Below are 57367 nucleotides of genomic sequence, written 5' to 3'. Positions count from 1 at the left end.
TCGGATGATAGCCAAACGGCGAAAACTGTGGAACCGTTGTCGGAAGAAATACACGGCCAAGGGCAACAGGCATGGGGACGGACGAGGCACGCGCAACACTTGCGGCAATTCCGGCATTGGCGGGCTATGACGGACCGCTTGAGCGGCTGGGCGGGATGACCAATCTCGTCTTTCGGGCCGGCGATATCTGCCTGCGTATCCCCGGCAAAGGCACGGAGGAGTATATCAACCGCGCCAATGAAGCGGTGGCGGCGCGTGAGGCGGCCAAGGCCGGCGTCAGTCCCGAGGTGCTGCATGTCGACCCTGCGACAGGCGTGATGGCGAGCCGCTTCGTTGCCGGCGCCGAGACAATGTCGCCGGAGAAGTTCAAGCTGCGCGACGGCAGCCCGGCCCGCGCCGGCGAGGCCTTCCGCAAGCTGCACTCGTCAGGCGCGGTGTTCCCGTTCCGCTTCGAGCTGTTTGCGATGATCGACGACTATCTCAAGGTCTTGTCGACCAAGGACGTCGCATTGCCGCCGGGCTACCACGACGTGGTGCGCGAATCCGACACCGTGCGTGCGTCCCTTGCCGCGCATAGACTGCCGCTTGCCGCCTGCCACTGCGATCCGCTGTGCGAGAATTTGCTCGATACGGGCGAGCGGATGTGGATCGTCGACTGGGAATATTCGGGGATGAACGACCCGCTCTGGGATCTCGGCGACCTCTCGGTCGAAGGCCGGTTCGACACCGCGCAGGAGGAAGAGATGATGCGCGCCTATTTCGGCGGCGAGGCAAAACCGGCCGAGCGCGGCCGCGTCGTCACCTACAAGGCGATGTGCGACCTGTTGTGGACGCTGTGGGGGCTGATCCAGCTTGCCAACAACAACCCGGTCGAGGACTTCCGCGCCTATGCCGACGGCCGCTTCGCCCGTTGCAAGGCGCTGATGGAAACGCCTGAGTTTTCACGGCATCTGGCGGCGGTGCGCCAAGGTTAGGTCAATTCACGCCTTTCGGCACGTTCTCCGGCGGCACGACTGTTTCGACCACCTTCTGGCGGTGGAAGATGAACAGGCCGGCGAGCACGACGATGGCCGAGCCGATCAGGATGCGCGGTCCCGGCACGTCGCCGAAGAATGCCAGGCCGAAGATCACCGCCCATAGAAGCAGGCTGTAGTGCAGCGGCGCCAGCGTCGAGGCAGGGGCCAGTTTCAGCGCCCTGGTAATCATCAGATGCGCGCTGCAGGAGACGATGCCGAGCAGGAGCATGGCGCCGAAATCGAGTGCCGAGGGCGTCTGCCAGGCGCCTATGGTCATCACGCCGCCGACCAGCAGCGTGCCGATAGTCTGCCAGGTGACCAGCGTTGTGTCGCTGGTGCCGCGCAGGCGGCGGCTGAGGATGATGGCGAAGGCGAAGGCAATGCTGCCGACCAGCGCGAACAGCGAGGACTGCGAGAACGCCGCCGAAGAGGGCTTCAAGATGATCAGCACGCCGCAGAAGCCGACCAGGATGGCGGCCCAGCGGCGCCAGCCGACCTTTTCGCCGAGCAGGAAATGCGACAGCGCCGCCACATAGATCGGCCCGGCCATGTAGAAGCTCATCACATCGGCCAGCGGCAGATAGACGACGGCCGCGTAAAACAAGGCTGTGTCCACCGTGGTCGCCAGCACGCGCAGAATCTGGAGGACCGGCCGCTCCATCTGGAACAGTCTGCCGCCGCCCTGGTTGGCGATCATCGGGCCGAGCACGATGAAGGCGCCGATCGATCGGATCAGCACCACCTGACCGACCGAGAAGCTGGCGACCAGCCATTTGCCCATCGCGTCGTTCAGCGCGAACATGAAGTCGCCGGCCAGCATCAACAGGATGCCGGCCAAAAGCACGTTCCTGATGGTAAAGGTGCGGACGAGCGACTGGGCCATGCGGCTCCCTAGCTGCAAGCGGCCGCTTTGACGAGGCAAATCGGTAAGACCAGCGGCGGAAATCGGCTGTTTCTACGCAGTTTTGTGCCGCCGGTTCACCTGTCCGGGACGGCCGGCGATCGACAGCCGTGTCTCCTGCTTCGTGCGCTCGGCCACCACCTTGCCCCTGGCGACGACGCACAGCCGTTCGGCACGTAACCTCAAGGCCTCGATCGGGTTGCCGGCATCGAGGATGACGAAGCTGGCGCGCTTGCCCACGGCAAGGCCGAGATGATCGAGGCCCATGATGGCGGCGTTGACGTTGGTGACCATGTCGAAGCAGCGTGCCATGTCGGCAGGGCTCGACATCTGAGCGACGTGAAGCCCCATGAAGGCGACGTCGAGCATGTCGGCGGTGCCCAGCGAATACCAGGGGTCGAGAACGCAATCCTGGCCCCAACCGACGCGGATGCCGAGCGCCAGCATCTCCTTCACCCGGGTCATCCCGCGGCGTTTGGGAAACGTGTCGTGGCGGCCCTGCAGCATGATGTTGATCAACGGATTGGGGATCGCCGACACACCGGCCTCGGCAATCAGCGGCAAGAGCTTGGAGACGTAATAATTGTCCATCGAGTGCATGGAAGTCAGGTGCGAGCCGGCCACCTTGCCCTGAAGGCCAAGGCGGTGGGTCTCATAGGCAAGCTGCTCGATGTGGCGCGACAGCGGATCGTCGGTCTCGTCGCAATGCAGGTCGACCATCAGCCCGCGCTTAGCCGCGATTTCGCACAATTCGGTCACCGAGCGCGTGCCGTCGGCCATGGTGCGTTCGAAATGCGGGATGCCGCCGACGATGTCGACGCCCATGTCGAGCGCGCGCAGCGTGTTCTGGCGCGCCGTCGGCGAGCGATAAAACCCGTCCTGCGGGAAGGCGACCAATTGCAGGTCGATATAGGGCGCGACAATCTTCTTGACGTCGAGCAGCGCCTCGACCGCCAGCAGCCGGTCGTCGCAGACATCGACATGGGTACGGATGGCGAGCAGGCCCATCGAGACCGCCCAGTCGCAATAGGCGAGCGCCCGCTCGCGAACCGCGTCATGCGTCAGGAGCGGCTTCAGCTCGCCCCACAGCGAAATGCCTTCCAGCAGCGTACCCGAAGCGTTGATGCGTGGAATGCCGTAGGACAGCGTCGCATCCATATGGAAATGCGGATCGACGAAGGGCGGCGAGATCAGATTGCCACGGGCGTCGATCGACGTGCCGGCGCTGACATGCAGTTCGGGCTCGATGGCGACGATCGTCTCGCCGATGATGCCGAGGTCGGCGACGGTGCCGTCGGGCAGCGTTCCGCCACGTACAACAAGGTCGAAATCCATCTGTCGTCATCTCCCTGCAGATCAGTCGCCGCAATCGTGGCGCAAAAGACACCGTGCCGCAGCCGATTGTCTCCGCGACAGCGAAAGGTTCCATCCGGCCACAACTCGCTCTATAAGCCGCCTTTCGCCCCGGTGGCGAATCCGAAATTCGTCAGTCAGGCATGGGATCGGCCATTTGTTTCGCTTCTTCCGTTCGACGGAAAACCAGCGCCTTATCGCAAGGCTTTTGCGGGAATCCTTTCACGCGCATAGATTTGGCTACGCTGCGGCCATTCTGTCGATGCTGGTTGTGGCGGCAACGACAGCAGCCAGCGCCTATATGCTGCGCGAAATCACCAATGAATTCGTGGTTTACAAGAGGATTGAGCAGGTCAATCTGATCGCGGCGGCGACCGGAGCGATTTTCATTCTCAAGGGCTTCGCAAACTTCATCCAGGCCTACTTCATGAGCAGGGTCGGCAATGCCATCATCGCCGACCGGCAGCGCAAGATCTATGACAGCATTCTCGCGCAAGGCATCGAATTCTATCATTCGACCTCTTCGTCCGAACTGATTTCGCGCATGACGAACAATGCCCAGGCCGCGCGCAGCGTGCTCGACCAAATCGTCACGTCCTATGTTCGCGACCTGGTGACGCTGGCTGCGCTGGTGGGGGTGATGGTCTGGCAGCAGCCGGCGCTGTCCCTGATCTGTCTGGTGATCGGGCCGATCGCCATTTACGGCGTCAATCGTATCCTGAAGCGTGTCCGAAAAATTGCCTCGCAAGAATTCCGTTCGCTCGGCCAGATCGTGCAGGTGATGCAGGAAACGGCGATCGGCGTGCGCGTCGTCAAATCCTTCGGCCTCGAAGGCGCCATGCGCAAGCGCATGTACAAGGCCGTGTCGGACGTGGAGAGCCGCGCCAACAACATCGCCACGCTGGAGGCCGCCACCAGCCCGGTTATGGAAACGCTTGCGGGGCTGGCCATCGCTGGCGCCGTTTTTGTCAGCGGCTTCCTGGTTCTGGGCGGCGGCGGTCAGATGCCGGGCAACATCATGGCCTTCATCGCGGCGCTGCTGTTGGCCTATGAGCCGGCCAAGCGCCTGGCCCGCGTACGCATCTCGCTTGAAACCGGCATTGTCGGCGTGCGCATGATGTTCCAGCTCGCCGACCGGCCGCTGACGCTGGCCGAAAAGCCGGATGCAAAGCCGCTGCGGGCCGGGCCGGGCGAGATCCATTTCGACAATGTCAGCTTCGCCTACCCCGAAAGCGCGCCGGTGTTCGAGGGACTGGACCTGACGCTTGCCGCAGGCAAGATGACGGCGCTGGTCGGACCCTCGGGCAGCGGCAAGTCGACCATCCTCAACCTGATCATGCGCATGTACGACCCGCAGGTCGGCAGGGTGATGTTCGACGGGCAGGACATTTCTTGTGCCACGCTCACCTCGGTCAGGGAAAAGATCGCCTATGTCAGCCAGGACACGTTCCTGTTTGCCGGCACGATCATGCACAACATCAGGCTCGGGCGCGAGGGCGCCACGGACGAGGAAGTAATGGCCGCCGCAAGGGCCGCCAATGCACATGACTTCATCAGCGCCCAGGCGAAAGGGTACGACACGGATGTCGGCGAGAATGGCGCGCTGCTGTCAGGCGGCCAGCGCCAGCGCATCTCGATCGCACGCGCCATGCTGCGCAATGCCGAAATCCTGCTGCTCGACGAGGCGACCAGCGCGCTCGACGCCGAATCCGAGGCGCTTTTCCGCGACGCGCTGCAGCAGCTGACGGTCGGGCGCACCACCATCGTCATTGCCCACCGCCTGTCGACCGTGCACCAGGCCGACACGATCGTGGTGCTGGAGGCCGGCAAGGTGGTGGAAAGCGGCGCGCATCGCACGCTGCTCAACCAAGGCGGGCTGTATCAGAAGCTTTATGAATATCAGCTGATGCCATAACGGAGTGCGAGTATGCGCGCTGCTCGGTTCATGTCCTTTCTACGATCCGTCTTGTTGGGCACCTTTGCCGCGCAATCTCCTGCCATGGCTCTCGACTACGACAAGGCGCATCACCTCGACGCGGAGAACCTCGCCGAACAAGGAATCGCAAAGACCTACCAAGAAGTTTTGCCCGAGCTTCGGCAATATGTGAAAGACCCAATCGCAATCGAGGAAAGCGTAGACATGTACGCTTCACGATATGCCGTGCGCTCGGCTGGCCAGGAGTTCGTGATATACGCCCCGGATAGTGTGGGCAGCGAAGACAAAAGCTGGGGCACGGCCACTTATGTCTTCTTCAAAATCATCAATGACCAACTCACCCATTCGGGCGTGCGATACTACGCGCTCAACGGTGGAAACGACCTGTTCGGCATCTTCTTGACACCATCACAGGCGGAAGACGCAAAGCGATCGCTGCCAACCCGCACGGATTGGCCCTATCTTCCCGATCCGAAATCGCCTTGGTACGGCCAGTACCACTAGCCGGGCTGGATCACTCCGGCACGTGCCGCACCGCGCCCTTGTCGGCGCTGGTGGCGAAGGCGGCGTAAGCGCGCAGCGCGGTCGTCACCTTGCGCTTGCGCTTTTCCTCGGGCTTCCAGGCCATGGCGCCCTTTGCCTCCATGGCCGCGCGGCGCGCGTCGAGTTCAGCGTCGCTGACAGCAAGCCGGATCGTGCGGTTGGGGATGTCGATCTCGATCGTATCGCCTTCCTGCACCAGTCCGATCGTGCCGCCTTCCGCTGCTTCGGGCGAGGCATGGCCGATCGACAGGCCTGATGTGCCGCCGGAGAAGCGGCCGTCGGTGACCAGCGCGCAGGCTTTGCCGAGGCCTTTCGACTTCAGATAGCTGGTGGGATAGAGCATTTCCTGCATGCCGGGGCCGCCACGCGGCCCTTCATAGCGGATGACGACAACATCGCCGGCCTTGATCTCGTTGGACAGGATCGCCTTGACGGAAGCGTCCTGGCTTTCGAACACGCGGGCCGGGCCGGTGAACTTCAGGATCGACTCGTCAACGCCGGCCGTCTTCACGATGCAGCCGTCGAGCGCCAGATTGCCTTTCAGCACGGCAAGGCCGCCGTCTTTCGAGAACGGCGTCTCGGCTGAGCGGATGACGCCCTTCTCGCGGTCGAGGTCGAGCTCGTCCCAGCGGCGGTCCTGGCTGAAGGCGACCTGTGTCGGCACGCCACCCGGAGCGGCGAGGAAGAAATCGCGGACGCTCTGGCTGGAGGTGCGGGAGATGTCCCAATGGTCGAGCGCTGCGCCCAGGCTTGCCGTATGCACCGTGGGCAGGTTGCGGTTGAGCAGCCCGGCATTGTCGAGCTGGCCGAGGATCGCCATGATGCCGCCGGCGCGGTGGACGTCTTCCATATGCACGTCGGACTTGGCCGGTGCGACCTTGCATAGCACCGGAACCCGCCGTGACAGCCGGTCGATGTCTTCCATGGTGAAGTCGACTTCGCCCTCGTGGGCGGCGGCCAGGATATGCAGCACCGTATTGGTCGAGCCGCCCATGGCGATGTCGAGCGTCATGGCGTTCTCGAAGGCGCCCTTCGAGGCGATGCTGCGCGGCAGCGCCGACTCATCATCCTGCTCGTAGTAGCGCTGGGCGAGATCGACGATGAGATGGCCGGCCTCGACGAACAGCCGCTTGCGGTCGGCGTGGGTTGCCAGCGTCGAGCCGTTGCCCGGCAGCGAGAGCCCCAGTGCTTCGGTCAGGCAGTTCATCGAATTGGCGGTGAACATGCCCGAGCACGAGCCGCAGGTCGGGCAGGCCGAGCGCTCGATGACCTTGACGTCCTCGTCGGAGATCTTGTCGTCGGCGGCGGCAACCATGGCGTCGACCAGGTCGAGCGCCTGTGTCTTGCCGGCGAGCACCACCTTGCCGGCTTCCATCGGCCCCCCGGAGACGAAGACGCTTGGGATATTGAGGCGCAAGGAGGCCATCAGCATGCCGGGCGTGATCTTGTCGCAATTGGAGATGCAGACCATGGCATCGGCGCAATGCGCGTTGACCATATATTCGACCGAGTCCGCGATCAGCTCGCGCGACGGCAGCGAATAGAGCATGCCGTCATGGCCCATGGCGATGCCGTCATCGACGGCGATGGTGTTGAATTCCTTGGCGACGCCGCCGGCCTTCTCGATCTCGCGCGCCACCAGCTGGCCAAGGTCCTTGAGATGGACATGACCCGGCACGAACTGGGTGAAGGAATTGACCACCGCGATGATCGGCTTGCCGAAATCCGAATCCTTCATGCCGGTGGCGCGCCACAGGCCGCGGGCGCCGGCCATGTTGCGGCCGTGGGTGGTGGTGCGGGAGCGATAGGCAGGCATGAATTTTCCTTGGCTGGCTGGCTGCGCTCAACGCGGAGCGTGGCGGCGCTGGATTTGGATCGCAGGGTTTATAGACCGGCAAGTATGGTCTGGCCACATTTTTGCAATGCGCCAGAGTCTCGCTGAAATCAGGGTTTCGAAAAAGATTGCCGGCCAGTGTCGGATCGCTAGCCCGGCATCCGTCCTTGGGACGACGGCAAGGGAATGGCACCATTTCTATAAGTCAGCCGCTTCACCTGTAACCGCAACCAAACACCCGAGGAGCATGACATGCAAAAGATCACCACCTGCCTGTGGTTCGACGGCCAGGCCGAAGAGGCGATGAATTTCTACGTTTCCATCTTCAAGAACTCGAAGGTACTGAGCGTGCTGCGTTGGCCCGAAGGCCATACCGATGCCGGCAAGGCGCTGGTAACCACGTTCGAACTCGACGGCGTGCAGTTCCAGGCGCTGAACGGCGGACCGCAATTCAAGTTCAACGAGGCGATGTCACAGTCGATCGACTGCAAGACGCAGGAAGAGGTCGATTATTTCTGGGACAAGCTCATCGAAGGCGGCGGCGAACCGTCGCAATGCAGCTGGCTGAAGGACAAGTTCGGCGTCTCCTGGCAAGTCGTGCCGGAGCAACTGCCGCGCCTGCTTCTGGATCCGGACCGGGCCAAGGCCGGGCGGGTGATGTCGGCGATGATGCAGATGAGCAAGATCGATATTGCCAAGATCGAGGAAGCTGCGAAGGGGTGAGAAGCGGCCGCGTAGCGGACGAAAAGCCAATTGCTTTGCTTTTCGAGCTTCGAACGCCCTGAGCCATGCGAACGGCCGGCGCGCGTTGGAGCCAATTGACCCTTCAACGTCGGCGCTGCCCCTCATCCGCCCTTCGGGCACCTTCTCCGCGTAAACGGGCAGAAGGAAAAGGGGCGCCTTACGCCGCCTTGTCGCGGACCTGGTAGTCCTTGATGGTGGCGAAGCGGATCGCCCTCCAGCGTTCGGCTTCGTAGTTCAGCGAGAAGGCGTGCTGGGCCAGAAACACAGGGTCGTTGTCGAGGTCGCGGGCGATGTCGCCGCGATGCGCCTCAATGAAGCGAAGCGTTTCGGCCTTGTCGTCGGCAGAGATCCAGCGGCAGACCGAGAAGCGCGACATTTCGAATTCGACCGGCAGCGTGTATTCGAAATTCAGCCTTTCCTTCAAGACGTCGAGCTGCAGCGCGCCGACAACGCCGACGATGGCCGGCGAGCCGTCTTCCGGCGAAAACAGCTGCACGACGCCTTCCTCGGCCATCTGGTGCAGCGCTTCCTTGAGTTTTTTCGCCTTCATCGCGTCGCCGAGGCGCACACGGCGCAGGATTTCCGGCGCGAAGTTGGGTACGCCGCGGAACAGTATCTCCTCGCCTTCGGTCAGCGTATCGCCGATACGCAGCGTGCCGTGGTTGGGAATGCCGACGACATCGCCGGCAAAGGCCTCATCGGCGGTGACGCGGGTGCGGGCAAAGAAGAACTGCGGCGCCGACAGGCTCATCGGCTTGCCGGTGCGCACCAGCTTGGCCTTCATGCCGCGCTCGAGCTTGCCCGAACAGACGCGCACGAAGGCGATGCGGTCGCGATGGTTGGGGTCCATATTGGCCTGGATCTTGAACACGAAGGACGTCATCTTCTCCTCCGTCGCCTCGACCTTGCGGGTGTCTGCGTCCTGCGCACGCGGCGGCGGCCCGAAGGCGCCGAGCGCCTCGATCAGGTCGCGCACGCCGTAATTGCGCAGCGCCGAGCCGAAATAGACCGGTGTCAGATGGCCTTCGCGGAAGGCGTCGATGTCGAGCGGGCGGCAAGCTTCGCGCGCGAGTTCCAGCTCCTCGATGAAGGCTTCGCGCTCGTTTTCCGGCAGCAGGCCGGCGACGCGGTTGGAGTCGGGGCCGTTGACCGGTGTGCGGTCTTTCTCGGCATCGCCCCTGCGCACAGCGTTGAGCGCCAGGTGGTAGGTGCCGGCAAAAGTCTTGCCGCGGCCGATCGGCCAGGTGATGGGGGCAGTGTCCAGCGCCAGCTTCTGCTCGATCTCGTCCAAAATCTCGAAGGGGTCGCGGCTTTCGCGGTCCATCTTGTTGATGAAGGTGATGATGGGGATATCGCGCAGCCGGCAGACCTCGAACAGCTTCAGCGTGCGCGGCTCAATGCCCTTGGCGGCGTCGATGACCATGACGGCCGAGTCGACCGCCGAGAGCGTACGGTAGGTGTCGTCGGCGAAATCCTCGTGACCGGGCGTGTCGAGCAGGTTGAAGACATTGTCCTCATATTCGAAGGTCATCACCGAGGTGACGACCGAAATGCCGCGCTCGCGCTCGATCTTCATCCAGTCGGACCGGGTCTGGATGCGATCCTTCTTGGCCTTGACCTCGCCTGCAAGCTGGATGGCGCCGCCGAACAGCAGCAGCTTTTCGGTGAGCGTCGTCTTGCCGGCGTCGGGGTGGGCGATGATCGCGAAAGTGCGGCGGCGCGATACCGCCTGTTCGATGTCTTCTGCCAATTTGTGGAATCCTGTCTGTGGCGCGGGCTTCTAGCAGCGCATTGCTGGCCTGTCGACAGTTTCGGGCCGGCAGGCCTCGACCGTCCTTGAGCTTAACCCGCTGCGGTGGCATCAGAGGAGCCCATTCTGAGAGGTCCGGTATGATCAGCGCTAAGGAAGTCATCGTCATCGGCGCCGGCATTATCGGCGCTTCCATCGCCTGGCACCTGACCAAGGCGGGCGCACGGGTGTCGGTGGTTTCGGAGAGCGGTGCGGGCGGTATCGCCACACCCAATTCCTTTGCCTGGATCAATGCCAGCTGGGGCAATCCCGAAATCTATTTTCGGCTGCGCATCCGTGCGATGGCCGAATGGAAGCGGCTGGCAAACGAGCTGCCCGGCCTGCCGCTCGCCTGGTGCGGCGGGCTGTGCTGGGATCTGCCGGCCGACAGGCTCGAAGCCTACGCGGCTGAGCATGCTTCCTGGGGTTACGGCATCGAACGCGTCGACGCCGGGCGGGCAGCGCAAATCGAGCCCAGTCTCGTCGAGCCGCCTGAATTCGCGGTTTATGTCGCGGAGGAAGGCGTGGCCGAACCGGTCGCGGCGGCCAAGGCGCTGCTGGCCGATGCAGAACGGCGCGGCGCGCGCATTCTTTCCAGTTCTGTAACCGCGATTGTCCAGACCGATGGCAGGATTAGCGGTGTCGATACATCGCATGGGCTGATGGCAGCCGACGAGGTGGTGATCGCAGCCGGTGTCGGGGCACCCGATATTGCCGCTACCGCCGGCATCAAGCTGCCGATCGAGACGCCGCCCGGTCTGATCGTCCACTCGCAGCCCTACAAGAAGCTCCTCAACGGGCTGGTGCATGCCGAAAAGCTGCATATGCGCCAGACGGCGGAGGGCCGCATCATCGCCGGCTCGGATTTCGCGGGGAGCGATCCCGGTGAGAATCCCGACGCCACGGCGCGCGAGCTGTTTGCAGCAATGAAGGCGGCCTTGCGCGGCGCCGACGAACTGGAATTCGATTTCCACACGGTTGGCTACCGGCCGACGCCGATCGACGGCTTTCCGATCATCGGCCGCGCCGAGGGCGCCGACGGCCTCTATGTCGCCGTCATGCATTCCGGCATCACGCTGGCGCCGGCGGTCGGGCTGTTCGCCACGCGCGAAATTCTCGACGGCGAGCGTGATCCGCTGCTGAGGCCTTATGGGTTGGGTCGGTTTGCTCAGTAGCCCGGCGGACGCTTGAAGCCGCCGGTCAGCGCTTCGATTGCCTTCCCGATGCCAAGCAGGCGCGATTCCGACCAGCGCTTGCCGACCAGTTGCAGGCCGATGGGCAGGCCGTCGCGGTCTTGCCCGCAGGGCAGCGAGAGTGCCGGATGGCCGGAATAATTGAAGACCGCGCCATAGGCCGGTAGCATCCAATAGCTTAGCTCCTTGCCGTCGACTTCGATCGGCGTGCCGGGCTCACAATGCGCGAAGGCCGTGGTCATGGCGACCGGGCACAGCAAGGCATCGCAGGTTTCGAAGAACCTGTCCCAGGCCAGGATGGAGCGGTCGCGGCGAGCGAGCGCCTCGAACCAATTGGTGATCGGCGTTGGCTGCTCCGGTGGTTCGGGCTGCGCTGCCTCCAACATCATGCCGATCAGATCGCCGCCCTGCTCCAGATCGTCATGCAGATCGATCTCAGGCAAGTTCGCTTCTTCCACAATCACCCCTGCTGATTGCAACCGCTTGGCCAGGATTTCGACTGCGGCAGCGATTTCGCCAGCCACCGGAAAGCCGGGAAAGGACGGCGCGGCGGCGATGCGCAATGTCTTGAGGTCGAGCCTGGGCATGGCCTCTAAATGCACCGGCGCGAGGTCGGTGTCTGCTCCGTCCGGGCCGGCGATGATTTTGTAGATCAGCGCAAGATCGTCCACGCTGCGCGCCAGCGGGCCGAGGCAGGACATCAACCGCACGCTTCGCGCCGCGCCGTTCGGATCGGGGAAGGCGCCGGCCAGCGACACGCGGTGCTCGGTCGGTTTCAACCCGTAGACACCGCAAAAAGCCGACGGCAGGCGGATCGAATCCTGCATGTCGGTTCCGACATCGAACGGCGTCATGCCGGTCGCCACCGCTGCCGCGGCGCCACCGCTGGACCCGCCTGACGTGCGCGAGCGGTTCCACGGATTGCTGGTGCGACCGAACAGCGGGTTGTCCGACTGCCAGTCGCCCAGCATGGTCGCGACATTGGTTTTGCCTATCAGGACGCCGCCTGCGGCTTTCAATCGGGAGACGACCGGGCTGTCCGATTTTGCCGTATGGTTGGCGAAAGGCGGGAAACCGACCGTGGTCTCCATGTCGGCCGTTTCGTGCGTATCCTTCAGGGTGAAGGGCACGCCATGCAGCGGGCCGAGCGCATCGCCATGCGCCAATGCCACGTCGGCGTTTTCAGCGCGCTCACGGGCGCCTTCGCGGTCGAGATTGACGATGGCGTTGACGGCCTCGTTGTGTCGGTCGATTTGGACCAGATGGGCGTCCAGAGCTTCGACGGCGGAGATCTTTCGCGCCGCGATTGCGGCGGCGAGATCGATGGTCGAGGAAAAGGCGAGGTCCATGATTGCTCCGGCTGCTGCCAAACGTATCGCGGTTTAAAACCAAGTTCAGCATTCGGAGATCATCGGCGCTTGATCAAAATTGCGCTTGCCGGTCGGTTGAGGTTGGCGCTCTACGGCGCCCCCCTCTGTCCTGCCGGACATCTCCCCCACTTTGGGGGGCGATTGGCAGCTTTGGCTTCGGCGCCCCTTTTCCTGCGTTGAAAATTGGCGAAGGCCGCCGTGACCTCCAATCTCCCCCCTCGTGGGGAGGGCAGGACAGAGGGGGGCGCGAAGAATGCGGCCTAGACTAGGGCCTAGACGACCAGTGCCAGCCTTGCCACAGCCGGCACGAACGGCCGAATGCTCATCCCATCACCCGTAATGGTCACAAAACTCGCCGGCGGGATGGCCTGCCATTCCCCGCCCTCGCGATCGAAAGGCTCCGACACGATGCAACGGCCGGCATTGCGCACCGACGTGTACAGCGTCGGCGCGTGGGCGTCGCTGGCGTAGCGCACGGCATAGAGCGCCTGCCCATCCGAGAACGCTGCGGTCAGTTTCACGGCTGGCTCCAGACCGGCGTGGCGTGACGCCTCTAGAACCCGAGCGGTGGCGCGCGATACTGCCCCTTGCGGGTCGCCAGCAAGACCCTCATCGATCATCAGCAGGAAAAACAATTCGGAATCGGTGGTGCCCTCGCGCTGGTCGAAGACGGCGTCAGAGAGCGAGTTCTCCAGCGCGCGGCGGATCTTTTCGAAGCCGCCGATCTGGCCATTGTGCATGAACGACCAGCTGCCGGAGATGAAGGGGTGGCAGTTCATGCGGCTGGTGGCGCCGCCGGTCGACGCTCTGACATGGGCGAGGAACAGGCCGGATTTGATCTGCCGGCACAGGCTTTTCAGATTGGGATCCGACCAGGCCGGCAGGATGTCGCGGTAGAGGCCGGGCTCGGGCCGGTCGCCATACCAGGCAAGGCCGAAACCGTCGCCATTGGTCGGCGACTTGGCTTCCTGGGCGCAATGGCTCTGGGCAATCAGCGAGTGGCAAGGCGCGGTGACGACGTCTTCGAGGAAGACCGCTTCACCCAGATAGGCCGCCCATCGGCACATGGCTTCTAACCAATCCTAGGCGCGATCCAAGAGAGCCTGGGGCTCCTTGACCGCGTGCGAGCCTCTGTTGTGCGTCCGCTCGTAGAGTTCGCGAACGATTCGGCTTGCCGTAGTTTCGAAGAGAAACGGCAAGAAAGCGTGAACGAGTGCCGCACCAGCGGCCATCAGGAGGCGCGAGCAGAACCAGGCGGCAAAGGCCATATGGCTGAAATAGGTCTCGCCCACCTTGGCCGGGTGAGAGGTGAACAGCTTCGAAAACAGCGTCGTCATGGTGATCCCTCCTGCCGGGATAAGCCCCGATGTGGGTATCCTGCCACGGGGTAAAGGTTCATCGGTCTCAATTTGTCCTTGTCTAACGCCGTGGTTCGGGACATTCATCCCAACATGGCGCTTGAATTTGATGAAATCGACCGAAGATTGCTGGCCGAGCTGCAACGCGACGGCACACTATCGGTCGATCAGCTCTCCGAAAAAGTGTCGCTGTCGCGCAACGCCTGCTGGCGCCGGGTCAAGCGGCTGGAAGAGGACGGCGTCATCACCGGACGGGTGGCGCTGGTCGATGCCGACAAGCTCGGGCTCGGACTTTCGGTGTTCATCCTGATCCGCACCTCCAATCATGACCCGGACTGGCTGCAGAAGTTCCGTGCGGCGGTGACCGGTTTTCCCGAGATCACCGGGGTCTATCGCATGTCCGGCGATCTCGACTACGTGCTGCGCGCCCGCGTCGCTGACATGAAGGCCTATGACCGGCTCTATCAGCGGCTGATCGCCAAGGTGGCGCTGTCGGACGTTTCGGCCTCCTTCGTCATGGAGGAGATCAAGGAGACGACCGTCGTTCCGATGGAATTGCGCTAGGTCACACTGACGCCTGAAAGAAAGCCGTTGATAGGCCTGCGGACGAGTTGACCGAATCGCCGTTCGCGCCGATAGGATCGATTTTATGCGCGCAGCCTTCCAAAATTCCTCCGTCATTGGTCCCACTGTCGGCTTCGTCAGGTTGCCGCATGGAGATGGACTTCCCCTTCCCGCCTATGAAAGCACCGGCGCCGCCGGCATGGATCTGCGCGCCGCGGTGCCGGAAGACCGGCCGCTGCTGATCCTGCCTGGCAAGCGCGCCTTGGTGCCGACCGGTCTGATCCTGGAAATTCCCGAAGGAATGGAAGGCCAGGTGCGGCCGCGCTCCGGCCTTGCCTTCAAGCATGGGCTGACCGTCCTCAATTCACCGGGCACGGTCGACAGCGACTATCGCGGCGAGGTCAAGGTGCTGCTGATCAACCTTGGCGACGAGGATTTCGCGGTGACGCGCGGCATGCGCATTGCCCAGATCGTCTTTGCCGCGGTGACGCAGGTGACGGTTGAGGAGCGCTCGCTGGCCGGCGCCACGACGCGCGGCGCGGGCGGGTTCGGATCGACCGGCACCGCCTGAAATGAGCATACCGAAACTGGTCATCTTCGACTGCGACGGCATCCTGGTCGACACCGAGAACCTTGCCAACCGGCGGCTTGCCGAGTGGTTTGTTGCCGCCGGTTATCCCACCACATTCGAATATTGCCGCAAATATTTTTCCGGCCGCAGCATGGCTTCGGTGCAGAAGGAAATCGAAGAGACGACCACGGTGCGGCTCGGCGCCGATTTCGTCGATCGCTGGAATGCCGGCCTGCCCGATCTGTTTGCGCATGGCGTCGAGGCGATCCCCTACGTGCGCGACTTCATCGAGGCGGTTCGCGCGGCCGGCATTCCCTATTGCGTCGCCACTTCCGCGCGTATCTCGAAGATGCACATCACGCTCGGCCAGACCGGGCTGCTGCCGCTGTTCGAGCATGCCATGTTCTCTTCGACCATGGTCAGCCGCGGCAAGCCGTTCCCGGACCTGTTCCTGCATGCGGCAAAGACCATGGGTTTTGCGTCGGCCGACTGCATCGTCATCGAGGACAGCGTTGCCGGCACGCAGGCCGGCATTGCCGCCGGCATGCGTGTCTATTCCTATCATGGCGATCCCTATTCCGACCGCGATGGCCTGGCCAGCGCCGGCGGCGTCCTGTTCGACGACATGCGCGAACTTGCCGGGCTGGTGCCGATCCACTGAAGCTGTGTTAGGTTCCGCGCGGCCAGCCTGAGGCACCCATGCCAACGAACCTGCTTCGCTCCATCCTAAAGCGTTTCACCGTTTCATGGAAACGGCGAACCGCTCTATCTTTTTGTTTTGTCGCAATTTCCGGCCGGAAAACCGCACACACTTTTCCTGAAATTGCTCTAGCGCTTGTGCTGCTGCCGTGGCTTTGGACCGCAGCCGGCGCGCAAGCCGTCAGCTTCCCGGAATTCGGCAGCGCCATCCCCGGTCACATGGATGTGACCTATCTGGACCTCGCAAGGATGGTCATTCCCGGCCTCGCAGGTGACAGCAACGGTTTCTACCGGGGTGGATTGCCGATCGAGATGCGCCACATCGAGGGACCGGATGGCGGCGGTTCGCCGCCTGAGACATCGGGCCTCTCCAACGCCGGCGTGCTCGCCATCAAGGCCGGGGGCAAGGACCGGCTGGCGATGCTCTACGACCTCGGCGACTCTCCCGACAGCGCCGAAGGCTATGCCGTGCTGGCGCTCTACGACATCACAGACAAGCCGAAGCTGCTCGACGCCGTCAATGTCGCGCTCGACCGCGGCACCTATTTCCGTGAACCGGGCAAGCTTTCCGTTGGGCCGAACGACGACATCGTGATCACCATGAGCGCGCATTTCAATTCAAGCCAAAACTACGCGATCACGCCGCTGATCATGGTGCGCGACGACAAATTCCAATTGATCGACATGATCTTGACCTTCGATGAGAACCTGTGCGCCTACAGCCGCAAGCAGGACGTTGCTTTCCAGACGATCGCTGACGGGCAGCCTTATGCCGCAGTCAAAGTGACGGTGACCGACGCCACGGTGCTCAACGGCGAGAGCTGCGACGGCCAGCCGCCCAAGCCTGAAGCCCACGCAATTTCCGTTGCCTATCATTGGGACAAGAAGACGTTGCACTACGTCAAGGATTCCGACGCGCTGGATAGATTGGCAGGAGAGAACGCCAAACGCTTCTGAGCCAACCGCATTCGTTTGCCCGGTGCATTTCTTCACGATAGAATCTGCCGATATTCCGCATCTGAAGGGAGCACTCATGGACAAGGGCAAGATCTTTCGCGACCTGCACGCCTCGACCTTCGTCATGCCCAACCCCTGGGATGTCGGCACGACCAAGCTCCTGGCCTCCTTCGGCTTCAAGGCGCTGGCGACGACCAGCGCCGGTTTTGCCTTCTCGCGCGGCCTGCCCGATGGCGCAGTGACCTTCGAGGCGATGATCCACCATTGCCGCGAGCTGACGGCGGCAACCAGCCTGCCGGTGTCGGCCGATCTCGAGAAAGGCAAGGGCGACAGCGCGACGAGTGCCGCCGAGACGGTTTTTGCGGCCGAAGCGGCAGGTCTCGCCGGCTGCTCGATCGAGGACCATACCGGCGATCCCGACAAGCCCATCTATGAGTTTTCACACGCCGTCGAGCGCGTTGCAGCTGCTGCTGAAGCCGCACGGGCGCTCAAGCATGATTTCGTCTTCACCGCACGGGCCGAGAATTTCCTTTGGGGCAAACCGGATCTCGACGACACGATCAAGCGGCTGCAGGCCTTCGAAAAGGCCGGCGCCGATGTGCTCTATGCGCCCGGCCTCAAAGATGTCGAGACCATCCAGAAAGTCTGCTCGGCGGTGAGCAGGCCGGTCAACGTCATGGCACTGTCGGCCTTCACCATCGCCGACCTCGCCATGGCCGGGGTCAAGCGCATCTCGCTTGGGCCGTGGCTGACCAATTTCGCCTTCGGCATGCTGGAAACTGCGGCGCGAGAGATCCAGCAGGACGGCACGTTCGGCTTCACCCGCGCCGCCATGCCGTTCGGCAAATTGCAGGCGCTGTTTTCCAAATCCTCAGGCTAGGGGTCCCGGCGCATGACGCTCACCGTCGTCGACATGCACACCGGCGGCGAGCCGCTCAGGATCGTCACCGGCGGCTATCCAGACATTCCCAAAGGCACGATCCTGGAAAAGCGCGCCTATGTGCGCGACCACCTCGACCATTTGCGCAAGCTGCTGATCTTCGAGCCGCGCGGCCACTACGACATGTATGGCGCGCTGCTGGTGGAGCCCGACCTGCCCGGCGCCGACCTCGCCGTGCTGTTCATGCACAATGAGGGCTATTCGACGATGTGCGGCCATGCCATCATCGCGCTCGGCCGCTACGCCGTCGACGAAGGGCTAGTGGTCAAGCAGGAGCCAACCACCACCGTCAACATCGAGGCGCCGTGCGGCATGGTCGTCGCCTCGGTCGAGGTCAGGGACGGCAAGGCCGGCGCGGTGTCGTTCGAAAGCGTGCCGGCCTTTCTGTTTGCCCATGACCAACAAATCGAATTGGCGGGATACGGCAAGATTGCGTTCGACATCGCCTATGGCGGCGCCTTCTACGCGCTGGCCGACTGCCATCAATTCGGCCTGGAGTTCGGCCGCAGCCGGGTGCGCGATTTCGTCGACGCGGCAACCGCGCTGACCGAACGGCTGAAGGCGGCGTTCCCTCTATCGCATCCCGACCATGCCGATCTCGCTTTCCTCTACGGCACCATCCTCACCGATGGACATGCATTCTCCGGCGAGGCAACGAAAAACATCTGCGTCTTTGCCGATGCCGAGGTCGACCGCTCGCCGACGGGCTCCGGCGTCACCGCGCGGCTGGCGGCAATGCATGCCAAGGGCGAGATCAACCTTGGTCAGGAGCGGTCCTTCGAAAGCATCGCCGGCTCGCGCTTTTCCGGCGCGGTGGCGCGCACGACCATGGCCGGCCCGCATGATGCGATCATCGCCCGCGTCGGCGGCCGCGCCTACTATTCGGGCCGGGCAGAATTCACCGTCGAGCCGGATGACGAATTGGGACGCGGTTTTCTTCTGCGTTGATAGGCCTATCGCCTGGCGCTCTCCCGCGCGCCGACCGCCTTGTGCAGATGCACCATCATCGCGGCAGCGAAGAGCGGCGTCAGCAGGTTGAGCAGCGGCACGGCGAGTAAGGCGGCAATGAGCAGCCCGGCCAGAAACACGGTGCCGGCATGTTTCCGGCGCAACGCCCTCGCCTCATCTTCCGGGCGGAAGCGCATGGCGGCGAATTCGAAGAATTCACGTCCCAGCAGATAGCCGTTGACGATGAAGAAGGCGGCGATGTTGATGCCCGGCACCAGCAGAAGCAGCAGGGCAACGATGTTGCCCAGGATGACGACGCCGAAGAATTTTACCGACAGCACCAGCGAGCGCAGCGCCGGCATGGCGCGTCCGACCGGATCGGCGGGATAGTCGGTGCGCTCGACCACTTCGGCGATGTCGTCGAGAAACAGGCCCGCCACGATTGCCGTCACCGGCGCGATCAGCAGCGCCATCCCGAAGGCAAGCGCGATTGCGGCGACGATGCCGCCCAGCCATCCGGCCCATGACGGCAGGCCGGGCAACAAGGAGTGAACCCATGGCAGCGCCAGCCAATCGACAAGCCCGGTCAAAGCGAACCACAAGGCGACCAGCGCCAGCACTGTCAAGCCTAGCGTCTTCAGGAAAACCGCGCGGAATTCGGGAGAAAACAGCCGGCTGAAGGCGGCGCGGGCAGCGTTGGAGATCACGGCGTTTCCACCCCCAGGAACAAAGGATATCTCCGACATAGGTGGAGACCCTGTCAGCCGCAAGCCTGCTGGAGCGGGCGCAATTCCGGACGGGAACTAGAGCATGATCCCAAAAAGTGGGCACCGGTTTTTGGAAAAATCATGCTCCAACAAAGGGTTAGATCATGATGAGATTTCAACCAAATCTCATCATTATCTAGCGCGCCAGCGCCCGGGAGCGGGCTGGGATGGTCATCGCCGCAACGCCGGCGACGACGCAGCCCATGCCCCAGAGCGCCGTCGGCCCGAGGCTTTCGCCGAGGAACACGACGCCGATGCCGACGCCGATCGGCACGCGCAGATAGGCCTGCGACGTCGTGCCGACCGAACCAAGCGTGTGGATGAGGCGGAAAAAGATGCAGAAGGCCAGCGCCGTGGAGAACACCGACAATGCCAACAAGGCCAGTATCGACGCCATTGAAGGCGACAGCGTCCACGGGCGGTCGAAGGCCAGGCTCAAGGGGACGAGGATGACTGCGCCGCACAGCATCGAGCCGGCGGCCGGCAGCATCGGGTCGAGTCCCCTAAAGCCGCGGCCAAAGATGGCGGCGCCGGCATAGCAGACCGTGGCGGCAACGACGGCAAGCTGCGCCCACAATTGATGGCCGAGCCCGCCAAGCGCCTGGGTGCCGACGATCAGGCAAATACCGGCGATGCCGGCACCGACGCCGAACAGCTTGCGCGCGGTTACGGTTTCGTGGCGGGTGATGAGCGCGGTCAGCAGGAAGGTGAAGATCGGCGAGGTCGCGTTGAGAATGGTGGCGAGGCCGGCGTCGATGGAGCGCTCGGCGGCGGCGATCAGCGTGAATGGCACGACGCTGTTGAGGCAGGCCTGGACCATGAACCGCCACAAGGTCGCGCTGTCCTTGGGCATGGCGAGGCCGCGCCAGCGGATCAGCGCGAGCAGGATGGCGCCGGCAATCAAGGTGCGGGCAGCGATGAAGGATATCGGCGGGATCGTCTCGACACCGATCTTGATGAAGGTATAGGACGCGCCCCACAGGGCGGCCAGCACGCCAAGCAGCGCCAGTTCGGTGGTCATGTCGGTCTTTGCTTGCATGCGGGTGCTTCCAGCGCTTGATTTGAGGCCAAGCTTGTAGGCGACCCGGCGGTCAGATGCTTCGGCCACGGTCGAACTGTGATGGAGCCTCGTCCCAGGCGCGCGCGCCGGCTTGGGCCGGCAAAGGATGGAAATCGGTTGCCATTTTTCGGGGTGATGCTGTAGACCCGCCCGGGCGCGGCAGAAAGCCGGCAGGTTCCGAGGCGGAGACATTGATGCCGGATTTTGACGTGCTTTGCATCGGCAATGCCATTGTCGACATCATCGCCCAGTGCGACGACGCTTTTCTCGAGACCAACGGCATCATCAAGGGTGCGATGAACCTCATCGACACCAAGCGCGCCGAGCTGCTCTACAGCCGCATGGGGCCGGCGATCGAGGCCTCGGGCGGCAGCGCCGGCAACACGGCGGCGGGCGTCGCCAGCTTCGGCGGCCGCGCCGCCTTCTTCGGCAAGGTGTCGAACGATCCGCTCGGCGAAATCTACGCCCATGACATCCATGCCCAGGGCGTTGCCTTCGACACCAGGCCGCTTGAGGGACAGCCGCCGACGGCGCGCTCGATGATATTCGTCACCCCCGATGGCGAGCGTTCGATGAATACCTATCTCGGCGCCTGCGTCGAACTCGGCCCGGAAGACGTCGAGGCCGACAAGGCATCCGGCGCCAAGGTTACCTATTTCGAGGGCTATCTGTGGGATCCGCCGCGCGCCAAGGAGGCGATCCGGCAGACGGCGAAGCTCGCACACGAGGCCGGGCGCGAAGTGTCGATGACGTTGTCGGATTCGTTCTGCGTCGACCGCTACCGGGACGAGTTCCTCGAGCTGATGCGCTCGGGCACTGTCGACATCGTCTTTGCCAACAGCCACGAGATCAAGTCGCTCTACCAGACAAAATCCTTCGACGAGGCGCTGGCGGCTATCCGCAAGGACTGCAAGATTGCCGCCGTCACCCGCTCCGAAAAAGGCTCGGTGATCGTGCGCGGCGACGAGACCGTCACCATCCAGGCGACGACGATCCGCGAACTGGTCGACACCACTGGCGCCGGCGACCTCTACGCCGCCGGTTTCCTCTATGGCTATACGAGCGGGCGCAGCCTGAAGGATTGCGGCGATCTCGGCTCGCTAGCCGCCGGGCTGGTGATCCAGCAGCTTGGGCCAAGGCCGCGGCAGAATTTGCGCAGCGCGGCCCAACTGGCGGGGTTGCTGTAGGGCCATCTTTCGGCGCGCAGCGCCCAGCCAGATGAGGGTGCCCGCCGGTTCAGGCTGTCCGGCGCTCCGCTCAGGCGGTGCGGCGAAGGCCGTCGGACGTAGGCCCGGGTTCCAAAGCCCCGGCGGTGACCAGCCGGTTGCGGCCGCTCTTTTTGCCGATGTACATCAGTCGGTCGGCGAGCGTTATCAGCGCCTCCGAATCGGACGCTTCCGCCGGGTAGATGGCGACGCCAACGGTGCAACCAACATGGATGGCACCATTCGGCGTCGGCACCTTGATCCGCAGCTTTTCCAGGATACGTTCGGCGACGCCCACGGCCTTCTGTCGGGCCCGGCTAGCCTCTCCTGAAAACAGGAATGCGAACTCGTCTCCACCGAGCCGCGCCACGAAATCAGCGCTGCGCAGGATGGTGCGAAGCTGACCCGCCACCTCCTGCAGCAGCGCGTCGCCGGCCTCGTGGCCGAGCGTGTCGTTGACCTTCTTGAACCTATCGAGGTCGATGAACAGCAGGCCGGCCGCCTGGCCGGTGCTGTCGCAGCGGTCGATCACCGACCTCAGCTCGTTGTGAAAGGCGCGCCGGTTGGGCAGGCCGGTCAATGCATCGTGGTTGGCCGAGTGGTCGCTGTGCTGCTTGGCCAGCTCGATCTCGCGCTTTTGTACGGAGAGTTCCTCATTGGCGGCCTTGAGTTCGAGCAGCAGCTCGGCGTTGAGATCCTCGACGACCTTGCGGTCGCTGATGTCGACGACGAAACCTTCCAGGAATTCCAGTTCGCCGGCCTCGTCCCAGACGCCGCCGCCGATCTCGCGGACCCAGAGCGGCTCGCCGACCTGCGGCACGATGCGGTAGTCGACGTTCCAGTTGCAGCGCGCCTCGAGCGCGGTATCGACGGCGGCATAGACGGCAGCGAGATCATCCGGGTGGATGGCCGAGACATAGTCGCGCACGGCATTTTGAATGAAGTCGCTCGGCCGATAACCGCTGACGGTGAAAATGCCGTCGCTGATGTAGAGCATGGTGTAGGACGCATCGTTGCGGCAACGGTAGAGATAACCGTCCATGCGGCCGGTGATGCTGAGCAGCGCGTCCAGCCGCTCGTCGTGGTAGACCCCGTGGCCGACCACAGATGCCGTGTCATGCTTCATGGCCGCACCCCCGTTTTGGCGGTCTGAGCGCGCCGCCAATGCCATAAGGCCATAGGGGGCGAGAACGTTCCCTATAGCAGCCGAATATTATCAATCTCTTATGGGTTGGCGATTTTGCCGCGAATCAGGCTCCCGCGCTATAGGCCGCGATCGCAGCCATGTTGACGATGTCCGAATCCTTGGCGTTGAGCGAGACGATCTGGACCGGCTTGTTGAGGCCGACCAGCAGCGGGCCGATGACGGTGGAGCCGCCGAGTTCCTGCAGCATCTTGGTCGAGATCGAGGCCGAGTGGAACGCCGGCATGATCAGCACATTGGCAGGGCCGGTCAGCCGGATGAACGGGTACTGGGCCATGGCGCGGGCGTTGAGCGCCACGTCGGCGGCCATCTCGCCGTCATATTCGAAATCGACGCGGCGCTTGTCGAGGATGCGCACCGCTTCCTGCACGCGCTCGGAACGTTCGCCCTGCGGGTGGCCGAAGGTCGAATAGGCAAGCATGGCGAGCCTCGGCTCGTAGCCCATGCGGCGGGCGAAGCCCGCGGCCTCCTCGGCGATATCGGCGATCTGCTCGGCATTGGGCATGTCGTGCACGGCGGTGTCGGCGACGAGGACTGTCTTGCCCCGCGCGAGCACGATGGAGACGCCGATGACGCGGTGGCCGGGCTTGGCGTCGATGACGCGGCGGATATCGTCGAGCGCCGTGGAATAGTTGCGGGTGACGCCGGTGACGATGCCGTCGGCATCGCCCAGCGCCACCATGCAGGCGGCGAAATGGTTGCGGTCGTTGTTGATCAGCCGCTGGCAGTCGCGGAACAGGAAGCCTTTGCGCTGCATGCGCTCGTAGAGATAATCGGTATAGATGCCGTTGCGGCGCGACAGCCTGGCATTGATGATCTCGATGCCTTGCTTGTTGAGGTCGATGCCGGCGTGCCTGGCGTTTTCCTTGATGACATCGTCGCGGCCGAGCAGGATCGCGGTGCCGAGCTTCTGGTTCACATAGGAGACGGCGGCGCGCATCACCTGTTCTTCCTCGCCCTCGGCAAAGACGATGCGCTTGGGCTGGCGGCGGACGCGGTCGTAGATGCGCTGCAAGGTCGAGGCGATCGGGTCGCGGCGGGCCGACAGTTCCTGCGCGTAGCGGTCGAGGTCGAGGATCGGCTTGCGGGCGACGCCTGACTCCATCGCCGCCTTGGCCACAGCGAGCGGGATGGCCGAGATCAGGCGCGGATCGAACGGCACCGGGATGATGTAGTTGGGGCCGAATTTCGGCCGGTTGCCCTGATAGGCGGCGGCGACATCATCGGGCACGTCCTTGCGCGCCAGGTCGGCCAGCGCTCTCGCTGCGGCGATCTTCATGTCGTCATTGATGGTGGTGGCCCTGACATCCAGCGCACCGCGGAAGATGTAGGGGAAGCCCAGCACATTGTTGACCTGGTTGGGGTAGTCCGAACGCCCGGTGGCCATGATGGCGTCGGTGCGGATTTCGGCCACTTCCTCCGGCGTGATCTCCGGGTCGGGATTGGCCATGGCGAAGATGATCGGGTTCTTGGCCATCGACTGCACCATCTTGGTGGTCAATGCGCCCTTGGCCGACAGGCCGAGGAAGACGTCGGCGCCGTCCAGCGCCTCGGCCAGGCTGCGCGTGTCGGTCTTGACCGCATGCGCCGACTTCCACTGGTTCATGCCTTCGGTGCGGCCCTGGTAGACGACGCCCTTGGTGTCGCACAGGATGATGTTCTCGGGGGCAAAGCCCATCGCCTTCATCAGTTCGATGCAGGCGATGCCGGCGGCGCCGGCGCCGTTGCAGACCATTTTCGTGGTCTTCATGTCGCGGCCGGTGATCTCCAGCGCGTTGATCAGCCCGGCGGCCGAGATGATGGCGGTGCCGTGCTGGTCGTCATGGAAGACCGGGATGTCCATCAATTCACGCAGGCGCTGCTCGATGATGAAGCATTCCGGCGCCTTGATGTCTTCCAGGTTGATGCCGCCGAAGGACGGGCCGAGAAAGCGCACGCAATTGATGAATTCGTCGGCATCCTCGGTGTCGACCTCGAGATCGATGGAATCGACATCGGCGAAGCGCTTGAACAGCACCGCCTTGCCTTCCATCACCGGCTTGGAGGCCAACGCGCCGAGATTGCCGAGGCCGAGAATGGCGGTGCCGTTGGAGATGACGGCGACCATGTTGCCGCGCGTCGTGTAGTCGAAGGCGCGGCTGGGGTCTTCGGCGATGGCCAGCACAGGAACCGCGACACCCGGCGAATAGGCGAGGCTCAGATCGCGCTGCGTCGCCATCGGCTTGGTGGCGACGATCTCCAGCTTGCCGGGGCGGCCCATGGCGTGGAATTCCAGCGCCTCCTCGGCGCTGACGGAGGGGCCGCTATTTTCGGTTTTCTTGGCCATGATGCTTTTGAATTCCTCGCCGGTGTCGCCCCCTTGAGACGGGTGCGTGTTTTTGAAACTTCTGGATCAAGGCTACACGCCACCGCTGTAAATCGCCAAGCGATCTTCACGCCCGCAGCGAAATCTCCCGAGGTCGAACGGCGTCACGTCGGCTCTGGCTCGCTGACGAAGGCAGCGATTTCGCGCACCGTTCCCCGTCGCATCATGCCGTCTGTGCCGGGGAAAGGCCACGTCTCGATGGGTGGCGCACGGCTTCCCTTGCGCCGCAGCAATGCAGTCAGGAACGCCATGAGTTCGATGCGCTGGGCGTGAACCTTCTCCAGCGTGCGGCGGCGGATGTGCTGACGCGGTATGGCACGATCTCGCAGCGTCTCGACGGCGCGGCGAATGGCAGCCGGTTCCGGATCGGCGACGATGCAATAATCCGGATCGAAATAGACGTCGCGACCGCCAAGGCTCGGCGTACTGACGATCGGCAGGCCGGCCATCAGATATTCCATCGAGGAGTACATCGCTCCTTCCACGGCCGACAGGCACAGCCCGACGGCGGCCTGGTTGTAGACGTGGTTGACCTGTTGCGCCGTCAGCTTGCCCGGCCAGCCGTCGACGAGCGGATTGGCGATCTGGTGGAGCGGCGAACGCGCCTGCAGTCGCCGAACAAAGGCGCGGGCGGCAACCGGCGGCAATTCGCCGATCGAATAGGTGATGTGGGCCAGCCGCTCTATGTCGAAGGCCAGGTGATGGCGTTTGATCGGCGAGATGCGGCCATTGTAGACCGCGTCGAATTCGACCGGCACGTCCGGCAGCGGCCGGAATATATCCTCCGACACCATCAGATTGTGGTTGGAGAAGATGGCATTGCCGCCCGCAGCCGCGACGAGACGGCGCTCTTCCTCGGTGTTGCACAGGAAGATGATTTCGTGCAGCGGAAACCGGCCGGCATACCAGGCGAGATCGCGGCCCATCCGGGCGATGACAGCCGGCCGCTCCATGGTCCAGGTCTGCATCGTCAGGAAGGTGACGCGCCGTCCCGCCAGGCGCCGGCCAAGGGCCGCCAGCGGATAGAGCGGACGGGCTCCGCCAATCGGGACATAGAGCACCAGCGGGTCGCGGCTGAGCACATGCAGCGACATCTCGATGCCGCTATCGAGATCGGACAGCGGTCCCCGTGTCGGCAGGAGGAAGGGGACGCGCTTGCGCACTGTCCCCCTAAGCTTGCTTTTGGTGCGGTGGACGCGCCGCGCCGCCAACAGCAGCAGGCGCTCAAGCGCCGATCCAGCCGGACCGACCAGCTCTTCGAACGCCTCCTGTTTGTCCTGATCCATGCCGCTTATCCCCGCCATGGCGATCATAGGGTCTGGTTGGCGCCCGAAGCAACCAACGGCTTCACCCGGCGTAGAGGGAGCACAAGCCGCCGTCGAGGCCGGTCGTCCCCTGCTTTTCGGGCCGCCGGCATTAAACCCCGCACCCACATCTGCTAGCGTGCGGGCATGAACATGCACACTTCAGCAGAAACCGACGCCCCCGAGGTGACACCGCCTGCGCCCGTCGGCAGCGTCACGCCGATGATGGAGCAATATATCGAGATCAAGGCGGCGAACCCAGACTCGCTGCTGTTCTACCGCATGGGCGATTTTTACGAGCTGTTCTTCGACGATGCCGAGAAGGCGAGCCGCGCGCTGGGCATCGTCCTGACCAAGCGCGGCAAGCACCAGGGCCATGACATTCCGATGTGCGGCGTGCCGGTGCATGCGGCCGACGACTATCTGCAGAAGCTGATCGGCCAGGGTTTCCGCGTCGCCGTCTGCGAGCAGGTCGAGGACCCGGCGGAAGCCAGGAAGCGCGGCGGCAAATCGGTCGTACGCCGTGACGTGGTGCGGCTGGTGACGCCCGGCACCATCACCGAGGACAAATTGCTGGCGCCGTCGGAATCGAGCTTCCTGATGGCGCTAGGGCGGGTGAAGGGCGGCAACAGCGGTGACGCCTTCGCCCTGGCCTGGATCGAGATCTCGACAGGCGTCTTCCGCGTCGCCGAAACCACGGCCGACCGCCTGCTGGCCGATGTCTTCCGCGTCGACCCGCGCGAGCTGATCGTCGCCGAGCCGGTGTTTTACGATCCCGAGCTGAAGCCGGTGTTCGACGTCATCGGCCGCGTCGCCAGCCCGCAGCCGCCGTCGCTTTTCGATTCGGCTTCGGCAGCGGGGCGGATCGCGCGCTTCTTCGAAGTGGCGACGCCTGACAGTTTCGGTGCCTTCTCGCGCGCCGAATTGTCGGCGATCTCGGGCGCCATCGCCTATGTCGAAAAGACGCAGAAGGCCGAGCGGCCGCCTTTGTCGCGTCCCGAACGCGAGGAGCAGGGCTCGACGCTGTTCATCGATCCTGCGACACGCGGCAATCTGGAACTGTTGCGCACGCTGTCGGGCAGCCGCGACGGCTCGCTGTTCAAGGCTATAGACCGCACGGTCACCGGCGGCGGCGCCAGGCTGCTCGCCGACCGGCTGATGGCGCCGCTGACCGATCCGGCGGCGATTGCTGCCCGGCTTGATTCGGTATCGTTCTTCCGCGCCGAGACGCGGCTCTGCCAGGCGGTGCGGTCAAGCCTGAAGAGCGTCGCCGACATGCCGCGAGCGCTGTCGCGGTTGGCGCTCAACCGCGGCGGCCCGCGCGACCTCGGCGCGCTGCGTGCCGGCTTTGAAGCGGCGGGCGCCATTGCCGAAATCTTCGCCGCAACAGCGCTGCCCCATGAATTGACGGAAGCACTTGCCGCGATAAAGGCGCTGCCGCGTGCGCTGGCCAAGCATCTGGCCCAGGCTCTTGGCGAGGAACTGCCGCTGCTGAGGCGCGACGGCGGCTTCGTGCGTGGCGGCTACCATGCCGAACTCGACGAAATGCGGGCGCTGCGCGACGAATCGCGCAAGGTGATCGCCGGACTGGAGCGCTCGCTGATCGAGGAGACCGGCATCCGCTCGCTGAAAATCCGGCACAACAATGTGCTGGGTTACTACATCGAGGTGACCGCCAACCACCATTCGATCATGACCGGAAGCGACGGCGCCAAGGCGCGCTTCATCCACCGCCAGACCATGGCCAATGCCATGCGTTTCACCACGACCGAACTTGCCGAACTCGAGACCAAGATCGCCAATGCCGCCGACCGGGCGCTGAGCATCGAGCTTGCCGCTTTCGATACGCTGACGGTTGAGGCGGTCGGCGAGGCGCAGAAGATCCGCGCCGGCGCCGATGCGCTCGCCGTGCTCGACGTGTCGGCGGCGCTCGCGCTGTTGTCGGAGAGCGAAGCCTGGTGCCGGCCGCTGGTCGATTCCAGCCTTGCCTTCGACATTTCGGGCGGGCGCCATCCTGTGGTGGAACAGGCGCTGCGGCGTTCGGGCGAAGGGCCGTTCGTCGCCAATGATTGCGATCTGTCGCCGCAAGACGGGGCCAAGGCCGGCGCGATCTGGCTGCTCACCGGTCCGAATATGGGCGGTAAGTCGACCTTCCTGCGGCAAAACGCACTGATCGCCATCCTCGCCCAAACCGGTTCCTTCGTGCCGGCGACATCGGCCCATATCGGCGTCGTCGACCGGTTGTTCTCGCGCGTCGGCGCCTCGGACGATCTGGCGCGTGGCCGCTCCACCTTTATGGTCGAGATGGTCGAGACGGCGGCGATCCTCAACCAGGCCGGTGAGCGGGCGCTGGTGATCCTCGACGAAATCGGCCGCGGCACCGCCACTTTCGATGGCCTGTCGATCGCCTGGGCGGCGGTCGAGTACCTGCACGAGAAGAACCGCTGCCGGGCGATCTTTGCCACCCATTTCCACGAGATGACGGCGCTGTCCGGCAAACTGCCGCGCCTTTCCAACGTCACCATGCGGGTCAAGGAATGGGAAGGCGACGTCGTCTTCCTGCACGAGGTCGGCAAGGGTGCCGCCGATCGTTCCTATGGCGTTCAGGTCGCTCGCCTTGCCGGTCTGCCGGAAGCGGTGGTCGGCCGCGCCAAAGAGGTGCTGCATCAGCTCGAGGAAGGCGATGTCTCCGGCAAGGCCAACCGACTGGTCGACGATCTGCCGCTGTTTTCGGTGGCAATGAAGCGGGAAGCGGCAAAGCCTGCGAAGAGCGACGCATTGGGCGCAGCGCTGGGTGAGATCAATCCAGACGAGATGACGCCGCGCGAGGCGCTGGAAGCGCTCTACCGGCTGAAGGGGCTGGCGGGGAAAACCTAGCCCGATTTCGGCCTTGACCAATTGTACCGATTGGTACAATGCTCGCCATCGCCTTTGCCGATGGGAGAATGACATGAGCCGTCCGCCGCTGCCGCCCTTCACCGCCGAGACCGCCGCGCAGAAGGCGCGCATGGCCGAAGACGCCTGGAACAGCCGCGATCCCGAACGGGTTTCGCTCGCCTATACGCAAGACAGCACCTGGCGCAACCGCGCCGAGTTCGTCTCGGGCAGAAATGAGATCGTCTCCTTCCTCACGCGCAAATGGGCTCGCGAGCTCGACTACCGCCTGATCAAGGAGGTCTGGACCTGGAACGACAACCGCATCGCGGTGCGCTTTGCCTATGAATGGCGCGACGACAGTGGCCACTGGTTCCGCTCCTACGGCAATGAGAATTGGGAATTCGACGCGGCCGGGCTGATGCGTAGGCGCGTCGCCAGCATCAACGACCTGCCGATCGCTGAGGGTGAGCGCAAATATCACTGGCCGCTCGGCCGCCGGCCGGACGACCATCCCGGCCTGTCCGAACTCGGACTTTAGAATATGATCCCTAGAGCTGTGTCGCGGTTTTCGGCAAAGATCATGCTCAAGCGGAAAAACTAGCGCATGCGCAGGATCGCGCCCGATCGCGCCGATTTGCTCTCCATCATCGGCGAGGTTTTCCGCGAACACGGCTATGAAGGGGCGAGCCTGGCGCGGATCGGTGCGGCGACCGGCCTAGGCAAAGGCAGCCTTTACCACTTCTTCCCCGGCGGCAAGGAAGAGATGGCGGCGGCTGTCATTGCCCATATAGATGGCTGGTTCGAGGAGAATGTCTTCGTGCCGTTGCAGGACAGGGCCGACCCTCGTACGGGCATCGATCGGATGTTCGAAGCGACGGAGAGCTATTTCCGGTCGGGGCGCCGGGTATGCCTGATCGGCGCCTTCGCGCTGGACGAATCCCGCGACCTCTTCGCCATGGCGATCAAAAGCTATTTCGGCCGCTGGGTGGCGCATCTTGCCGAAGCGCTGACGCGCGCCGGACACGACCCGGCCAAGGCGGATGAAATCGCCGCAGAGACGGTCGGCGCCATCCTAGGCGCGCTCACGCTGGCGCGCGCCTTCGACGACACGGCAGTGTTTTCCCGCGCCCTGCAACGAGCGCGGGCGGCGCTCGGCTAGAGTGCTATAAGGGCTCGAAGCGGAAAGCCGCCTCGGTTCGAAAAACCCGGCCGACGCCGGGCGAATCAAGATGCGCGCCGGCAACGTAGCAGTCGTTGTTGGCCGCAAGCGCCAGCATTTGCAACCGGCTTGCCCTCGCCTGCTGCTGGTCTGCGTCGAATTCCCACGTGATCTCGGGTCGATCGAATTGAAGCGACGGCACATGTACGATGTCGCCCCAGATCAACAGTGTTTCGCCTGCGCTCACAACGCGAAAGCAAGTGTGGCCGGCTTCATGGCCAGCGGAGCCGATCGTATCGATGTCAGCGCTGACGCGCTGTCCAGCATCGAGAGGCTGGGCGCGATCGTGGAAGCGTTCCAGCCTCGCCACGTCGCGAAACATGCCGAGCTCAGCGCGCGGGACAAGCAGGCGAGAGAGCTGCGGGAAGCCGTCGCCACCGTCGGCAAGGATGAGCCCGTGTATATGGTCGAGATGGGTGTGGGTGAAAGCAACAGTCCGAATCCGGTCGGTCGCGATCTTCGCCTCGCGCAGCGCCTCGGGCAGGTGCCCCATTGTCGGGTGCCAGGCGTTCGAAGCCCCTGTGTCGATCAGCGTGATGTCGTCGCCGTCATCGATGGCGAAGGCGTTGACCGAAAGCCTGAGCGCACCGTCGACGAGCGGTACATGCGAGGGCAGGTTGTCACCGAATGTCCGGTCTCCGGGCTGGCGCAGCCGCCTGATTGGCATGTCGACGTAACCGTCGCGCAGCGACGTGACCGTCATGGCTCCGACTCTATACGCCGTATGATGATACCCGGTCGAAACCCGTTCCAATCTAGATCATCTCCAGCCCGCGCTTGCGCGTCGGCGGTGGAAAGGCGCGGTCGAGTTCGGCGAGGTCTTCGGCCGTCAGCTCGATGTCGAGCGCGGCAACATTCTGGCGGACATGCTCCTGGCTGCTCGCCTTCGGGATGGCGATGACACCGGGCTGCGCCATCACCCAGGCAAGCGCGATCTGTGCTGCCGTGGCGTTGTGGCGGGCGGCGATGGTTTCCAGCCTGGAATTGCGCGCCAGCGCGCCCTGCTCGACCGGCGAATAGGCCATCAGCGGGATGCCGCGCTGCCGGCTCCACGGTGCGAGATCGAATTCGGGGCCGCGCCGCGACAGATTGTAGAGCACCTGGTTGGTCTGGACATGATTGCCAGACGACAGGCCGGTCAGCTCCTCCATTTCGTCGGTGTCGAAATTGCTGACACCCCAGTGGCGTATCTTGCCGGCCTCCTTCAGCGCCTCGAAAGCCTCGACGGTTTCAGATAGAGGCACACTGCCCGGCCAGTGCAGGAGATAGAGATCGATGCGGTCGGTGCGCAGGCGCTTCAAGCTGTTTTCGCAGGCCCGCGCCACGCCGGCGCGCGAGGCATTGGACGGCAATACCTTGGAGACAAGAAAGAGTTCGTCGCGGCGCCCGGCAATGGCTTCCGCTACCACCTCCTCGGCGCCGCCGCTGGCATACATTTCAGCGGTGTCGATCAACGTGATGCCGAGGTCCAGCCCGAGCTTCAGGGCATTGACCTCGCCGGCGCGGCGGCGGGAATCCTCGCCCATCTTCCATGTGCCCTGTCCCAGCACCTGGACGGCCTCGCCCGAAGGCAGTGTGGTGGCTCTTATCGTCGATGGCATGTGGGCTCCTGGCGCCGTGTAATCGATGCGAATGGCATCACAAGCACGGAGAGAAATCCAGAATGAATCTCTCCGGCATGGCCGTTGCTGCCTTACTTCGCCGGATGGGCGGCGAGCCAGGCCTGCATCTTGGCGATCTCGGCTTCCTGCGCGGCGATGACATCTTCGGCCAGCTTGCGGATTTCGGGATCCTTGCCATTGGCGAGTTCCACCTTGGCCATGTCGATCGCGCCCCGATGATGCGGGATCATGCCGCGCACGAAATCGACATCGGCATTGCCGGAATATTCGATCATCATGTCGGTGTGCATCTTGTCCATCGCCGCCTTGTAGCCGTCGGTCGAAGGACCTTGCGCGCCCATCGCGCCCATGTCGTGTTTCATCTCTTCGGATTGCGCCGGGACGCTTTCGAGGAAAACGGCAAGCAGCATTCCCGCCGCCATCATCAAAAGCACGATCTTCTTAGCCAAGGTCATCCATGATCTCCTGTTGATTGATATTCGTATCTGGGGGCTTTGCTCAGAGTTTCAATGTCCGCAGCCGCAATGCGTTGGCGATGACCGAAACCGAAGACAGGCTCATGGCCGCCGCCGCCAGCATCGGCGACAAAAGCGTGCCGGTGAGCGGATAGAGCACGCCGGCGGCAACCGGCACGCCAAGCACATTGTAGAGGAAGGCGAAAAACAGATTCTGGCGGATGTTGCGGATCGTCCCCTGGGCGAGCGTTCGCGCCCTGACGATGCCGTTGAGATCGCCCTTGACCAGCGTAATGCCGGCGCTCTCGACAGCGACATCGGCGCCGGTGCCCATGGCGATGCCGACATCGGCGCTGGCCAGGGCCGGCGCATCGTTGACGCCGTCGCCGGCCATGGCGATGCCGGCACCTTTCGCACGCAACTCCTCGACAAGGGCTGCCTTTTGTTCCGGCAGCAGGCCGGCGCGCACCTCGTCAATGCCAAGGCTTTTGGCGATGGCGCGCGCCGTGCGTTCATTGTCGCCGGTCGCCATGATGATCCGCAAGCCTCTGTCGTGCAGCGCCCTGATCGCCTCGGCTGTCGTTGCCTTGACCGGATCGGCGACCGCGACAATGCCGGCCAGTCTTTTGTCCACCGCAACGAACATCGCCGTCTTGCCTTCTGCCTGCAGCGCCTCGGCCCTGGCCGACTGGGAAGCGGTGTCGATGCCGACATCGGCCATCATGGCGGCGTTGCCGAGCGAAACCTTCCTGCCAGACACCGAGCCGGATACGCCCTTGCCGGTGACGGCGTCGAAGCCGCCGGCCTCAACGAGCGTCAGGCCGCGTTCGCCGGCGCCGCCGACAATGGCCTCGGCCAGCGGATGCTCCGAGCCTTTTTCCAGGCCGGCGGCGAGCGCCAGCAATTCATTCTCAGACAGGCCTTCGGCAGCGACGACATCGGTCAAGCGAGGCTTGCCTTCGGTCAAGGTGCCGGTCTTGTCGACGATCAACGTGTCGACCGAAGCGAAGCGCTCGAGCGCGGCCGCGTCCTTGATCAGCACGCCCGCGTGCGCCCCGCGCCCGGTGGCGGTCATGATCGACATCGGCGTCGCCAGGCCGAGCGCGCAGGGGCAGGCGATGATCAGCACCGAGACCGCCGAGACGATGGCAAAGATCAAGCTGGGTTCGGGACCGAAGATCGCCCAGGCGGCAAAGGCCGCGAGCGCAACCAGCACAACGGCCGGCACGAAGTAGAAGGAGACGCGGTCGGCTAAACCTTGAATCGGCGCGCGCGAACGCTGCGCCTTTGCGACCAGCTCGACGATGCGCGAAAGCGTCGTTTCGGCGCCGACCTTTTCGGCGCGCATGATCAGCGAACCGTTCTTGTTGAGCGTGCCGCCGGTCAAGGCATCGCCTTTCGTTTTTTCAACCGGCAGCGGCTCGCCCGAGATCATCGATTCGTCGACGGCGGAACGGCCTTCCGTTACAATGCCGTCGACCGGCACGGCGTCGCCCGGACGGATGCGTAGGTGGTCGCCGGTCTTGACCGCATCCAGCGGCACGTCGGTCTCGGAGCCGTCCTCCCCGATCAGCCTTGCCGTCTTCGGCGCCAGGTCGAGCAGCGCACGGATGGCCGAGCCGGTCTTTTCGCGCGCCCGCAATTCGAGCACCTGACCGAGGAATACCAGCGCGACGATGACGGAAGCTGCCTCGAAATAGACCGGGACGGTGCCGCCATGGCCACGGAACTGATGCGGAAAGATGTTGGGAAACAGCGTGGCGACGACACTGTAGAGGTAGGCCGCACCCACACCGAGCGAGATCAGCGTCCACATATTGGGGCTGCGGTTGACCAGCGACTCCCAGCCGCGATGGAAGAACGGGAATGCCGCCCACAGCACGACGGGGCTCGCCAGCGCCAATTCCAGCCACACCATCGTCCGCCCGTCGACAAACGCCTGGAACGTCAGGCCGAGCATCGGCGCCATGGCAACGATCAGCAGCGGCACGGACAGCACCGCGCTGACCCAGAACCGTCTGGTGAAGTCTACCAGTTCGGGGTTCGGGCCCTCATCGCCAGTGGGAACGCCCATCGGCTCAAGCGCCATGCCGCAGATCGGGCAGGAGCCGGGCTTGTCTCTTATCACTTCGGGGTGCATCGGGCAGGTGTATTGCGTGCCTTTCGGCACCGGCGACGCCGCCGGCCTGTCGCCGAGATATTTTTGTGGCTCGGCCTCGAACTTCGCCTGGCAGCCGGCCGAGCAGAAATAGAAACCCTGGCCTTCGTGGCGGAAAAAATGCCTGGCGGTAGCGCGGTCGACACTCATGCCACAGACGGGGTCGGTGGCGGTCAGGTATTTTTCGGGCCCGGCGACGAATTTCGTACGGCAACCCTCGCTGCAGAAGTGAAAGAGACGGCCGCCATGCTCGGCCGTCGGCTTGCCCGCGGCCGGATCGACGCTCATGCCGCAGACCGGATCGCGCACCACGGCTTCGGCGGCCGGCTCAGCAGCCTTTGCCGCACAACAGCTGCCATCGGCCGCGTGCGCGTGGTGGTGATGCTCGGAATGCGCCATCGAAAAGTGCCTTATATCTGTCTGGGTGAGGAGGTAGTGCTTCCAGTAACTGGAAGGTCAAGGGGCGATTTCCACTTTTCGATCGTGGCCGTCATCGCGCACATCGAGGGAAAATCGCTTACGCAACTTTGTTCCCATGCTATGGACGCGCGTCCCACTGCATCGATCCCACCCAAATGAAATGCCTGATTATCAATCTCGATCGGTCCCGCGATCGCCTCGCCCATGTAACGGCGGAGTTCGCGCGCATCGGCATCGCCTTCGAGCGGGTCGCCGCCATCGATGCGCGAGATCGGCCGGATCTGGCCGAAATGCCGCAGGGCAAGAAGCATTTGCGCCTGGCCGACGCCGAGATCGCCTGCCTGCTCAGCCACCAACAGTGTTGGTCGATGATCGCTGCAGGTGAGGATGCTTACGCGGCGATTTTCGAGGACGATGTCGTTTTCCCGGACAAAGCCGGTGCTTTGCTTGCCGATGCGGGCTGGATTCCCGCTGATGCGGACATCGTCAAGTTGGAAACGTTCTTCAACCGAACCGTAATTTCACGGAAGCAAGTCGCCTGCGGCCACGGTTTTTCCGCGAGCAGACTGCACGGGCTCCATATCGGTACGGCGGGATACATCCTGTCCAGACAGGCCGCGCGGGACCTTCTTGCGGCAACGAACGAGATCAGCATTCCCGTCGATCACCTCATCTTCAATCCGCGTTTTGCGACCTCGTCCGACAAGGTCATTTACCAACTCGTCCCGGCATTGTGCCTGCAGGCACAATTCCTCGGCGACATTCCGGTGAGATTGCCAAGCCTGCTCAAGCAGGAGCGAACAGAGGAATGGGTGGCAAGCGGGATAGGTAAACAGCGCCAGAAGCCAATCACCGCCAAGGCAAGGATCGAGGCCAGGCGGTTGACGCGGCAGATCGCCGATCTCTTCCGGCTCCGGCGCGAGATGATCATCCCTTTCTGGTATCGCGGCCGACGCGTCCGTCCGCCCCATACACAGCGCCGTGAAAACGCGCTATAGACGCCGCGCAAAGGCGAGGCCCACCGGCAATCCATGGCAAAAATCTCCCTCAAGCTCGACGCGCTGATCGACAGCGAGGCTTTGCGCCGCGACATGACGGCGCTGATCTCGGCGGCCAGCGGCGCCGAGCCCGGCGCGCGCGTCGGTGCGCTCCGGCTGCTGAAGGATCGGCTGACCGAGGGCCGCAAGGTTGCCGAGCGCATGCTGATGGACGATGGCAGCGGCACGGCCTGCGCCGCCCGGCTGTCGCATCTGATGGACGAGATCATCCGCGCCCTCTACGAGTTCGCCGCGACCCACGTCTACCGGGTGAAAAGCCCCTCGACCGCAGAGCGCATGGCGGTCGTTGCCGTCGGCGGCTATGGCCGCGGCACGCTGGCGCCGGGCTCCGACATCGACCTGTTGTTCCTGCTGCCCTACAAGCAGACGCCGTGGGGCGAACAGATCGTCGAATATATGCTCTATATGCTGTGGGACCTCGGGTTGAAGGTCGGCCACGCCACCCGCAACATCGACGAGTGTCTCAGGCTGTCGCGCAGCGACATCACCATCCGCACCACGATCCTGGAAGCGCGGTTCCTATGGGGCGAACAGAAGCTCTTCGACGAATTGCTGACCCGCTTCGACCATGAAGTGGTGCGCACCACCGGACCGGAATATGTGCAGGCCAAGCTCGCCGAACGCGATGATCGCCATGCCAAGGCCGGCGAAAGCCGCTATCTGGTCGAGCCCAACGTCAAGGACGGCAAGGGCGGCCTGCGCGATTTGCAGACGCTGTTCTGGATCGCCAAATACTTCTATCGCGTGCGCACCGGCGAGGAATTGGTCGAAAAGGGTGTCTTCACCGAGGCCGAGTACCGCGAATTCCAGAAGGCCGAAGACTTCCTGTGGGCGGTGCGCTGCCACATGCATTTCCTCACCGGCAAGCCAGAGGAACGGCTGCATTTCGATATCCAGCGCGAGATCGCCGAACGTCTGGGCTACACCACCCATCCCGGTCTGTCGGCGGTCGAGCGCTTCATGAAGCATTACTTCCTCGTCGCCAAGGATGTCGGCGACCTCACCCGCATCTTCTGCGCCGCGCTCGAGGAAGAGCAGGCCAAGCATGTGCCCGGCTTCAACCGCATCTTCCTCACCTTCCAGCGCCGCAAGCGCAAGCTGGCAGGCACGTCGGACTTCATTGTCGACAATCACCGCATCAACGTCGCCGACGACAGCGTGTTCGAGCGCGACCCGGTCAATCTGCTCAGGCTGTTCTGGTTCGCCGACAAGCACGGGCTGGAGTTCCATCCCGATGCGCTGAAGCTGCTCACCCGCTCGCTCGGTCTGGTCAACAAGTCGCTGCGGCGCGACGAGGAGGCCAACCGGCTGTTCCTCGACATCCTGACCTCGGACCGCAATGCCGAGCTTAATTTGCGGCGCATGAACGAGGCCGGCCTGCTCGGCAGGCTGATCCCCGATTTCGGCAGAATAGTCGCCATGATGCAGTTCTCGATGTATCACCACTATACGGTGGACGAGCACCTGATTCGGTGCATCGGCGTCTTGGCCGAGATCGAGCGCGGCGACGGCGAAAAGGTGCATCCGCTCTCGCACACGCTGATGCCGGGGCTAGAGAAGAGCCGCGAGGCACTCTATGTCGCGGTGCTGCTGCACGACATCGCCAAGGGCCGGCCGGAGGATCACTCAGAGGCCGGCGCCCGGATCGCACGCCGCATCTGCCCGCATATGGGGCTGTCGGCCGCCGACACCGAGACCGTCGCCTGGCTGGTCGAGAACCATCTGGTCATGTCGATGACGGCGCAGACGCGGGACCTCAACGACCGCAAGACGATCGAGGATTTCGCCTCGATCGTGCAATCGGTCGAGCGGCTGAAAATGCTGTTGATCCTGACCGTCTGCGACATCAGGGGTGTCGGGCCGGGCGTGTGGAACGGCTGGAAGGGCCAGCTCCTGCGCACGCTCTACTACGAGACCGAACTGCTTTTGACCGGCGGCTTCTCGGAAGTGTCGCGCGCCAAGCGGACGGCGGCGGCGCGCGAGCGGCTGGCCGAGGCGCTGGCCGATTGGCCGGACAAGGCCCGCAAGCGCTATGTCGGCCTGCATTACGAGAACTATCTGCTGACGGTCGACCTCCCCGATCAGCTGCGTCATGCCGAATTCATCCGCGAAGCCGACGCGGCAGGCAAGAAGCTCGCCACCGTGGTCAGGACGCACCAATTCGAGGCGGTGACCGAGATCACCGTGCTGGCGCAGGATCATCCGCGCCTGCTTTCGGTTATTGCCGGCGCCTGTGCCGGCGCCGGCGGCAACATCGTCGACGCGCAGATATTCACCACGTCCGACGGCCGCGCGCTGGACATCATCCTGATCTCACGGGAATTCGACCGCGACGAGGATGAGCGCCGTCGCGCCGAGCGCGTCGGCCGGCTGATCGAGGACGTGCTGTCGGGCAAGAGCTGGTTGCCGGAGATGATCGAGAAGCGCACCCGGCCGCGGCGCGGCGCCAAGGTGTTCAAGATTCCGCCGCGCGCCGAAATCCGCAACACGCTGTCGAACCGGTTTTCGGTGATCGAGGTCGAGGGACTGGACCGGCCTGGGCTGTTGTCGGAAATCACCAGTGCGTTGTCCGATCTCTCGCTCGACATCGCCTCGGCCCACATCACCACCTTCGGCGAGAAGGTGATCGACACTTTCTATGTCACCGACCTGACGGGGCAGAAGATCGACAATCCGGCGCGCACCGCCGCCATCCACACAAGGCTGATCGCGGCACTTGAAGGCGTTGTCCCGGAGCGCGGCGGCAAGGCCAAGGCGGCGGCCGAGTGACCATCACTTTGTCCCAATCACCCCCTTTGTCCCAATCGTCCCCTTTGTCCCAATCATCCAGGCAATCTCCCCGCGCATGAGCCTCGTCAAGAAATTCGCCACGGTTGCGTCCGGCACGCTGATGAGCCGCGCCCTTGGCTTTGGCCGCGAAATGCTGATGGCGGCCGCACTCGGCACCGGGCCGGTGGCGGACGCCTTCAACGCCGCCTTCCAGTTTCCCAACACGTTTCGCCGGCTGTTTGCCGAAGGCGCCTTCAACGCCGCTTTCGTGCCGCTGTTTGCCAAGGAGATCGAGATTCACGGCACCGAGGGCGCCAAGCGCTTTTCGGAGGAAGTGTTCGGCGTCCTGTTTTCGGCGCTCTTGGCCCTGACCATCGTCATGGAGCTGGCGATGCCGCTGATCGTGCGCTATCTCGTGGCGCCGGGCTTTGCCGACACGCCGGGCAAGTTCGAGACGACCGTCCTGCTGGCGACGATCATGTTCCCGTATCTCATCTGCATGTCGCTCGCAGCCATGATGGCGGGCATGCTGAATTCGCTGCGCCGCTATTTCGCGGCTGCCGTGGCGCCGGCTTTCCTCAACATCATCCTGATCAGCGTGCTCGGCTACGCCTGGTACCACGGCATGGATGCCCGTGAGGTCGGTTTCAGCCTGTCCTGGGGCGTGCTGGCAGCGGGGCTGGTACAGCTCGCAATTGTCTGGGTGGCGGTGCGCAATGCCGGCATCGCCATCGGTTTTCGCCGGCCGAAGATGACGCCCAATGTCAAGCGCCTGCTGATCCTGGCCCTGCCGGCGGCGATCACCGGCGGCATCACCCAGATCAACCAGCTGATCGGCACGGCGATCGCGTCGGCGCAGGACAGCGCCGTGTCCTCGCTCGCTTACGCTGACCGCATCTACCAGCTGCCGCTTGGCGTCGTCGGCGTTGCCGTTGCCATCGTGCTGCTGCCGGAGCTGTCGCGGGCGCTGAAATCGGGCAATCTGGTCGAGGCGGCCAATCTGCAGAACCGCTCGGTCGAGTTCACCCTGTTCATGACCTTGCCGGCGGCGGCGGCACTGTGGGTGATGGCGGAGCCGATCGTGCGGCTGGTCTATGAGCGCGGCGCCTTCGCCGCCAACGGCTCGACGCCGACCGTGGCCGCGATCCTGGCGATTTTCGGCCTCGGCCTGCCGGCCTTCGTGCTGATCAAGGCCTTCACTCCCGGCTATTTCGCCCGCGAGGACACGCGCACGCCGATGATGTTCGCCGCCATCTCGGTCGGCGTGAACGTGATCACCGCGCTGACGCTGTTCCCGAAAATGGGCGCGCCCGGCATTGCGGTGGCCTCGGCCGTCGCCGGCTGGGTCAACGCGGTGATGCTGCTTGCGGTGCTGATCCGACGTGGCCATTGGGGCCGCGACGTGCCATTGCTGAAGCGCATTCCGCGCCTGGTGCTGTCGGCTGCGGTGATGGCGGTGGCGCTCTATTTCGCCGAGCACTGGCTGGCCGTCAGGCTCGGCCCCGGCTCGCCACTGGTGATCAAGGCAACGACGCTGCTGGCGCTGGTAGCCGGCGGCGCTCTGCTCTACTTCATCACGGCCTTTGCCACCGGCGGCGCCGATTTCGGCATGATCCGGCGCAATGTGAAACGCGGCTCGGGCAAGGCAGCGGCGCCAGCGCCAAACGCCGATCTGGACGAATAGTCCGGGCGAGCTAACAGCAACACCGGTCTTGATCCTCTCCGCCCCTTCGTCCATAAGCGCGCCGTCGCAAGACTTTCGCCGCGCGTGGTTTCCAGCCACGTGATTGGCTCCGAAAAGTCTGCAACTTTTCGGAATCACGCTTATACGGCCCTCCACAAGCCATGAGGAACCCATGACCGCCTTCAAACAGCTCGTCTTTTCCGGGGTACAGCCGACCGGCAATCTGCATCTCGGCAACTATCTCGGCGCCATCAAAAAATTTGTCGCCCTGCAGGACACGTCAGACTGCATCTATTGCGTCGTCGACCTGCATTCGCTGACGGCACAGCTCGTCCATGATGACCTCGCAGACCAGACCCGCTCGATCACCGCCGCCTTCCTTGCCTCCGGCATCGACCCGAAGAAGCACATCGTCTTCAACCAGTCGCGGGTGATGCAGCATGCCGAGCTTGCCTGGATCTTCAATTGCGTGGCGCGCATCGGCTGGATGAACAAGATGACGCAGTTCAAGGACAAGGCCGGCAAGGACCGCGAGAACGCCTCGCTGGGCCTGCTTGCCTATCCCTCGCTGATGGCGGCCGACATCCTGCTCTACCGCGCCACCCATGTGCCGGTGGGCGAGGACCAAAAGCAGCATCTGGAGCTGACCCGCGACATCGCGCAAAAGTTCAATAATGATTTTTCGAGCCGCATCGCCAGTCTTGGCGTCGGCGTCGAGATGCAGGTCGGCGAAGAGACGGTAAACGGGTTCTTCCCGATAACCGAACCGGTGATCGGCGGGCCGGCGGCGCGCATCATGAGCCTGCGCGACGGTTCGAAGAAAATGTCGAAGTCGGACCCGTCCGACCTGTCGCGCATCAATTTGACCGACGATGCCGACACCATCTCGAAGAAGATCCGCAAGGCCAAGACCGACCCGGAAGCGTTGCCAAGCGAAGTCGACGGCCTGGAAAGCCGCCCGGAAGCGGAAAACCTGGTCGGCATCTATGCAGGGCTGGCCGAGATGTCGAAGGCGGACGTGCTGAAGGAATTCGGCGGCCAGCAGTTTTCCGTGTTCAAGCCGGCGCTCGCCGACCTTGCCGTGGAAAAACTGGCGCCGATCGCCGGCGAGATGCGCCGTATCGAGGGCGACCGCGCCTATGTCGACGCGGTGTTGAGAGACGGCGGCGAACGCGCCGGCGCGCTGGCTGAGACCACCATGAAGACGGTACGCGACATTATAGGCCTGTTGCAGGGCTGATCCTACCGTCAGTGCACCGCACCATTCTGGCCCAAGGCCGGCGGCTTGCCGCCGGTCTGCCGCGGTGGCAGATTGCGGCCGAAAACATCGAGTAGATAGACATGGTCTCCAAACGCCTCAGTCACGAAGCCGGCCATCGCAGGAAATTCCTGACGATCATCGACGACACGCCGGAGTGCGAGCGCGCCGTCGCCTACGCCTCCAAGCGGGCGCAGAGCACCAGCGGCACGCTGGTGCTGCTCTACATCATCACACCGGACGACTTTCAGCACTGGCTGGGCGTCGAGAAGATCATGCGCGAGGAAGCCAATGCCACGGCACGCGCGGCACTCGACGGCTACGCCAACAAGGTGCGCCAGAAGCTTGGCATCGAGCCCGAGATGGTGGTGCGCGAAGGCAAGCCGACCGAAGAGATCCACAAGCTGATCGAGGAAGACCAGGACATCGCCATCCTGGTGCTGGCGGCAGGTGCCGGCAAGGAAGGACCCGGGCCGCTGGTGGGGGCTGTTGCCGGCAAGGGCGCCGCCTTCCCTATTCCGGTCACAGTGGTGCCGCAGAACCTGTCCGACGAGGAGATCGACAGCCTCGCATAGAGAGTGATGCCGGAAAGTGTGAAGCGGTTCGGATAACATCACGATCCTGGATTTATAGCCCGCGCGGGATTCCTTCCCAGCCAGCAAAAACATTCCGCCAGCCAGCCATTTTGAGCGATGCGTTTCGCTTGAATGTACAGCCGATTGAGCCTATTTAGAACTATTCCAAACTAGCTGCCCGACTGGGGCACGGAGACGGCCATGTTCATCCAGACCGAATCGACGCCGAACCCGGCAACGCTGAAGTTCCTGCCCGGCAAGGAAGTGCTTGTCGAAGGCACCGCCGATTTCCGCGACGCCGACAGTGCAGCCAGCGCCTCGCCGCTGGCCGGCCGCCTGTTCGAGATCCCCGGCGTGACCGGCGTCTTCTTCGGCTATGACTTCATCACCGTGACCAAGGACGGCCCGGACTGGCAGCACCTGAAGCCGGCCATCCTCGGCGCCATCATGGAGCATTTCATGTCGGGCGCGCCCGTCATGGTCAACGCCGGCCCCGCCGCCGAGACCAGCCAGACCGGCGAATTCTACGACAAGGCCGATGAGCAACTGGTCATCACCATCAAGGAATTGCTCGACACCAGGGTGCGCCCGGCGGTTGCCCAGGATGGCGGCGACATCACCTTCCGCGGCTTCGAGAACGGCACCGTGTTCCTGCACATGAAGGGCGCCTGCGCCGGCTGCCCGTCCTCGACGGCGACGCTGAAGCACGGCATCCAGAACCTGCTCCGCCACTTCGTGCCGGAAGTACAGCAGGTCGAGCAGGTCTCCTAAGACCCCTTCACGCATTCGAGCGAGCAACAAAAAACCGGGCCAGATTGCCCGGTTTTCTGTTTTGGACGTCCGTTGTTGCCTAGACGGTCCGCGTACGAAGGGTAACGCCTATCTTGACCATGATCTTCCCGAAAACCGGTTCCACTTTTCGCTTTCGTGGACCTCGGTTCCGGATCAAGGTCCTACATCACGATGACCTTGGCGCCGACCGACGTGCGGTCGTAGAGGTCGATGATGTCCTGGTTCATCAGCCGGATGCAGCCTGACGACATCGCCTTGCCGATCGAATTCCATTCCGGACTGCCGTGCAGGCGGTAGCCCATGTCGCCGCCCTTGTTGAACAGATACATGGCGCGCGCGCCGAGCGGGTTCTTCAAGCCCGGCTCCATGCCGCTCGCGAACTTCGCGAGCTCCGGCTGGCGCTGGATCATCTGCCGCGGCGGCGTCCAGGTAGGCCATTCGCGCTTCAGCGCGATATGGGCGGTCCCGTGCCATTCAAAGCCTTCGCGGCCGACGCCGATCCCGTAGCGGATCGCCCGGCCGTCGCCTTCGACGAAGTAGAGAAACTTGTTCTGAGTATCGACGACAATGGTGCCCGGCTTTTCCGAGGTGTCGTAGTTTACCTCTTGCCGGTGGTACTTCAGCGGCACCCTCTCGATCGGGATGCGCGGCAGTTGGTAGCCTGCATCGTTCACCGAACCGTAGTTGTTGGTGAACAACTGCGAGCCGATCGTGCTGCAACCCGAGATCGCGGCCGACAACGCAAGTGCGGCGACGATTGCAAATGACTTCATGCGCATGAAATGGTCCGATGCCCCGCCAAGATGTCGCGACACGTTACGGCCGCTTTTCCTGAAATCATTCATGCTGGCATTTGCTTTGCTTGCCAAGCGCGCGATGCCTATATGCAGGAGCTTACGTGCCGGTAAGCCGTCAACTATGGCATTTCGGCAACAGGACTCACGGGATTGTGAAGGAAAAACAATGGTTGGTGCTGTCGGATAGCCTGGAAGCAAGGAACCACATCGAGGAATTACAATGAATGTAGGCGACGCCGCGGCGCGGTCCGGCCTGCCGGCCAAGACCATCCGCTACTATGAAGAGATCGGCCTGATCGCCCCGGCGCGCGCCGGCAATGGCTATCGCGATTATTCCAGCGACGACATCCATCGGCTGGCCTTCCTGCGCCGCGCTCGCAACCTCGGCTTTTCAATCGACGATTGCCGCCAGTTGATGGCGCTCTACCGCGATCGCAGCCGCGCCAGCCACGATGTGCGCGAGATTGCCGCCGCCCATGTGAGCGCCATCGAGGAAAAGGTGCGCGAGCTGCAGTCGATGCGCACGACCTTGCAGACGCTGATCCAGGCCTGCCATGGTGACGACCGGCCGGATTGCCCGATTTTGGATGATATTGCGGGGGCTGCGCTGCTCGAGAACAGGCCGGCTTCGGTTTGAAGCACGGGCGCCGGGATAGACTGGGCGCCGGACGCGCAAGAAAAACCTCCAAAGTCTATATCTCATTTGGCTAAAGTTACGGAACGTCCGATGGACAAGAACGGAACCAAAGCGGTTACATCAGACCTTTGCGCTCACGACGTAAGACTTTAGTCCGGCCGATTTATAGCCAAGAACGGAAGTTTATCGGCACGACATAGGGCCGCTGCGGATCAGTACCAGACTGCACCCAGACGAATATGGTGCGATCGCGGAAGACGCTCGGACCAAGCCGTCACCCAGTTTGTCAACCGGATAATCGCCGTCCAAGCATGGGTTCAAACCGAACAAAATCTGGCATGGTGGCTGCCATGCCGATCATTTCACCGATTCCCCTCAATCCTCTCATCGACGGCCGCCAGTCCGAACGCGCCATGCTGGTGCGGCGCGGCGTGCAGAGGCTGTTGATGCAAATGGGCATGCATGTGCTGCCCGAACTGTCGCTGGCCACCGGGCGGCGCGCCGACCTTGTGGCGCTGACCCGGCAGGGCGATATCTGGATCATCGAGGTCAAATCCTCGATCGAGGATTTCCGCGTCGACCGCAAATGGCCTGACTACCGGCTGCACTCCGACCGCTTCTTCTTCGCCACCCATCCGGGCGTGCCATCGGATATCTTCCCCGAGGAATGCGGCTTCATCCTCTCCGACGGCTACGGCGCCGAGATTCTGCGCGATGCGCCCGAGCACCGGATGGCGGCGGCAACGCGCAAGGCGCTGATGCTGCGCATCGCACGGGCGGGTGCGGCGCGGCTGCTGGCGGCGGAACTGGCGGGTGTGGCGGTGCCGGCGCTGGCGGGAGAGAGCGAGTAGACGAAGCTCAAGTTCCTCGCCCCGCTTTGCGGGGGCGAGGAACCCAAGAACACCTACTCCACCACCTCCTCCACCCCTGCCGCCGGCGCCATCAGGAGCACGGCGGCACCCAGCAGCGCTGCAACGAAGGACCCCGCCAGGATGCCGACCTTGACGGCGTCCTGCAGCGCCATGTCGTTGGCGAAGGCGAGCAGGCCGATGAACAGGCTCATGGTGAAGCCGATGCCGCAGAGCAGCGAAATGCCGATCATGTGCAGCCAGCCGGCATTGACCGGCAGGTCGGCGAAGCCGAGCCGGATGGCAAGCGCGGACGAGCCGAAGACGCCGGCCAGCTTGCCCAGCACCAGGCCGGCGGCAACGCCGAGCGTCAGCGGCTCGACCAGGGCAGAGGCGCTGAGGCCGGCCAGCGACACGCCGGCATTGGCAAAGCCGAAGATCGGGATGACGAAGAACGGCACGATCTTGTGCAGGCCGTGCTCCAACCGGTGCAGCGGCGAATGGTCGAGATCGTGCCCGCTGCCGGGAGAAGTTTTCAGCAGAATGGTGAGCGCCAGCGCCACGCCGGCCAGCGTCGCATGCACACCCGATTTCAGAACCAGCACCCACAGCACGGCGCCGAGCACGAGGTAAGGCGTCAGCCTCGTCACCCGCATGCGGTTGAGCACGATGAGCACCGCGATGACGGCGAAGGCCGCACCGAGATAGGCCAGCGACAGGCCGCTTGTGTAGAAGATGGCGATGATGATGACGGCGCCGAGATCGTCGATGATGGCGAGCGCGGTGAGAAAGATCTTGAGCGACGCCGGCACGCGGTTGCCGAGCAGCGACAGTACGCCGAGCGCAAAGGCGATATCGGTGGCGGTCGGGATCGCCCAGCCGGAGAGCGCGGCGGCGTTGTTGCGGTTGATGGCGACATAGACCAGCGCGGGAACCAGCATGCCGCCGGCGGCGGCGACGCCCGGCAGCACGCGGCGCGGCCAGGTCGAGAGCTGACCGTCGAGCATCTCGCGCTTGATCTCGAGGCCGACCAGCAGGAAGAACACCGCCATCAGCCCATCATTGATCCAGTGCGACACGCTGAGCGGGCCGAGATAGGCGTGGAGAGCGGCGAAATAGGTTTCGGCCAATGGTGAATTGGCGACGATCAGCGCAAGGGCTGCCGCAACCATCAGGATGATGCCGCCCGCCGCCTCGCCGTCGAGGAATTCGCGAAGGATGGATTTCGGCTGCTTGTCGCGCATCTGTGCTCCGTTGCCGGGTTTTCCGGCGGCGTTATTGCCGATGATGGGCAAAGGTCGATGGCACGGCAAGCGCAACTGTTTCCAGCGTTGGCGCCGCCCCTCATTGTCCTGCCGGACGTTCGTTATTCGAAAAGCCAAGCAGTTGGCTTTTCGTCCGCTTCGCGGACCATTCCTCAACTCCCCGCATAGCGACGGGGAGAAAGAGGCAGCTTCAGCCTAGCCGTCGTCTCCTGCAACGCCGGCGATTGGCGAAACCGGCGATGAGAGCGCCCCTCTCCCCCGTCTCTATACGGGGAGAGGATGCCGGCAGGCAGGTGAGGGGCAGCGCTGAGGTTCGGCAATTGGCGGCCGGCGCCGCCGGCGCGTGAACCTCAGCGTGGTGCGCGCTTGGCGAGTATGCGCTGCAGCGTGCGGCGATGCATGTTGAGCCGGCGCGCGGTTTCCGACACGTTGCGGTCGCACATTTCGTAGACGCGCTGGATGTGTTCCCAGCGCACGCGGTCGGCCGACATCGGATTTTCCGGGGGGGCGGCGCGCTCGCCGGCGGTGCGGGTGAGCGCTGCAAACACGTCGTCGGCGTCAGCCGGCTTCGACAGATAGTCGATGGCGCCGAGCTTCACCGCGGTCACCGCGGTGGCGATGTTGCCGTAGCCGGTGAGGATGACGGTGCGGGCATCGTCGCGCTTCTCGCGGATGGCGGCGACGACGTCGAGGCCGTTGCCGTCGCCAAGCCGCATGTCGACCACCGCATAGGCCGGCGGGTGGGCGCGCGCCTTGGCCACTGCCTCCTCGACGCTCTCGGCCGTCTCGACCACGAAACCCCTGGTTTCCATGGCGCGGGCCAGCCGCGTCAGGAACGGCTTGTCGTCGTCAACGATGAGCAGCGAGGTGTCCTCGCCTTCGACCATTGCGCCAATTGCTTCTTCGCCAGTCATTATCTTAAAAAATCCTGCTGCCTTAATTTTACGCAGATATAGTTCCTGAACGCCATTGTCCAATTTTGCCGCCTCCGCCAAGGCTTTTACGCGGTGTCGAACATCGAGATCCCCACCGATTCCGGGTTGAGGAAGACGGTGCGGGGCCACGATATCTGCACGATGGCGCCCTCGCCCAGCCCGCTCGAATTGCGGAAATCGAGCGTGGCGCCGGAGCGTTCGAGCAAGGTCTTGGCGATGAACAGCCCGAGGCCCAGGCCACCGCCGGCTTCGTTGCCCTGGCGCGTCGACATATAGGGCTCGCCGATGCGGTCGATGATTTCGGGGGGAAAGCCCGGCCCGTCATCGATGATCGAGAAGGTGACGTCGAGTTCGTCCCAGCTCCATCGCACCGTCACACTGTTGCGGGCGAAGTCGACGGCGTTCTCGACGAGATTGCCGAGGCCGTAGATGACCCCGGGGTTGCGTCGTCCCACCGGTTCGGGGCCGACGCGCTCGCCCGGCCGAAGCTTGATCGAGATGCCGAAATCGCGGTGCGGCGCCGTCACCTCCTCGACCAGCGAGGTCAGCGGCAGACGCGACAGATGCGCCTCGCCCTCGGAGGACAGGCTGGTCAGCCGCTTCAGGATCTCGCGGCAGCGCTCGCTCTGCGACCGCAGAAGTTTGACGTCCTCACCGTATTTTGGGTCGTCGCCAAGTGCCTTTTCCATCTCCTTGGAGACAAGGGCGATGGTGGCGAGCGGCGTGCCGAGTTCGTGCGCGGCGGCGGCGGCAAGCCCATCCAGCGCCGACAGATGCTGCTCGCGCTGCAACACCAGTTCGGTGGCGGCAAGCGCATTGGCGAGCAGGCGGGCTTCCTCGGCAACGCGGAAGGCATAGATGGCAGTGAAGGCGATCGAGGAAAACACCGCCATCCATATGCCGGCGACATAGATGAATGGCATGGGCAGAGGCGCGCCCTCATACCATGGCAGCGGCTGGTGGAAGAAGACCAGCAACGTGGCCGCCGCCATGACCAGCGCGCCGAGCACCGCAGTCAGCCGCAGCGGCAGCGAGGCCGCCGAGATGACGACGGGCACGGTCATCAGCACCGAGAACGGGTTGGTGAGGCCGCCAGTCAAATAGAGCAGGCCGGCAAGCTGCAGGCTGTCGAAGGTCAGGATGAAAAAGGCTGAGAACGGGGTCAGCCGGTGCGCTGCCGGATAGCGGAAGGTCAGCACCAGGTTGAGCCAGGCCGAGCAGGCGACCAGCGCGAAGCAGAGGCTGACCGGCAGCGGGAATTTGAGCCCATAGGCGATCACCAGCACCGCCAGGCTCTGGCCCACGATGGCCAGCCAGCGCAGCCGGATCAGCGTGTTGAGGCGCAGCCGCTGGCTTTGCTGGAAGTCTGGCGCGTGCACGATGTTGATCATGGCCAAGGATTATAGCCGGGAAAGGACGAGCGCTAGGTCCCTCGCGGTTTGGCGCGGGCGGTGGCCGCAGCGAGCAGCGGATTTTCCGGCCAGACATGGCGGGGATAGCGGCCGCGCATGTCGGTGCGCACATCGGCCCAGGAGCCGCGCCAGAAGCCTGGCAGGTCGCGCGTCGTCTGGATCGGCCGGTGCGCCGGCGACAACAGCTCGAGCGTCAGCGGCACGGTGCCGTTGGCGATTGCCGGATGGCGGTCAAGGCCGAACAGTTCCTGCACGCGGATGGCCAGCACCGGCCATTCGCCGTCATAGCGGATCGGCACATGGCTGCCGGAGGGCGCGTCGAAATGGGTCGGCGCCAGTGTGCCGACCTTGCGCTGCAATTCGTGCGGCACCAGCGCCATCAGGCCTGACGACAGCACGCCGGGATCGATCGCGGCGAAGGATGCCTTGCCCGAAAGGAACGGCAGCAGCCAGTCGTCGAGGCCTTCGAGCAGGGCGGGTTCCGAAACATCGGGCCAAGGCGCGCCGAGGCCGCGATGCAGCCAGCCGAGCCGTTGGCGCAGCGCCTCGCCGTCCTTGCCCCATTCCAGCAGCGACAGGCCGTGCTCGCGCAAGGCATCTGTTATGGCGCGGTCGGCGTCTGTTCCAGTTGGTGCGGGCAGCATGCGCTCCGACAAAGTGATGGCGCCGAGCCTGGCGGTCTCGCGCACGCGCACCGCGCGCCGCTCGCGGTCGAAGCTTGTCTCTCGGCGCGTCTCGATCCTGTCGGAGAGTGCGGCGCGGATGTCGGCCTCGTCAACGGCTGCCGCCGCCGTGATGCGGGCATTTTGCGCCTTACCATGCAGATCGGCGACGACCAGCCAGGTCTCACCGGCCAGCGGATCGGCGGCGTCGAGCATGGCGCCGGAGCCGTTGGCCAGCACGAAACGCCCGCGCTCGCCGCGCGCTCTGGCGACACGGTCCGGCCAGGCGTGGATGAGGAGAAGACCGGCAGAAGCGGCTTCGCTGCTCTTGGCGCCGCCCGCCTGCTTCGCCAATCGCCCGGCAAGCTGCCTTGCCGCAACGGCGCGCGGCGACTTTTCCGTGCGGAAGCGCATCAGGCGCCGTTCGAGGTCGGCGCCGTCGCCGCCAAGGCCACGCTCGGTGAGCAGAACGGCCAGCATTGCCGCCTCCAGCGCGTGGCCGCCGCCAGCGGCTTCAGCGACCATGTGTGCGAGCCGCACGGGCAGGGCCAGCTTGCGCATCGCGCCGCCCGCCTCCGTCAGCCGGCCGGCCGCATCGATGGCGTGCAGCGCCAGGAGCAGCGCCCGCGCCTCGTTGAGCGCGGGAATGGGCGGCGGATCGAGCAAGGACAGGCTTGCGGGATCGGCGACGCCGAAGGCGGCGCAATCGAGCAGCAGGCCGGACAGGTCGGCTTCCAGAATCTCGGGCGGGGTGAACGCGGGAAGGGCCGCCGTCTGCTCGGCCCGCCAGAGGCGGATGGCGACGCCTGGCTGCGTGCGCCCGGCGCGGCCGGCGCGCTGGTCGGCGGACGCCCTGGAAACGCGCACCGTCTCCAGCCGGGTCAGGCCGCTCGCCGGTTCGTAGCGCGGCAGCCGCGACAGGCCGGAATCGATGACGACGCGCACGCCGTCGATGGTGATCGAGGTCTCGGCGATCGACGTCGCCAGCACCACCTTGCGGCGGCCGGGCGGCGCCGGTTTGATGGCGGCATCCTGCGCCCTGTTGTCGAGCTGGCCGTAGAGCGGCACGATGTCGGTGTCGGCGCCGAGCCGGCCCTGCAGCCGCTCGGCGGTGCGCTCGATCTCGCGCTGTCCCGGCAGGAAGGCGAGCACGCTGCCGCTCTCGCCGGCAAGAGCGGAGCGGATCGCCTTGGCCATGGCGTCCTCGATGGGAACGCCGGCTGGCCGCTCGTCGTATCTGACATCTATGGGGAACGCACGGCCTTGGCTTTCGATCACCGGGGCGCCGGACAGGAGTTTCGCGACGCGCGCGCCATCGAGCGTTGCCGACATCACCAGCAGCCGCAAATCCGGCCGCAGCGCGCCCTGCACGTCGAGCGCCAGCGCCAGGCCGAAATCGCCGTCGAGCGAGCGCTCGTGGAATTCGTCGAAAATCACCGCCGAGACGCCGGGCAGCTCGGGATCGTCTAGGATCATGCGCGCCAGGACGCCTTCGGTGACGACCAGGATTTTTGTCCGGGCCGATGTGCGGTTTTCCATGCGCATGGCATAGCCGACAGTGGCGCCGGGCTCTTCATCAAGCAATTCGGCCATGCGGCGGGCGGCGGCGCGGGCGGCGAGCCGGCGCGGTTCGAGCAGGACGATCTTGCCGGCGACCAGCCAGGGCGCATCGAGCAGCGCCAGCGGCACCAGCGTCGGCTTGCCGGCGCCGGGCGGCGCCACCAGGACGGCGCTGTTGCCGGAGCCGAGCGCCTCGCTCAGGGCCGGCAGCACGGCGGATACCGGAAGCTCCGGCAAGGATCTCGTCGTCATTGCGTCCGCATATCAGCGGTCACCACAACCGTGCAACGGCTCAAAGCCTTGTGCGTGAAAACGGGTTCCAGCGCACCGTGCCCAGCCGCACCTCCTCGCGCACCATGGTGAGCAGGCCGGACGCGCCGACGACGGCAAGGCCGACCAGCGATATCCAGTCCGGATACTCCTGGAAGAACAGCGCGCCGAGGATGACCGCCCAGACGATCTGCGAATAATGCGTCGGCGCCATGCGGTTGGCCGGCGCGTATTTGGCGGCCAGCAGCTGCAGCAATTGGCCGCCGGCGGTAAAGGCGCCGCCCAGCACCAGCCACAGCAGCTGCATGGCGTTGGGGAGGGTGAACGATGTGGCGATGGTGCCGGCCCCGTTGAACAGCAGCCCGTAACCGATGAGCACGCCGAGCATGGTGGTGCGCTTTTCCTGCTGGGCGAGCGACCGCATCAGGATGACGCTGGCCGCGGCAAGAAAGGCCACCGTGAAGGCGGCAAGGTGTCCGAGATGCAACTCGCGAAAACCTGGCCGCACCACCAGCATGACACCTGCAAAGCCGGCAACCACCGCCAGCCAGCGCCATGGACCGACCTTTTCTTTCAGGATGACGGTCGAGAGAATGGTAACGCAAAGCGGCGCCAGGAAGATCAGTGCATAGGTCTCGGCCAGCGGAATGGTGGTGAAGGCGTAGACGCTGAGCACGCCCGAGGCGATGCCGGCCCAGGCGCGGGCCTGCACCGCCCATGGCCGCCCGGTGCGCCAGAAGTCGCGCCAGCGCTCATCGACTGGGCGGCTGAAAAACAGGAAGCAGCCGGCAAACAGCGTGATGAAGAAGCCGATCTCGAAGACGGTGAACTGTCCGCCAAGGCTCTTGATAACGGCATCGCTGCACGAATAGCTTGCATAGGCGATGAGGGCGAGCAGGATTCCGTTCGTCACGTTTTTCCATTTCCGGGGAGAGTGCAGTGAAGGTATTGGCGCTCGGCGCGCATCCCGACGACATCGAGATATTCATGTTCGGTACGCTGGCTGCCTATGCCACGCAAGGCGCAGAACTGACTTTTGCCGTGGCCACGGATGGCGCCAGGGGCGGCATGGGCGACCCGAGCGTTTTGGCTCGTGTCCGCCGCGACGAGGCGGCGGCCGCTGCGGCGCTGCTCGGCGCAACCCTTCGCTTTCTCGACTTTCCCGACGGCGAACTGGTGGCTGATGCGGCACTGATCGCTTCGCTGAAAGCGCTGATACGCGAGACCGCGGCGGATCTGGTTATCACGCATGCCCCCAACGACTATCACGCCGACCATCGTGCTTTGTCGGACGGCGTGCGCATCGCGGCCTCGTTCGGCGTCCCCGTGCTGCATGCCGACACAATGGGCGGCACCGGCTTTGCGCCGACGCATTACGTCGACATTTCCGCCTACGGCGATATCAAGACGCAGGCGATCCGAGCGCACCAGTCGCAGTGGCCGGAGCAATATGTCGACAGAGCGCGCGTCCAGAATGAGTTTCGCGCCGGGCAATGCAACAGCGTTCCCGGCTCCCTGGCCGAGGCCTTCCGATTCGAGCCGACATTTCCCTTCGCCGACATCCGCGCGCTGCTGCCGCCCGCGCCCCCTGTTCGGCCGGTGACGCCGCAGACGAAAATTATAGGCGACCCCGGCTAAGCAACTTCCGGGCGAGCCGTCCGGCAATCATTTCCCAACGATTTCAATCGCCGTTTCGCCATGTTGCGGCGCAGCGACGAATTCGCTTGCCTTGTTTAGTAAAAATTGCATCACTAAACAAATTACTAAACATCTGCGGCGCACCGCGCCGCCCTGGCGACGCATAGCGCGCCGTGTTTAGCCCCTCGGAGGAGCGAGGGTTGAGGGGTTCTTGAAACGGCCATCCGGGCGCGTTTCGCAAATGGGAGGAAGGCATGAAATCGAGCTTGAAACTGGCGTTGGGGCTGGCCTCGGCGATTACCGCGTCGACAGCCGTCTCGAACGCGGCGCACGCTGAAGACCTGACGCTTTGCTGGGCCGCCTGGGATCCGGCAAACGCGCTGGTCGAACTGTCCAAGGATTTTACCAAGGAAACCGGCATCGGCATGAAATTCGAATTCGTGCCGTGGACCAACTATGCCGACCGCTTCCTCAACGAGCTCAACTCGCACGGCAAACTTTGCGACCTGATCATCGGCGACAGCCAGTGGATCGGCGGCTCGGCCGAGAACGGCCACTACGTCAAGCTGAACGACTTCTTCGACAAGGAGAAGATCAGCATGGACGACTTCGTGCCGGCAACAGTCGTCGGCTATTCCGAATGGCCGAAGAACACGCCGAACTACTGGGCGCTGCCGGCCATGGGCGACGTCGTCGGCTGGACCTACCGCAAGGACTGGTTCTCCAAGCCGGAACTGCAAAAGGAATTCAAAGAAAAGTATGGTTGGGACCTCGGCCCACCGACCACCTTCGACCAGCTGAAGCAGGTCGCCGAGTTCTTCCAGAAGCGCGAGATCGACGGCAAGACCGTCTATGGCGCTTCGATCTACACCGAGCGTGGCTCGGAAGGCATCACCATGGGCGCCATGGACGTGCTCTACAGCTACGGCTTCCAGTATGAAAACCCCAAGAAGCCCTACGAGATGGAAGGCTTCGTCAATTCGCCAGACGCGGTCAAAGGCCTGGAGTTCTACAAGTCGCTCTACGATTGCTGCACGCCTCCGGGTGCCTCGAACAGCTATATGGGCGAAGGCGTCGACGCCTTCAAATCCGGTCAGGTGGCCATGCACATGAACTTCGCCTTCACCTGGCCCGGCCTGCAGAAGGACGAGAATGTCGGCGGTGACAAGATCGGCTACTTCGTCAATCCGAAGGGTCCCGGCGGCGCCCAGTTTGCGCAGCTTGGCGGCCAGGGCATTTCGGTCGTGTCCTATTCAGACAAGCAGGAATCGGCGCTGAAGTACATCAAGTGGTTCGCCAACAAGGATGTGCAGGCCAAATGGTGGTCGCTCGGTGGCTATTCCTGCCTGAACGCGGTGGTCAAGGACCCGGCCTTCCCGTCCAGCCAGCCCTATGCACAGACCTTCCTCGACTCGATGGCGATCGTGAAGGACTTCTGGGCCGAGCCGAGCTACGCACCGCTGCTGCAGGCGTCGCAGAAGCGCTTCCACGACTATGTCGTTGCCGGCCAGGGTTCGGCCAAGGACGCGCTTGACGGCCTGGTCAAGGACTGGACGCAAGTGTTCCAGGACGACGGCAAGATGTAACCGGACCAACGGCTCCTCCCGAGCCTGACCCCAGAGGCGGATGATTTTCAGGCCGAATCGACCAGAAATCATCCGCCTCGGGCTAAAAAGAGAGAGAGCATGATGTCGTCCGAAAACCGCTTCACACTTTTCGGCTTCATGCTCTTGGTCCCGTGCCGCCCTTGGCACGGGACGCAGTTCAGATAAATTCCAGTGTCGAGACTTGACGTGACCGAAGCAGGACTCACCATGCTCAATCGGACTGCGGAGAACGTTGCCCGGGCGACCCCGGAGCCGTTGGCCCGCAAGGTCCGGGGGATCAGCGACAAGGGCCTCGCCTGGCTGTTCATCTCGCCGACGATCCTGTTGCTCTTGGCCATCAACATCTTCCCGCTGTTCTGGGCGATCTACCTGTCCTTCACCAACTTCCGGGCGAACCGCCCGAACGAGGTGGTGAAGAACCTCGGCTTCGCCAATTACCAGCGCATCCTCGGCGACCAGGACATCTGGATCGCCATGCAGACGACGGCGCATTTCGTGTTCTGGACGATCCTGCTGCAGACGCTGATCGGTTTCACGCTGGCATGGCTGATCGACAGGAAGTTTCGCGGCCACGCCTTCTGGACGACCATCATCCTGGTGCCGATGATGCTGTCGCCGGCGGTGGTCGGCAATTTCTGGCGTTTCCTCTACGAGCCGCAGATCGGCCTGTTCGCCTACGCCATCTCGTTCGTCACCCGGATACCACCGACCGACATCCAGATGCTGTCCAACGTGTCGCTGGCGCCGTGGTCGATCATCATCGTCGACACCTGGATGTGGACGCCCTATGTCATGCTGATCTGTCTCGCCGGCCTGCGCTCGATCCCCGAATACATCTATGAGGCGGCCGAGGTCGACCGCGCATCCAACTGGCGGCAGTTCTGGTCGATCACGCTGCCGATGGCGCTGCCCTTCATCATGCTGGCGGTGCTGTTTCGCGGCATCGAGAACTTCAAGATGTTCGACATGGTCAACCTGCTGACCGGTGGCGGGCCGGGCTCGACCACCGAGGTCGCTTCCATCACGCTGAAACGGCAGGCTTTCGAGAGCTGGCGCACCGGATATTCCTCGGCCTTCGCCATCATCCTGTTCGTCGCGGTGTTTGGGCTGGCCAACATCTACGTCAAGGCGCTGAACAAGGTGAAGCAGAGATGAGCTTGACCACTGCCCACTCCGTCGTCGCCCCCTCGGCCAATTCGAAGCGGATCGCCGGCACCATCATCGTGCTCTACGCGCTGATCTCGATCGTGCCGCTGCTGTGGATCTTTGCCACCAGCTTCAAGACGCCGCCGGATTCGATCGCCTATCCGCCCAAGATTCTGTTCCAGCCGAGCATCGAGGGCTATTGCAACCTGTTCACGACGCGCACCAGGCAAACGCCCGACTACATCAACTCGCTCGGACCCGCGACCGGTTTCTGCGACGAGACCTCGCGCAAGCGCAACATGGTGATTGCCGGCCCGTCCAATTTCCTGCCGCGCTTCGTCAATTCGCTGATAATCGCCTTCGGCTCGACCTTCTGCGCGGTCTTCCTCGGCACGCTGTCTGCCTATGGTTTCTCGCGCTTCAAGGTGCCGCTGGCCGATGACCTTCTGTTCTTCATCCTGTCGACGCGCTTCATGCCGCCGATCGCGGTCGCGATTCCCATCTACCTGATGTACCGCGAGCTCGGCCTGTCCGACACCGCGCTGGGCATGATCCTGCTCTACACGGCGGTAAACGTGTCGCTGGCGGTGTGGCTGCTGAAAGGCTTCATCGACGAGATCCCGCGCGAGTATGAGGAAGCGGCGATGATCGACGGCTACACCAGGCTGCAGGCCTTTTGGCGCACCGTGCTGCCGCAAGCGACTACCGGCATCGCCGCGACCGCCATCTTCTGCCTGATCTTCGCCTGGAACGAATATGCGTTCGCCGCACTCCTGACCTCCGGCACCGCGCAGACCGCGCCGCCCTTCATCCCGACCATCATCGGCGAAGGCGGCCAGGACTGGCCGGCGGTGGCGGCCGGCACGACGATCTTCCTGGTGCCGATCCTGGTCTTCACCATCCTGCTTCGCAAACAATTGCTGCGCGGCATCACCTTCGGCGCGGTACGCAAATGATTGGTGTGTCAAGTCGACGCCCCCGCCGGGGGGGGCGGGGGGGGGCGCGCGGGCGCGCGCCGCGGGCACAGAATGCGCGGCGGAGCCCCGGCGGACCGGGACGGGGGGCGCGAGGCGGAGAAGAGA

Annotated in this window: 49 protein-coding genes; 27 read left to right on the top strand and 22 right to left on the bottom strand. The window is 63.9% G+C overall.

Going from position 1 to position 57367, the window contains the following annotated elements; translation table 11 throughout:
• The first annotated feature begins 71 nt into the window (after window positions 1–71).
• On the top strand, window positions 72–974 hold the full coding sequence (locus tag NKI06_RS19045) for a phosphotransferase (RefSeq protein ID WP_352986631.1): 903 nt from the start codon (window positions 72–74) through the stop codon (window positions 972–974).
• Between the two features lies 1 nt (window position 975).
• On the opposite strand, the gene NKI06_RS19040 is transcribed toward NKI06_RS19045, so the two are convergent.
• Together NKI06_RS19040 and NKI06_RS19035 are read right to left on the bottom strand one after the other, a co-directional pair.
• Window positions 976–1899, bottom strand: coding sequence for a DMT family transporter (locus NKI06_RS19040; RefSeq protein ID WP_352986629.1), 924 nt, complete (start codon window positions 1897–1899; stop codon window positions 976–978).
• A gap of 72 nt (window positions 1900–1971) precedes the next feature.
• The gene (locus tag NKI06_RS19035) at window positions 1972–3252 is read right to left on the bottom strand and encodes an amidohydrolase family protein (RefSeq protein WP_352986627.1); all 1281 of its coding nucleotides are present in this window, start codon (window positions 3250–3252) and stop codon (window positions 1972–1974) included.
• Between the two features lie 175 nt (window positions 3253–3427).
• On the opposite strand from NKI06_RS19035, the gene NKI06_RS19030 reads away from it, so the two are divergent.
• Window positions 3428–5185, top strand: coding sequence for an ABC transporter ATP-binding protein (locus tag NKI06_RS19030; protein ID WP_352986625.1), 1758 nt, complete (start codon window positions 3428–3430; stop codon window positions 5183–5185).
• Window positions 5186–5239: 54 nt separating this feature from the next.
• Window positions 5240–5710 carry a hypothetical protein gene (locus NKI06_RS19025; RefSeq protein WP_156033682.1) on the top strand — a complete coding sequence of 157 codons (471 nt, stop codon included), beginning with the start codon at window positions 5240–5242 and terminating at the stop codon, window positions 5708–5710.
• A gap of 10 nt (window positions 5711–5720) precedes the next feature.
• On the opposite strand, the gene ilvD is transcribed toward NKI06_RS19025, so the two are convergent.
• On the bottom strand, window positions 5721–7565 hold the full coding sequence (ilvD, locus tag NKI06_RS19020; RefSeq protein ID WP_352986623.1) for a dihydroxy-acid dehydratase: 1845 nt from the start codon (window positions 7563–7565) through the stop codon (window positions 5721–5723).
• 270 nt (window positions 7566–7835) lie between these two features.
• On the opposite strand from ilvD, the gene NKI06_RS19015 reads away from it, so the two are divergent.
• Complete coding sequence (locus NKI06_RS19015) at window positions 7836–8306, top strand: VOC family protein (RefSeq protein ID WP_023685112.1); 471 nt, start codon at window positions 7836–7838, stop codon at window positions 8304–8306.
• Between the two features lie 178 nt (window positions 8307–8484).
• On the opposite strand, the gene NKI06_RS19010 is transcribed toward NKI06_RS19015, so the two are convergent.
• The gene (locus NKI06_RS19010; RefSeq protein ID WP_023715580.1) at window positions 8485–10077 is read right to left on the bottom strand and encodes a peptide chain release factor 3; all 1593 of its coding nucleotides are present in this window, start codon (window positions 10075–10077) and stop codon (window positions 8485–8487) included.
• A 140-nt stretch (window positions 10078–10217) separates the two neighbouring features.
• Here NKI06_RS19010 and NKI06_RS19005 point away from each other — a divergent pair, with 140 nt between their 5' ends.
• Window positions 10218–11291 (top strand): NAD(P)/FAD-dependent oxidoreductase, encoded by a 1074-nt coding sequence (locus tag NKI06_RS19005; RefSeq protein ID WP_352986621.1) that lies wholly within the window; start codon window positions 10218–10220, stop codon window positions 11289–11291.
• Here NKI06_RS19005 and NKI06_RS19000 read toward each other — a convergent pair.
• From NKI06_RS19000 to NKI06_RS18990, 3 genes are all read right to left on the bottom strand, one after another.
• Window positions 11285–12658: an amidase gene (locus NKI06_RS19000; RefSeq protein WP_352986618.1), complete on the bottom strand. Its 1374-nt coding sequence runs from the start codon at window positions 12656–12658 to the stop codon at window positions 11285–11287. The two genes, NKI06_RS19005 and NKI06_RS19000, sit on opposite strands and share 7 nt — an antisense overlap.
• Window positions 12659–12951: 293 nt before the next feature.
• Window positions 12952–13746, bottom strand: coding sequence for a class II glutamine amidotransferase (locus NKI06_RS18995; protein ID WP_352986617.1), 795 nt, complete (start codon window positions 13744–13746; stop codon window positions 12952–12954).
• 15 nt (window positions 13747–13761) lie between these two features.
• Window positions 13762–14016 (bottom strand): DUF6356 family protein, encoded by a 255-nt coding sequence (locus NKI06_RS18990; protein ID WP_023685117.1) that lies wholly within the window; start codon window positions 14014–14016, stop codon window positions 13762–13764.
• 114 nt (window positions 14017–14130) lie between these two features.
• Here NKI06_RS18990 and NKI06_RS18985 point away from each other — a divergent pair, with 114 nt between their 5' ends.
• From NKI06_RS18985 to NKI06_RS18960, 6 genes are all read left to right on the top strand, one after another.
• Window positions 14131–14601: an Lrp/AsnC family transcriptional regulator gene (locus tag NKI06_RS18985; RefSeq protein ID WP_023672880.1), complete on the top strand. Its 471-nt coding sequence runs from the start codon at window positions 14131–14133 to the stop codon at window positions 14599–14601.
• An 85-nt stretch (window positions 14602–14686) separates the two neighbouring features.
• Complete coding sequence (gene dut, locus NKI06_RS18980; protein WP_023672879.1) at window positions 14687–15172, top strand: dUTP diphosphatase; 486 nt, start codon at window positions 14687–14689, stop codon at window positions 15170–15172.
• A gap of 1 nt (window position 15173) precedes the next feature.
• A complete protein-coding gene (locus NKI06_RS18975; protein ID WP_352461785.1) occupies window positions 15174–15833 on the top strand; it encodes an HAD family hydrolase in 660 nt (219 codons plus the stop codon).
• Between the two features lie 176 nt (window positions 15834–16009).
• On the top strand, window positions 16010–16828 hold the full coding sequence (locus tag NKI06_RS18970) for a hypothetical protein (protein WP_023685120.1): 819 nt from the start codon (window positions 16010–16012) through the stop codon (window positions 16826–16828).
• Between the two features lie 76 nt (window positions 16829–16904).
• Window positions 16905–17708, top strand: a complete 804-nt coding sequence (locus NKI06_RS18965; RefSeq protein WP_023715577.1) for an isocitrate lyase/PEP mutase family protein — start codon at window positions 16905–16907, stop codon at window positions 17706–17708.
• A gap of 12 nt (window positions 17709–17720) precedes the next feature.
• Window positions 17721–18716, top strand: coding sequence for a proline racemase family protein (locus tag NKI06_RS18960; RefSeq protein WP_023685122.1), 996 nt, complete (start codon window positions 17721–17723; stop codon window positions 18714–18716).
• 5 nt (window positions 18717–18721) lie between these two features.
• Here NKI06_RS18960 and NKI06_RS18955 read toward each other — a convergent pair whose 3' ends face one another.
• Window positions 18722–19423, bottom strand: coding sequence for a sulfate transporter family protein (locus NKI06_RS18955; protein ID WP_023685123.1), 702 nt, complete (start codon window positions 19421–19423; stop codon window positions 18722–18724).
• Between the two features lie 196 nt (window positions 19424–19619).
• The gene (locus NKI06_RS18950; protein WP_023715576.1) at window positions 19620–20522 is read right to left on the bottom strand and encodes a DMT family transporter; all 903 of its coding nucleotides are present in this window, start codon (window positions 20520–20522) and stop codon (window positions 19620–19622) included.
• 215 nt (window positions 20523–20737) lie between these two features.
• Here NKI06_RS18950 and NKI06_RS18945 point away from each other — a divergent pair, with 215 nt between their 5' ends.
• On the top strand, window positions 20738–21730 hold the full coding sequence (locus NKI06_RS18945) for an adenosine kinase (RefSeq protein ID WP_023692653.1): 993 nt from the start codon (window positions 20738–20740) through the stop codon (window positions 21728–21730).
• Window positions 21731–21800: 70 nt separating this feature from the next.
• On the opposite strand, the gene NKI06_RS18940 is transcribed toward NKI06_RS18945, so the two are convergent.
• The 3 genes from NKI06_RS18940 to NKI06_RS18930 form a co-directional block, all read right to left on the bottom strand.
• Complete coding sequence (locus NKI06_RS18940) at window positions 21801–22874, bottom strand: sensor domain-containing diguanylate cyclase (RefSeq protein ID WP_023712860.1); 1074 nt, start codon at window positions 22872–22874, stop codon at window positions 21801–21803.
• 124 nt (window positions 22875–22998) lie between these two features.
• Window positions 22999–25278 (bottom strand): NADP-dependent malic enzyme, encoded by a 2280-nt coding sequence (locus NKI06_RS18935; RefSeq protein ID WP_023685127.1) that lies wholly within the window; start codon window positions 25276–25278, stop codon window positions 22999–23001.
• 143 nt (window positions 25279–25421) lie between these two features.
• Window positions 25422–26603 (bottom strand): glycosyltransferase family protein, encoded by a 1182-nt coding sequence (locus tag NKI06_RS18930; RefSeq protein ID WP_031200463.1) that lies wholly within the window; start codon window positions 26601–26603, stop codon window positions 25422–25424.
• A gap of 165 nt (window positions 26604–26768) precedes the next feature.
• Here NKI06_RS18930 and mutS point away from each other — a divergent pair, with 165 nt between their 5' ends.
• From mutS to NKI06_RS18915, 3 genes are all read left to right on the top strand, one after another.
• Window positions 26769–29498: a DNA mismatch repair protein MutS gene (gene mutS / locus NKI06_RS18925; RefSeq protein WP_352986615.1), complete on the top strand. Its 2730-nt coding sequence runs from the start codon at window positions 26769–26771 to the stop codon at window positions 29496–29498.
• A gap of 73 nt (window positions 29499–29571) precedes the next feature.
• Window positions 29572–30036, top strand: coding sequence for a nuclear transport factor 2 family protein (locus NKI06_RS18920; protein WP_352986613.1), 465 nt, complete (start codon window positions 29572–29574; stop codon window positions 30034–30036).
• A gap of 66 nt (window positions 30037–30102) precedes the next feature.
• Window positions 30103–30657 carry a TetR/AcrR family transcriptional regulator gene (locus tag NKI06_RS18915; RefSeq protein WP_352986612.1) on the top strand — a complete coding sequence of 185 codons (555 nt, stop codon included), beginning with the start codon at window positions 30103–30105 and terminating at the stop codon, window positions 30655–30657.
• A 4-nt stretch (window positions 30658–30661) separates the two neighbouring features.
• Here the strand turns inward: NKI06_RS18915 and NKI06_RS18910 are convergent, their stop codons facing one another.
• The 4 genes from NKI06_RS18910 to NKI06_RS18895 all read right to left on the bottom strand — a co-directional run bounded on the left by NKI06_RS18910 (window position 30662) and on the right by NKI06_RS18895 (window position 35351).
• Window positions 30662–31420 carry an MBL fold metallo-hydrolase gene (locus tag NKI06_RS18910; RefSeq protein WP_352986610.1) on the bottom strand — a complete coding sequence of 253 codons (759 nt, stop codon included), beginning with the start codon at window positions 31418–31420 and terminating at the stop codon, window positions 30662–30664.
• A gap of 52 nt (window positions 31421–31472) precedes the next feature.
• Window positions 31473–32318, bottom strand: a complete 846-nt coding sequence (locus tag NKI06_RS18905; protein ID WP_023685133.1) for an aldo/keto reductase — start codon at window positions 32316–32318, stop codon at window positions 31473–31475.
• 92 nt (window positions 32319–32410) lie between these two features.
• Window positions 32411–32794 (bottom strand): CopM family metallochaperone, encoded by a 384-nt coding sequence (gene copM, locus NKI06_RS18900; protein WP_023685134.1) that lies wholly within the window; start codon window positions 32792–32794, stop codon window positions 32411–32413.
• Between the two features lie 43 nt (window positions 32795–32837).
• Window positions 32838–35351: a heavy metal translocating P-type ATPase gene (locus NKI06_RS18895; RefSeq protein WP_352986607.1), complete on the bottom strand. Its 2514-nt coding sequence runs from the start codon at window positions 35349–35351 to the stop codon at window positions 32838–32840.
• 176 nt (window positions 35352–35527) lie between these two features.
• On the opposite strand from NKI06_RS18895, the gene NKI06_RS18890 reads away from it, so the two are divergent.
• The 6 genes from NKI06_RS18890 to NKI06_RS18865 all read left to right on the top strand — a co-directional run bounded on the left by NKI06_RS18890 (window position 35528) and on the right by NKI06_RS18865 (window position 43487).
• Window positions 35528–36370 carry a glycosyltransferase family 25 protein gene (locus NKI06_RS18890; RefSeq protein WP_352986606.1) on the top strand — a complete coding sequence of 281 codons (843 nt, stop codon included), beginning with the start codon at window positions 35528–35530 and terminating at the stop codon, window positions 36368–36370.
• A 33-nt stretch (window positions 36371–36403) separates the two neighbouring features.
• A complete protein-coding gene (locus tag NKI06_RS18885; RefSeq protein WP_352515273.1) occupies window positions 36404–39199 on the top strand; it encodes a [protein-PII] uridylyltransferase in 2796 nt (931 codons plus the stop codon).
• A gap of 76 nt (window positions 39200–39275) precedes the next feature.
• Entirely contained in the window at window positions 39276–40883 is a 1608-nt protein-coding gene (murJ, locus tag NKI06_RS18880; protein WP_352986604.1) for a murein biosynthesis integral membrane protein MurJ, read from the top strand.
• Between the two features lie 172 nt (window positions 40884–41055).
• Entirely contained in the window at window positions 41056–42123 is a 1068-nt protein-coding gene (trpS, locus tag NKI06_RS18875) for a tryptophan--tRNA ligase (RefSeq protein ID WP_023672858.1), read from the top strand.
• Between the two features lie 101 nt (window positions 42124–42224).
• Window positions 42225–42716, top strand: coding sequence for a universal stress protein (locus NKI06_RS18870; protein WP_352986602.1), 492 nt, complete (start codon window positions 42225–42227; stop codon window positions 42714–42716).
• Between the two features lie 201 nt (window positions 42717–42917).
• The gene (locus NKI06_RS18865) at window positions 42918–43487 is read left to right on the top strand and encodes a NifU family protein (RefSeq protein WP_023685140.1); all 570 of its coding nucleotides are present in this window, start codon (window positions 42918–42920) and stop codon (window positions 43485–43487) included.
• Window positions 43488–43669: 182 nt separating this feature from the next.
• Here NKI06_RS18865 and NKI06_RS18860 read toward each other — a convergent pair whose 3' ends face one another.
• Window positions 43670–44287 (bottom strand): L,D-transpeptidase, encoded by a 618-nt coding sequence (locus NKI06_RS18860; RefSeq protein ID WP_023692663.1) that lies wholly within the window; start codon window positions 44285–44287, stop codon window positions 43670–43672.
• Between the two features lie 238 nt (window positions 44288–44525).
• Between NKI06_RS18860 and cueR the strand changes: the two genes are divergently transcribed.
• Window positions 44526–44942: a Cu(I)-responsive transcriptional regulator gene (gene cueR / locus NKI06_RS18855; RefSeq protein WP_352986600.1), complete on the top strand. Its 417-nt coding sequence runs from the start codon at window positions 44526–44528 to the stop codon at window positions 44940–44942.
• A 350-nt stretch (window positions 44943–45292) separates the two neighbouring features.
• The gene (locus NKI06_RS18850) at window positions 45293–45793 is read left to right on the top strand and encodes an MmcB family DNA repair protein (protein ID WP_023732523.1); all 501 of its coding nucleotides are present in this window, start codon (window positions 45293–45295) and stop codon (window positions 45791–45793) included.
• A 53-nt stretch (window positions 45794–45846) separates the two neighbouring features.
• On the opposite strand, the gene nhaA is transcribed toward NKI06_RS18850, so the two are convergent.
• The 5 genes from nhaA to NKI06_RS18825 form a co-directional block, all read right to left on the bottom strand.
• The gene (gene nhaA / locus NKI06_RS18845) at window positions 45847–47034 is read right to left on the bottom strand and encodes a Na+/H+ antiporter NhaA (RefSeq protein WP_352986598.1); all 1188 of its coding nucleotides are present in this window, start codon (window positions 47032–47034) and stop codon (window positions 45847–45849) included.
• A gap of 371 nt (window positions 47035–47405) precedes the next feature.
• The gene (locus NKI06_RS18840; protein ID WP_023672848.1) at window positions 47406–47969 is read right to left on the bottom strand and encodes an ActR/PrrA/RegA family redox response regulator transcription factor; all 564 of its coding nucleotides are present in this window, start codon (window positions 47967–47969) and stop codon (window positions 47406–47408) included.
• Between the two features lie 86 nt (window positions 47970–48055).
• The gene (locus NKI06_RS18835; RefSeq protein ID WP_352518597.1) at window positions 48056–49381 is read right to left on the bottom strand and encodes an ActS/PrrB/RegB family redox-sensitive histidine kinase; all 1326 of its coding nucleotides are present in this window, start codon (window positions 49379–49381) and stop codon (window positions 48056–48058) included.
• A 32-nt stretch (window positions 49382–49413) separates the two neighbouring features.
• Window positions 49414–51876, bottom strand: coding sequence for an ATP-dependent helicase HrpB (gene hrpB, locus NKI06_RS18830; protein WP_352986595.1), 2463 nt, complete (start codon window positions 51874–51876; stop codon window positions 49414–49416).
• Window positions 51877–51916: 40 nt separating this feature from the next.
• Window positions 51917–52807, bottom strand: coding sequence for a DMT family transporter (locus tag NKI06_RS18825; RefSeq protein ID WP_023725843.1), 891 nt, complete (start codon window positions 52805–52807; stop codon window positions 51917–51919).
• Window positions 52808–52833: 26 nt separating this feature from the next.
• On the opposite strand from NKI06_RS18825, the gene NKI06_RS18820 reads away from it, so the two are divergent.
• From NKI06_RS18820 to NKI06_RS18805, 4 genes are all read left to right on the top strand, one after another.
• Window positions 52834–53532 (top strand): PIG-L deacetylase family protein, encoded by a 699-nt coding sequence (locus tag NKI06_RS18820; protein ID WP_023715560.1) that lies wholly within the window; start codon window positions 52834–52836, stop codon window positions 53530–53532.
• 254 nt (window positions 53533–53786) lie between these two features.
• Complete coding sequence (locus tag NKI06_RS18815; protein ID WP_023684201.1) at window positions 53787–55118, top strand: ABC transporter substrate-binding protein; 1332 nt, start codon at window positions 53787–53789, stop codon at window positions 55116–55118.
• A gap of 228 nt (window positions 55119–55346) precedes the next feature.
• A complete protein-coding gene (locus NKI06_RS18810; RefSeq protein WP_031198535.1) occupies window positions 55347–56294 on the top strand; it encodes a carbohydrate ABC transporter permease in 948 nt (315 codons plus the stop codon).
• Window positions 56291–57241: a carbohydrate ABC transporter permease gene (locus tag NKI06_RS18805; RefSeq protein WP_023694180.1), complete on the top strand. Its 951-nt coding sequence runs from the start codon at window positions 56291–56293 to the stop codon at window positions 57239–57241. Before NKI06_RS18810 ends, NKI06_RS18805 begins: the two co-directional genes overlap by 4 nt.
• Window positions 57242–57367: the final 126 nt, after the last annotated feature.

Origin of the sequence: Mesorhizobium sp. M0772 (assembly GCF_040320135.1) — a bacterium.
Lineage (GTDB): Bacteria > Pseudomonadota > Alphaproteobacteria > Rhizobiales > Rhizobiaceae > Mesorhizobium.
This window is presented reverse-complemented; position numbering and strand designations above follow the sequence as displayed.

What these genes read in the sequence shown, in the direction of transcription:
- NKI06_RS19045 (WP_352986631.1), top strand. Translation starts at nt 72, where the DNA reads ATGGGGACGGACGAGGCACGCGCAACACTTGCGGCAATTCCGGCATTG.
- NKI06_RS19040 (WP_352986629.1), bottom strand. Translation starts at nt 1,899, where the DNA reads ATGGCCCAGTCGCTCGTCCGCACCTTTACCATCAGGAACGTGCTTTTG.
- NKI06_RS19035 (WP_352986627.1), bottom strand. Translation starts at nt 3,252, where the DNA reads ATGGATTTCGACCTTGTTGTACGTGGCGGAACGCTGCCCGACGGCACC.
- ilvD (WP_352986623.1), bottom strand. Translation starts at nt 7,565, where the DNA reads ATGCCTGCCTATCGCTCCCGCACCACCACCCACGGCCGCAACATGGCC.
- NKI06_RS19015 (WP_023685112.1), top strand. Translation starts at nt 7,836, where the DNA reads ATGCAAAAGATCACCACCTGCCTGTGGTTCGACGGCCAGGCCGAAGAG.
- NKI06_RS19005 (WP_352986621.1), top strand. Translation starts at nt 10,218, where the DNA reads ATGATCAGCGCTAAGGAAGTCATCGTCATCGGCGCCGGCATTATCGGC.
- NKI06_RS19000 (WP_352986618.1), bottom strand. Translation starts at nt 12,658, where the DNA reads ATGGACCTCGCCTTTTCCTCGACCATCGATCTCGCCGCCGCAATCGCG.
- NKI06_RS18995 (WP_352986617.1), bottom strand. Translation starts at nt 13,746, where the DNA reads ATGTGCCGATGGGCGGCCTATCTGGGTGAAGCGGTCTTCCTCGAAGAC.
- NKI06_RS18990 (WP_023685117.1), bottom strand. Translation starts at nt 14,016, where the DNA reads ATGACGACGCTGTTTTCGAAGCTGTTCACCTCTCACCCGGCCAAGGTG.
- NKI06_RS18985 (WP_023672880.1), top strand. Translation starts at nt 14,131, where the DNA reads ATGGCGCTTGAATTTGATGAAATCGACCGAAGATTGCTGGCCGAGCTG.
- dut (WP_023672879.1), top strand. Translation starts at nt 14,687, where the DNA reads ATGCGCGCAGCCTTCCAAAATTCCTCCGTCATTGGTCCCACTGTCGGC.
- NKI06_RS18975 (WP_352461785.1), top strand. Translation starts at nt 15,174, where the DNA reads ATGAGCATACCGAAACTGGTCATCTTCGACTGCGACGGCATCCTGGTC.
- NKI06_RS18965 (WP_023715577.1), top strand. Translation starts at nt 16,905, where the DNA reads ATGGACAAGGGCAAGATCTTTCGCGACCTGCACGCCTCGACCTTCGTC.
- NKI06_RS18960 (WP_023685122.1), top strand. Translation starts at nt 17,721, where the DNA reads ATGACGCTCACCGTCGTCGACATGCACACCGGCGGCGAGCCGCTCAGG.
- NKI06_RS18950 (WP_023715576.1), bottom strand. Translation starts at nt 20,522, where the DNA reads ATGCAAGCAAAGACCGACATGACCACCGAACTGGCGCTGCTTGGCGTG.
- NKI06_RS18945 (WP_023692653.1), top strand. Translation starts at nt 20,738, where the DNA reads ATGCCGGATTTTGACGTGCTTTGCATCGGCAATGCCATTGTCGACATC.
- NKI06_RS18940 (WP_023712860.1), bottom strand. Translation starts at nt 22,874, where the DNA reads ATGAAGCATGACACGGCATCTGTGGTCGGCCACGGGGTCTACCACGAC.
- NKI06_RS18935 (WP_023685127.1), bottom strand. Translation starts at nt 25,278, where the DNA reads ATGGCCAAGAAAACCGAAAATAGCGGCCCCTCCGTCAGCGCCGAGGAG.
- NKI06_RS18930 (WP_031200463.1), bottom strand. Translation starts at nt 26,603, where the DNA reads ATGGATCAGGACAAACAGGAGGCGTTCGAAGAGCTGGTCGGTCCGGCT.
- mutS (WP_352986615.1), top strand. Translation starts at nt 26,769, where the DNA reads ATGAACATGCACACTTCAGCAGAAACCGACGCCCCCGAGGTGACACCG.
- NKI06_RS18920 (WP_352986613.1), top strand. Translation starts at nt 29,572, where the DNA reads ATGAGCCGTCCGCCGCTGCCGCCCTTCACCGCCGAGACCGCCGCGCAG.
- NKI06_RS18915 (WP_352986612.1), top strand. Translation starts at nt 30,103, where the DNA reads ATGCGCAGGATCGCGCCCGATCGCGCCGATTTGCTCTCCATCATCGGC.
- NKI06_RS18910 (WP_352986610.1), bottom strand. Translation starts at nt 31,420, where the DNA reads ATGACGGTCACGTCGCTGCGCGACGGTTACGTCGACATGCCAATCAGG.
- NKI06_RS18905 (WP_023685133.1), bottom strand. Translation starts at nt 32,318, where the DNA reads ATGCCATCGACGATAAGAGCCACCACACTGCCTTCGGGCGAGGCCGTC.
- copM (WP_023685134.1), bottom strand. Translation starts at nt 32,794, where the DNA reads ATGACCTTGGCTAAGAAGATCGTGCTTTTGATGATGGCGGCGGGAATG.
- NKI06_RS18895 (WP_352986607.1), bottom strand. Translation starts at nt 35,351, where the DNA reads ATGGCGCATTCCGAGCATCACCACCACGCGCACGCGGCCGATGGCAGC.
- NKI06_RS18890 (WP_352986606.1), top strand. Translation starts at nt 35,528, where the DNA reads ATGAAATGCCTGATTATCAATCTCGATCGGTCCCGCGATCGCCTCGCC.
- NKI06_RS18885 (WP_352515273.1), top strand. Translation starts at nt 36,404, where the DNA reads ATGGCAAAAATCTCCCTCAAGCTCGACGCGCTGATCGACAGCGAGGCT.
- murJ (WP_352986604.1), top strand. Translation starts at nt 39,276, where the DNA reads ATGAGCCTCGTCAAGAAATTCGCCACGGTTGCGTCCGGCACGCTGATG.
- trpS (WP_023672858.1), top strand. Translation starts at nt 41,056, where the DNA reads ATGACCGCCTTCAAACAGCTCGTCTTTTCCGGGGTACAGCCGACCGGC.
- NKI06_RS18870 (WP_352986602.1), top strand. Translation starts at nt 42,225, where the DNA reads ATGGTCTCCAAACGCCTCAGTCACGAAGCCGGCCATCGCAGGAAATTC.
- NKI06_RS18865 (WP_023685140.1), top strand. Translation starts at nt 42,918, where the DNA reads ATGTTCATCCAGACCGAATCGACGCCGAACCCGGCAACGCTGAAGTTC.
- NKI06_RS18860 (WP_023692663.1), bottom strand. Translation starts at nt 44,287, where the DNA reads ATGCGCATGAAGTCATTTGCAATCGTCGCCGCACTTGCGTTGTCGGCC.
- cueR (WP_352986600.1), top strand. Translation starts at nt 44,526, where the DNA reads ATGAATGTAGGCGACGCCGCGGCGCGGTCCGGCCTGCCGGCCAAGACC.
- NKI06_RS18850 (WP_023732523.1), top strand. Translation starts at nt 45,293, where the DNA reads ATGCCGATCATTTCACCGATTCCCCTCAATCCTCTCATCGACGGCCGC.
- nhaA (WP_352986598.1), bottom strand. Translation starts at nt 47,034, where the DNA reads ATGCGCGACAAGCAGCCGAAATCCATCCTTCGCGAATTCCTCGACGGC.
- NKI06_RS18840 (WP_023672848.1), bottom strand. Translation starts at nt 47,969, where the DNA reads ATGACTGGCGAAGAAGCAATTGGCGCAATGGTCGAAGGCGAGGACACC.
- NKI06_RS18835 (WP_352518597.1), bottom strand. Translation starts at nt 49,381, where the DNA reads ATGATCAACATCGTGCACGCGCCAGACTTCCAGCAAAGCCAGCGGCTG.
- hrpB (WP_352986595.1), bottom strand. Translation starts at nt 51,876, where the DNA reads ATGACGACGAGATCCTTGCCGGAGCTTCCGGTATCCGCCGTGCTGCCG.
- NKI06_RS18815 (WP_023684201.1), top strand. Translation starts at nt 53,787, where the DNA reads ATGAAATCGAGCTTGAAACTGGCGTTGGGGCTGGCCTCGGCGATTACC.
- NKI06_RS18810 (WP_031198535.1), top strand. Translation starts at nt 55,347, where the DNA reads ATGCTCAATCGGACTGCGGAGAACGTTGCCCGGGCGACCCCGGAGCCG.
- NKI06_RS18805 (WP_023694180.1), top strand. Translation starts at nt 56,291, where the DNA reads ATGAGCTTGACCACTGCCCACTCCGTCGTCGCCCCCTCGGCCAATTCG.